This window comes from Sphingomonas kaistensis (genome assembly GCF_011927725.1).
Classification (GTDB): Bacteria; Pseudomonadota; Alphaproteobacteria; order Sphingomonadales; family Sphingomonadaceae; genus Sphingomicrobium; species Sphingomicrobium kaistense.
The window spans coordinates 1671639-1726714 of sequence record NZ_JAATJC010000001.1 but is presented as its reverse complement, the minus strand read 5'-3'; the positions used below and the strand labels follow the sequence as shown (position 1 = coordinate 1726714).

Annotated in this window: 59 protein-coding genes (2 of these 59 cut by a window edge); 37 read left to right on the top strand and 22 right to left on the bottom strand. The window is 67.5% G+C overall.

Translation table 11 applies throughout. The features are described 5' to 3' along the window. The 6 genes in view from GGQ97_RS08450 to GGQ97_RS08425 are tightly spaced (each overlapping or abutting the next) and all read right to left on the bottom strand, a layout consistent with a single transcriptional unit that may run on beyond the window. Window positions 1-107, bottom strand: the start of a protein-coding gene (locus GGQ97_RS08450) for an RDD family protein (RefSeq protein WP_245197917.1). It extends 745 nt beyond the left edge of the window; the window shows 107 of its 852 coding nt (coding positions 1-107); its start codon is at window positions 105-107; its stop codon lies off the left edge, out of view. Next, a complete protein-coding gene (locus GGQ97_RS08445) occupies window positions 107-1105 on the bottom strand; it encodes a stage II sporulation protein M (protein ID WP_342448490.1) in 999 nt (332 codons plus the stop codon). The genes GGQ97_RS08450 and GGQ97_RS08445 overlap by 1 nt, the downstream gene beginning before the upstream one ends. After that, entirely contained in the window at window positions 1102-2406 is a 1305-nt protein-coding gene (locus tag GGQ97_RS08440; protein ID WP_168068724.1) for a DUF58 domain-containing protein, read from the bottom strand. The genes GGQ97_RS08445 and GGQ97_RS08440 overlap by 4 nt, the downstream gene beginning before the upstream one ends. Then, window positions 2403-3359 (bottom strand): AAA family ATPase, encoded by a 957-nt coding sequence (locus tag GGQ97_RS08435; RefSeq protein WP_168068722.1) that lies wholly within the window; start codon window positions 3357-3359, stop codon window positions 2403-2405. Before GGQ97_RS08435 ends, GGQ97_RS08440 begins: the two co-directional genes overlap by 4 nt. Then, the gene (locus GGQ97_RS08430) at window positions 3356-4564 is read right to left on the bottom strand and encodes a hypothetical protein (RefSeq protein ID WP_168068720.1); all 1209 of its coding nucleotides are present in this window, start codon (window positions 4562-4564) and stop codon (window positions 3356-3358) included. Before GGQ97_RS08430 ends, GGQ97_RS08435 begins: the two co-directional genes overlap by 4 nt. Beyond that, on the bottom strand, window positions 4561-5250 hold the full coding sequence (locus GGQ97_RS08425) for a DUF4129 domain-containing protein (RefSeq protein ID WP_168068718.1): 690 nt from the start codon (window positions 5248-5250) through the stop codon (window positions 4561-4563). The genes GGQ97_RS08430 and GGQ97_RS08425 overlap by 4 nt, the downstream gene beginning before the upstream one ends. A gap of 329 nt (window positions 5251-5579) precedes the next feature. Here GGQ97_RS08425 and GGQ97_RS08420 point away from each other — a divergent pair, with 329 nt between their 5' ends. Continuing rightward, window positions 5580-6182: a hypothetical protein gene (locus GGQ97_RS08420; protein ID WP_168068716.1), complete on the top strand. Its 603-nt coding sequence runs from the start codon at window positions 5580-5582 to the stop codon at window positions 6180-6182. A 31-nt stretch (window positions 6183-6213) separates the two neighbouring features. Here the strand turns inward: GGQ97_RS08420 and GGQ97_RS08415 are convergent, their stop codons facing one another. Beyond that, window positions 6214-8445 carry an FAD-dependent oxidoreductase gene (locus tag GGQ97_RS08415; RefSeq protein ID WP_168068714.1) on the bottom strand — a complete coding sequence of 744 codons (2232 nt, stop codon included), beginning with the start codon at window positions 8443-8445 and terminating at the stop codon, window positions 6214-6216. A 104-nt stretch (window positions 8446-8549) separates the two neighbouring features. On the opposite strand from GGQ97_RS08415, the gene msrB reads away from it, so the two are divergent. The 4 genes from msrB to GGQ97_RS08395 are packed head-to-tail and all read left to right on the top strand — an operon-like array spanning window position 8550 to window position 11274. Then, the gene (gene msrB, locus GGQ97_RS08410) at window positions 8550-9023 is read left to right on the top strand and encodes a peptide-methionine (R)-S-oxide reductase MsrB (RefSeq protein WP_168068712.1); all 474 of its coding nucleotides are present in this window, start codon (window positions 8550-8552) and stop codon (window positions 9021-9023) included. Next, the gene (gene msrA / locus GGQ97_RS08405; protein WP_168068710.1) at window positions 9013-9630 is read left to right on the top strand and encodes a peptide-methionine (S)-S-oxide reductase MsrA; all 618 of its coding nucleotides are present in this window, start codon (window positions 9013-9015) and stop codon (window positions 9628-9630) included. Before msrB ends, msrA begins: the two co-directional genes overlap by 11 nt. 10 nt (window positions 9631-9640) lie before the next feature. Next, window positions 9641-10600, top strand: coding sequence for a radical SAM protein (locus GGQ97_RS08400; protein ID WP_342448489.1), 960 nt, complete (start codon window positions 9641-9643; stop codon window positions 10598-10600). Then, entirely contained in the window at window positions 10555-11274 is a 720-nt protein-coding gene (locus GGQ97_RS08395; RefSeq protein WP_209022817.1) for a TIGR04283 family arsenosugar biosynthesis glycosyltransferase, read from the top strand. The genes GGQ97_RS08400 and GGQ97_RS08395 overlap by 46 nt, the downstream gene beginning before the upstream one ends. Here GGQ97_RS08395 and mtnP read toward each other — a convergent pair. Genes mtnP through GGQ97_RS08380 form a run of 3 tightly spaced genes read right to left on the bottom strand, consistent with a single transcriptional unit; the run spans window position 11265 to window position 13731 of the window. Continuing rightward, window positions 11265-12140 carry an S-methyl-5'-thioadenosine phosphorylase gene (gene mtnP, locus GGQ97_RS08390; RefSeq protein WP_168068706.1) on the bottom strand — a complete coding sequence of 292 codons (876 nt, stop codon included), beginning with the start codon at window positions 12138-12140 and terminating at the stop codon, window positions 11265-11267. The genes GGQ97_RS08395 and mtnP overlap by 10 nt on opposite strands. After that, window positions 12137-12928, bottom strand: coding sequence for a DUF1499 domain-containing protein (locus GGQ97_RS08385; RefSeq protein ID WP_168068704.1), 792 nt, complete (start codon window positions 12926-12928; stop codon window positions 12137-12139). Before GGQ97_RS08385 ends, mtnP begins: the two co-directional genes overlap by 4 nt. Further along, a complete protein-coding gene (locus GGQ97_RS08380; RefSeq protein WP_168068702.1) occupies window positions 12925-13731 on the bottom strand; it encodes a sterol desaturase family protein in 807 nt (268 codons plus the stop codon). Before GGQ97_RS08380 ends, GGQ97_RS08385 begins: the two co-directional genes overlap by 4 nt. A 72-nt stretch (window positions 13732-13803) precedes the next feature. On the opposite strand from GGQ97_RS08380, the gene GGQ97_RS08375 reads away from it, so the two are divergent. Further along, window positions 13804-14445, top strand: coding sequence for a TIGR04282 family arsenosugar biosynthesis glycosyltransferase (locus GGQ97_RS08375; protein WP_168068700.1), 642 nt, complete (start codon window positions 13804-13806; stop codon window positions 14443-14445). Here GGQ97_RS08375 and GGQ97_RS08370 read toward each other — a convergent pair. After that, window positions 14378-15259, bottom strand: a complete 882-nt coding sequence (locus tag GGQ97_RS08370) for an arginine deiminase family protein (RefSeq protein ID WP_168068698.1) — start codon at window positions 15257-15259, stop codon at window positions 14378-14380. The two genes, GGQ97_RS08375 and GGQ97_RS08370, sit on opposite strands and share 68 nt — an antisense overlap. Before the next feature lie 287 nt (window positions 15260-15546). Here GGQ97_RS08370 and GGQ97_RS08365 point away from each other — a divergent pair, with 287 nt between their 5' ends. The 11 genes from GGQ97_RS08365 to GGQ97_RS08315 all read left to right on the top strand — a co-directional run bounded on the left by GGQ97_RS08365 (window position 15547) and on the right by GGQ97_RS08315 (window position 26586). Beyond that, window positions 15547-18879, top strand: coding sequence for an amidohydrolase family protein (locus GGQ97_RS08365; RefSeq protein ID WP_168068696.1), 3333 nt, complete (start codon window positions 15547-15549; stop codon window positions 18877-18879). A gap of 2 nt (window positions 18880-18881) precedes the next feature. Continuing rightward, the gene (locus GGQ97_RS08360; protein ID WP_168068694.1) at window positions 18882-19856 is read left to right on the top strand and encodes a quinone oxidoreductase family protein; all 975 of its coding nucleotides are present in this window, start codon (window positions 18882-18884) and stop codon (window positions 19854-19856) included. Between the two features lie 93 nt (window positions 19857-19949). Further along, window positions 19950-20558, top strand: coding sequence for a tRNA (adenosine(37)-N6)-threonylcarbamoyltransferase complex dimerization subunit type 1 TsaB (tsaB, locus tag GGQ97_RS08355; RefSeq protein WP_168068692.1), 609 nt, complete (start codon window positions 19950-19952; stop codon window positions 20556-20558). Further along, entirely contained in the window at window positions 20555-21031 is a 477-nt protein-coding gene (locus tag GGQ97_RS08350) for a GNAT family N-acetyltransferase (protein WP_168068690.1), read from the top strand. Before tsaB ends, GGQ97_RS08350 begins: the two co-directional genes overlap by 4 nt. Window positions 21032-21147: 116 nt before the next feature. After that, on the top strand, window positions 21148-21576 hold the full coding sequence (locus tag GGQ97_RS08345) for a Ros/MucR family transcriptional regulator (protein WP_168068688.1): 429 nt from the start codon (window positions 21148-21150) through the stop codon (window positions 21574-21576). 57 nt (window positions 21577-21633) lie between these two features. Next, window positions 21634-22056, top strand: coding sequence for a Fur family transcriptional regulator (locus tag GGQ97_RS08340; protein ID WP_168068686.1), 423 nt, complete (start codon window positions 21634-21636; stop codon window positions 22054-22056). Window positions 22057-22074: 18 nt separating this feature from the next. Next, window positions 22075-22782: a 1-acyl-sn-glycerol-3-phosphate acyltransferase gene (locus GGQ97_RS08335; RefSeq protein WP_168068684.1), complete on the top strand. Its 708-nt coding sequence runs from the start codon at window positions 22075-22077 to the stop codon at window positions 22780-22782. Between the two features lie 30 nt (window positions 22783-22812). Beyond that, entirely contained in the window at window positions 22813-24132 is a 1320-nt protein-coding gene (gene miaB, locus GGQ97_RS08330) for a tRNA (N6-isopentenyl adenosine(37)-C2)-methylthiotransferase MiaB (RefSeq protein ID WP_168068682.1), read from the top strand. A 62-nt stretch (window positions 24133-24194) separates the two neighbouring features. Next, complete coding sequence (locus GGQ97_RS08325; RefSeq protein WP_168068680.1) at window positions 24195-25205, top strand: PhoH family protein; 1011 nt, start codon at window positions 24195-24197, stop codon at window positions 25203-25205. Then, window positions 25202-25708 carry an rRNA maturation RNase YbeY gene (gene ybeY, locus GGQ97_RS08320; protein WP_168068678.1) on the top strand — a complete coding sequence of 169 codons (507 nt, stop codon included), beginning with the start codon at window positions 25202-25204 and terminating at the stop codon, window positions 25706-25708. The genes GGQ97_RS08325 and ybeY overlap by 4 nt, the downstream gene beginning before the upstream one ends. Then, a complete protein-coding gene (locus GGQ97_RS08315) occupies window positions 25708-26586 on the top strand; it encodes a hemolysin family protein (protein ID WP_168068676.1) in 879 nt (292 codons plus the stop codon). The genes ybeY and GGQ97_RS08315 overlap by 1 nt, the downstream gene beginning before the upstream one ends. Before the next feature lie 13 nt (window positions 26587-26599). On the opposite strand, the gene GGQ97_RS08310 is transcribed toward GGQ97_RS08315, so the two are convergent. Continuing rightward, window positions 26600-26899 (bottom strand): hypothetical protein, encoded by a 300-nt coding sequence (locus tag GGQ97_RS08310; protein ID WP_168068674.1) that lies wholly within the window; start codon window positions 26897-26899, stop codon window positions 26600-26602. A gap of 100 nt (window positions 26900-26999) precedes the next feature. After that, a complete protein-coding gene (gene trmB, locus GGQ97_RS08305) occupies window positions 27000-27698 on the bottom strand; it encodes a tRNA (guanine(46)-N(7))-methyltransferase TrmB (protein WP_168068672.1) in 699 nt (232 codons plus the stop codon). Between the two features lie 59 nt (window positions 27699-27757). Here trmB and GGQ97_RS08300 point away from each other — a divergent pair, with 59 nt between their 5' ends. Both GGQ97_RS08300 and GGQ97_RS08295 read left to right on the top strand, forming a co-directional pair. After that, window positions 27758-28285, top strand: a complete 528-nt coding sequence (locus tag GGQ97_RS08300; RefSeq protein ID WP_168068670.1) for a DUF2231 domain-containing protein — start codon at window positions 27758-27760, stop codon at window positions 28283-28285. 61 nt (window positions 28286-28346) lie between these two features. Then, window positions 28347-28607 (top strand): hypothetical protein, encoded by a 261-nt coding sequence (locus GGQ97_RS08295; protein WP_168068668.1) that lies wholly within the window; start codon window positions 28347-28349, stop codon window positions 28605-28607. Here the strand turns inward: GGQ97_RS08295 and metK are convergent. Together metK and lnt are read right to left on the bottom strand one after the other, a co-directional pair. After that, window positions 28604-29815, bottom strand: a complete 1212-nt coding sequence (gene metK, locus GGQ97_RS08290; RefSeq protein ID WP_168068667.1) for a methionine adenosyltransferase — start codon at window positions 29813-29815, stop codon at window positions 28604-28606. The two genes, GGQ97_RS08295 and metK, sit on opposite strands and share 4 nt — an antisense overlap. A 47-nt stretch (window positions 29816-29862) precedes the next feature. Further along, complete coding sequence (lnt, locus tag GGQ97_RS08285) at window positions 29863-31410, bottom strand: apolipoprotein N-acyltransferase (protein ID WP_342448488.1); 1548 nt, start codon at window positions 31408-31410, stop codon at window positions 29863-29865. A 99-nt stretch (window positions 31411-31509) separates the two neighbouring features. Here lnt and GGQ97_RS08280 point away from each other — a divergent pair, with 99 nt between their 5' ends. Then, complete coding sequence (locus tag GGQ97_RS08280) at window positions 31510-31764, top strand: CsbD family protein (RefSeq protein WP_168068665.1); 255 nt, start codon at window positions 31510-31512, stop codon at window positions 31762-31764. Window positions 31765-31820: 56 nt separating this feature from the next. Here the strand turns inward: GGQ97_RS08280 and GGQ97_RS08275 are convergent, their stop codons facing one another. Continuing rightward, window positions 31821-32936, bottom strand: coding sequence for a PQQ-dependent sugar dehydrogenase (locus tag GGQ97_RS08275; RefSeq protein ID WP_209022816.1), 1116 nt, complete (start codon window positions 32934-32936; stop codon window positions 31821-31823). A 74-nt stretch (window positions 32937-33010) separates the two neighbouring features. Between GGQ97_RS08275 and GGQ97_RS08270 the strand changes: the two genes are divergently transcribed. Next, a complete protein-coding gene (locus GGQ97_RS08270; protein WP_168068663.1) occupies window positions 33011-34057 on the top strand; it encodes a 3-oxoacyl-[acyl-carrier-protein] synthase III C-terminal domain-containing protein in 1047 nt (348 codons plus the stop codon). After that, window positions 34054-34551 (top strand): isoprenylcysteine carboxyl methyltransferase family protein, encoded by a 498-nt coding sequence (locus GGQ97_RS08265; protein ID WP_168068662.1) that lies wholly within the window; start codon window positions 34054-34056, stop codon window positions 34549-34551. The genes GGQ97_RS08270 and GGQ97_RS08265 overlap by 4 nt, the downstream gene beginning before the upstream one ends. Here GGQ97_RS08265 and GGQ97_RS08260 read toward each other — a convergent pair whose 3' ends face one another. Next, window positions 34552-36147 carry a hypothetical protein gene (locus GGQ97_RS08260; protein WP_168068660.1) on the bottom strand — a complete coding sequence of 532 codons (1596 nt, stop codon included), beginning with the start codon at window positions 36145-36147 and terminating at the stop codon, window positions 34552-34554. Beyond that, window positions 36122-37669: a hypothetical protein gene (locus tag GGQ97_RS08255; protein WP_168068658.1), complete on the bottom strand. Its 1548-nt coding sequence runs from the start codon at window positions 37667-37669 to the stop codon at window positions 36122-36124. Before GGQ97_RS08255 ends, GGQ97_RS08260 begins: the two co-directional genes overlap by 26 nt. A 146-nt stretch (window positions 37670-37815) precedes the next feature. On the opposite strand from GGQ97_RS08255, the gene GGQ97_RS08250 reads away from it, so the two are divergent. The 9 genes from GGQ97_RS08250 (at window position 37816) to GGQ97_RS08210 (ending at window position 46068) form a co-directional block, all read left to right on the top strand. Then, entirely contained in the window at window positions 37816-38631 is an 816-nt protein-coding gene (locus GGQ97_RS08250; protein ID WP_168068656.1) for a glycosyltransferase, read from the top strand. Next, complete coding sequence (locus GGQ97_RS08245) at window positions 38631-39068, top strand: GtrA family protein (protein ID WP_168068654.1); 438 nt, start codon at window positions 38631-38633, stop codon at window positions 39066-39068. The genes GGQ97_RS08250 and GGQ97_RS08245 overlap by 1 nt, the downstream gene beginning before the upstream one ends. A 120-nt stretch (window positions 39069-39188) precedes the next feature. Beyond that, the gene (gene rimP, locus GGQ97_RS08240; protein ID WP_168068653.1) at window positions 39189-39725 is read left to right on the top strand and encodes a ribosome maturation protein RimP; all 537 of its coding nucleotides are present in this window, start codon (window positions 39189-39191) and stop codon (window positions 39723-39725) included. A 3-nt stretch (window positions 39726-39728) separates the two neighbouring features. Continuing rightward, the gene (gene nusA / locus GGQ97_RS08235; RefSeq protein WP_168068651.1) at window positions 39729-41378 is read left to right on the top strand and encodes a transcription termination factor NusA; all 1650 of its coding nucleotides are present in this window, start codon (window positions 39729-39731) and stop codon (window positions 41376-41378) included. Then, the gene (locus GGQ97_RS08230) at window positions 41359-42192 is read left to right on the top strand and encodes a DUF448 domain-containing protein (protein ID WP_168068649.1); all 834 of its coding nucleotides are present in this window, start codon (window positions 41359-41361) and stop codon (window positions 42190-42192) included. Before nusA ends, GGQ97_RS08230 begins: the two co-directional genes overlap by 20 nt. A gap of 11 nt (window positions 42193-42203) precedes the next feature. Then, a complete protein-coding gene (gene infB, locus GGQ97_RS08225; protein WP_168068648.1) occupies window positions 42204-44900 on the top strand; it encodes a translation initiation factor IF-2 in 2697 nt (898 codons plus the stop codon). A gap of 36 nt (window positions 44901-44936) precedes the next feature. After that, complete coding sequence (gene rbfA, locus GGQ97_RS08220) at window positions 44937-45329, top strand: 30S ribosome-binding factor RbfA (protein ID WP_168068646.1); 393 nt, start codon at window positions 44937-44939, stop codon at window positions 45327-45329. Further along, complete coding sequence (locus GGQ97_RS08215; protein ID WP_342448487.1) at window positions 45326-45868, top strand: GNAT family N-acetyltransferase; 543 nt, start codon at window positions 45326-45328, stop codon at window positions 45866-45868. Before rbfA ends, GGQ97_RS08215 begins: the two co-directional genes overlap by 4 nt. Before the next feature lie 53 nt (window positions 45869-45921). Next, entirely contained in the window at window positions 45922-46068 is a 147-nt protein-coding gene (locus tag GGQ97_RS08210) for a hypothetical protein (protein ID WP_168068644.1), read from the top strand. 5 nt (window positions 46069-46073) lie between these two features. On the opposite strand, the gene GGQ97_RS08205 is transcribed toward GGQ97_RS08210, so the two are convergent. After that, on the bottom strand, window positions 46074-46889 hold the full coding sequence (locus GGQ97_RS08205; protein ID WP_168068642.1) for a hypothetical protein: 816 nt from the start codon (window positions 46887-46889) through the stop codon (window positions 46074-46076). Between the two features lie 88 nt (window positions 46890-46977). Between GGQ97_RS08205 and GGQ97_RS08200 the strand changes: the two genes are divergently transcribed. The 5 genes from GGQ97_RS08200 (at window position 46978) to GGQ97_RS08180 (ending at window position 52452) form a co-directional block, all read left to right on the top strand. Then, on the top strand, window positions 46978-47589 hold the full coding sequence (locus GGQ97_RS08200; RefSeq protein ID WP_168068640.1) for a thymidine kinase: 612 nt from the start codon (window positions 46978-46980) through the stop codon (window positions 47587-47589). Then, the gene (gene truB / locus GGQ97_RS08195) at window positions 47586-48482 is read left to right on the top strand and encodes a tRNA pseudouridine(55) synthase TruB (RefSeq protein ID WP_168068639.1); all 897 of its coding nucleotides are present in this window, start codon (window positions 47586-47588) and stop codon (window positions 48480-48482) included. Before GGQ97_RS08200 ends, truB begins: the two co-directional genes overlap by 4 nt. Window positions 48483-48492: 10 nt before the next feature. Beyond that, on the top strand, window positions 48493-48762 hold the full coding sequence (rpsO, locus tag GGQ97_RS08190) for a 30S ribosomal protein S15 (protein ID WP_168068637.1): 270 nt from the start codon (window positions 48493-48495) through the stop codon (window positions 48760-48762). Between the two features lie 161 nt (window positions 48763-48923). Next, window positions 48924-51284 (top strand): polyribonucleotide nucleotidyltransferase, encoded by a 2361-nt coding sequence (gene pnp, locus GGQ97_RS08185; RefSeq protein WP_168068636.1) that lies wholly within the window; start codon window positions 48924-48926, stop codon window positions 51282-51284. Between the two features lie 130 nt (window positions 51285-51414). Further along, a complete protein-coding gene (locus tag GGQ97_RS08180; RefSeq protein WP_168068634.1) occupies window positions 51415-52452 on the top strand; it encodes a histidine kinase dimerization/phosphoacceptor domain -containing protein in 1038 nt (345 codons plus the stop codon). On the opposite strand, the gene GGQ97_RS08175 is transcribed toward GGQ97_RS08180, so the two are convergent. The 3 genes from GGQ97_RS08175 to GGQ97_RS08165 form a co-directional block, all read right to left on the bottom strand. Beyond that, the gene (locus tag GGQ97_RS08175; protein WP_168068633.1) at window positions 52449-53378 is read right to left on the bottom strand and encodes a methyltransferase; all 930 of its coding nucleotides are present in this window, start codon (window positions 53376-53378) and stop codon (window positions 52449-52451) included. The genes GGQ97_RS08180 and GGQ97_RS08175 overlap by 4 nt on opposite strands. A gap of 57 nt (window positions 53379-53435) precedes the next feature. Further along, the gene (locus tag GGQ97_RS08170) at window positions 53436-54338 is read right to left on the bottom strand and encodes an iron-containing redox enzyme family protein (protein WP_168068631.1); all 903 of its coding nucleotides are present in this window, start codon (window positions 54336-54338) and stop codon (window positions 53436-53438) included. A 135-nt stretch (window positions 54339-54473) separates the two neighbouring features. After that, entirely contained in the window at window positions 54474-54830 is a 357-nt protein-coding gene (locus GGQ97_RS08165) for a hypothetical protein (RefSeq protein WP_168068630.1), read from the bottom strand. A 230-nt stretch (window positions 54831-55060) separates the two neighbouring features. Here GGQ97_RS08165 and GGQ97_RS08160 point away from each other — a divergent pair, with 230 nt between their 5' ends. Next, window positions 55061-55076: the 5' portion of a hypothetical protein gene (locus GGQ97_RS08160; protein ID WP_342448486.1), read on the top strand. Its footprint extends 1553 nt past the window's final position; the window shows 16 of its 1569 coding nt (coding positions 1-16); it begins with the start codon at window positions 55061-55063; its stop codon lies off the right edge, out of view.

Genomic DNA, 55076 nt, shown 5'->3' with positions numbered 1-55076 from the left:
AAGGCGGTGGCCCTCGCCCCGGCGGTCGCCAGTTCAAGCTGCAGGTCGACGCCTTCCGGCGTGATGAACGGCCGCCGCATGTTCGCGGCCTTTTTCGCCTTTGCCATCAGCGACGCCCAAGGCGGAAGCGTGAGGGAAGGAAGAAATAGACCAGCCACCCGGCCAGCGCCGCGCTTCCGATCAGCATGCGCAGGCCGTCGTCGGTGATGGTCTGGCGGCCGATGCCCTCGAGCAGTCCGGCGACCGCGAGCATGACCACTGTGCCGAGCATGGCGGTGGCCGCAAGACGCCCGGCCACCAGCATCGCTTCCATCCGGGTCAGCGCGCCGGGAAAGGCCAGCGACAGGCCGATCCTGATGCCGGCCGCGCCGGCGATGCAGATGGCGAGGATTTCGGTCGTGCCATGGATCATCAGCCACGCCGCCAGATTGGGCCCAAGCCCTTTCGCGGAGAAGACCGCGACAAACGCGCCGAGCATCAGCCCATTGTAGCCGATCAGCAGGATCGTCGGCACCGCCAGGGCGAAGCCGAGCGCGAAGGAGAAGATGGCGACCTGCGAATTGTGGGTGAACAGAAAGGTCGCGAACACGCCCAGCGCGCCGTCGCCATCGTCATACAGGGTGCTGCGCAGGAAGCTTGCGCTGGCCGACGGATCGCGACCCCCGGCAAGGCCCTGCGGAATGATCCCGTAGAACCATTCGGGGTCGCCCCTGATCAGGAAATAGGCGGCGAAAGCGGCAAGCGTGGTCAGGGCCACGCAGAACAACAGCTCACGCCACAGTGCGCGCACCGCCTCGGGCCAGCCTACCGCGAAGAAGTGGACGACCTGCTTCGCGGGCGAGGTCTGGACGCCGTAGATCTGGAAATAGGCCCGAGTGCTGAGCTGTTCGAGATACGCCAGCAGCCCACGGTCGAGCGAGGTGTCGCGGGCGACCGACAACGACGACAAGGTGGTCCGGTACAGGCGCGGAAGCTCGATCAGGTCATCGTCGCTGAGCGCCCGCAGTGACTTCTTCTCGAGCCGCTCGACCAAGGATTCGAGCTTCTCCCAGTCAGCCGCATGCTCGGCGCGGAAGCGGGTGGCGTTGACCAGGGGCGCGTTCACAATCGGTCCCTTTGCTTGATCTCGAGATAGGCCTCGGCGATGCGCGGCGCGATGTCGTGATGTCCGGCTTCGAGCACGTCCACGCCCAGCCGGCGCAATTCGACGATGACCTCCTGGCGCTCCCTGAGGATCGAGGTGGCGGTGATCGCGCGGGTGACGTCCTCGGCACTTTGCGGGGTAGCGGTGGCGAGGCTTTCCAGTTCCTCGTCGCGCAGCATCACGACCAGCACCAGGTGGGTCCTGATCATCAGCCGCAGCGTCGTCAGCAGGAAGCGGGCCGAGATGAGGTCGGTGATTTCGGTGAACAGGATCACCAGGCTTCGGCGGTGGAGACGGCCGTTCAACTCGGTCAGCGCAAACGTGAAGTTGGTCTCGTCGGTGCCATAATCGACCGCCGCCGCCAGCCGCTGCAGTTCGCTGAAGGCACGCGGCCCGGCGACGAACCCGCTGCTCAGCCGCGGACGGCTGTCGAACGCGGACACCGCAACGCGGTCACCGATGCGCAGCGCCAGCCAGCCGGTCAGCAGCGCCGCGCCGATCATATGGTCGACCCGCGCCATGCCGGCCACCGGTTCGGACATCTGCCGCCCGCAATCGATGGCGAAGCAGATCTGGTTGTTCTTTTCGGCATGATAGAGCCGCGCGAGGAGCTTGGTCGCGCGGGCGCTGCTCTTCCAGTCGATCGAGCGGCGATCCATCCCCGAGCGAAACTCGACCATTGCATCGAAATCGCTGCCCTCCCCGCGCAGCAATTGCTTGATCGAGCCGTCCACCGCGAACCGCTCGAACAGGCGGATGCCGTGGCGCTGCGCCGGACGGAGGTCGGGAAGGATGTGGACCCGGTCGTCGCGCACCACTTCCCGCTGCCGCCAGACCAGCCCGAGCGGCCCCGGCCAGCGCAGCCAGAAGCGATCGAGCCGGGCGGTGCCGCGGCGGAGCATCGACATCGGCAGGGACGCCTTGCCGCCCTCCTCCGTCAGCTCCAGCGTGGTGCGGCCTTCATCGGGGATGTGGACGAGGGGCGAGCGATCGAACGCGAGTTCGGCGTGGCGCGCGCCCGACGCGAGCTTGACCGAGGCCTCGGCGATGCGCTCCTCGCCGACGAAGGCACTGGAGGGTAAGGCGAGGTCGAGCGCCACGTTGCCGCGGGTGCGCAGGGCATCGACCGTGACCAGCACGGCGATCGCCAGCGGCCAGGCGAGCGCGAGATACCAGCGATCGGCCGCCAGCGCTGCGACAAGCAGCGCCACCAGGGCACCGCTCGCCGCCAGCAGCACTGCGCGGCGGGTCGGATAGATCAACGCGGCGCCTCGATCTCGTCGATGATGGCGGTGACCACGTCCTCGACGCGGCGTCCGTTGATCTCCGCCGAGGGCGACAATAGCACGCGATGGCGGAGGACCGCAGGAGCCAGCGCCTTGACGTCGTCGGGGATGACGAAGTCGCGCCCTTCGAGCGCCGCCCGCGCCCGAGCGGCACCGGCCAGCATCGCGCCGGCGCGCGGCGACGCGCCCGACTGCAGGTCCGGCGCGGTACGCGTGCCGCGGATCAGGCCGGCCACATAGTCGATCACCTCGTCGGCGAGACGGAGGCTCGCGACGATATCGGCGGCGGCGGCGAGCTGCGCCTTGTCGGCGACCGTCTCGACCCCCCACATCGCCGGCTCCATCGCCTGCGGGCGGCTGCCGTGGCTGGCGATGATCCGCCGTTCCTCCTCGGCGCTCGGATAGTCGACCAGATGCTTGAACAGGAAGCGGTCTAGCTGCGCTTCGGGAAGCGGATAGACGCCCTGCTGCTCGATCGGGTTCTGGGTTGCGACCACCAGGAAGTGCTCGCCCAGCGGATGGGTCTCGCCGTCGATCGTGACCTGCCGCTCCTGCATCGCCTCCAGCAGCGCGGCCTGGGTCTTGGGCGGGGTGCGGTTGATCTCGTCGGCGAGGAGCAGGTCGGTGAAGATCGCGCCGCGGGTCAGGGTAAAGGTCGAGGTCTGGAAGTTGAACAGGTTGGCGCCGATGATATCGCTCGGCATCAGGTCGGGGGTAAACTGGATGCGGCCGTAATCGAGGCCAATGGAGCGCGCGAAGGACTGCGCGATCAGCGTCTTGGCCGTGCCCGGCGGCCCTTCGAGCAGGATATGCCCACGGGCAAGGAGCGCGATCAGCAGCAGGTCGACCGTTGCCTCCTGCCCGATCACCGCTTTCCCGATTTCGCGGCGGATCGCGTTGCAAAGGCCCTGTACGTCAGCGAAATTCACGTTCTCGTCTCCTGCAGCCAGCGGTTCAGCGCCCTGGCTGCCACCGTAAGTTCATGACGGGTGCGCGCGTCCTCGACTGCGCGCGCCAGATCGGAAAAGGGTCGGTCGGGCCGCAGCCGGTCCAGCGTGGCGTCGAGCTCCGCCGGCGCCAGTTGTGCAGGCAGCCGGAACAGTGCCGCGGCCTGGTCGCGCACCAGGTCGGCGTAGCGGCCCCCGAAGCGCGCCTCGCGGCCCGCCTTGCGGATCAGTGCGGCGCTATTCTCGATCAGGGCCGCCTTGCCGAAGCCGATCGCTCGGACCGGAAGCCGCGGCGAACCGAAGCGCACGATCGCCTGCCACCCGGCAAGCAGCAGCGCGACGAAGATGATCAAGGTCATGCCGAGGAACGGCGGACCGAACAGCAGTTGCAAGGGATTGCGGGTGCCGCCGAAGCCGTTGGCCGACAGGTCGAAGACGATCCCTTCCGCATTGGTGCTGTTGAGGTCGTCGAGCAGGCGCAACGCGGCGGCGGCCTGCGCCTTGTCGACCATCCCATGATTGTTGAGGAGGTCGGGATCCGACAGCAGGTAGAGATTGCCGCCGCCGACCTTGCCGAGGACCGTCTGCCCGAGGCTGTCGATCAGCATCGGCTGGATCCCCGGACCGGAAAAGCTTTGCACCGTGGCCGGTTCGCGCAGCCCCGCGACCGAGGAAAGCAGCGGGGACGTGCTCCGCAGCGGCCGGCGGTCGGAGCGACGGCGCATGAGCTTGACCGGGTGCTGGGGAGCGAGGACGTTGTCGATCAGGCCGGTCGGTAGCAGGCGGTCAACCGTCACCCAGCCCTTGGGCGACTGGCGCGGCTTGACCTCCCATTTGGGCATCACGATCAGCGTCGCCCTTGCCCCGCGCGCCTCGAGGATGTTGCCGAGCGGCGTCGCGCCGTTGGGCGGGGTGACGACGACCAAGTCTTCGCTGCCAATGTCGCGATCGTTGCGGACCAGGACCGGCCCGCGCCCGGTCGCCTCGGCAAGCGCGACGATCCCGCTAAACCCGATCACTGCGTTGCTCAGGGCGTGGGTCCCGCCATCCTTGCCGGACCTGAGGTTGGGGGCATAGGCGCCGAGCACCAGGCTGAGGACGAAGGCGAGCACGCCAAGCCCCGCCAGCAGCAGCATGAAGCGCTGCCGGAACGGGCCGCTGCGGTCGCTGACGGCGTCGCCGCTCATGCCCGCCAAGTTTCCGGCAGGGCGAAGCTGCCATAGGCCTCGCGCGCTTCGTGCCAGCGTGGCTCGCCGACCGGGCGACCGCCGAACAGGCTGTCCTCGACCGTCCGGGCGAGGCCGGCGAACAGCGGCCGGGCGTGTTCGGTCAACAGCTCCGAGCGGGCAAGTTCGCGGCTGGTGAGGCCGGGACGAACCGCGTCGGGCCGGCGCCGCGCCATGTCTTCGACCGATCGCAGCAACAGGCAGTGCACCGCTTCGGCGAAGCGTCCCTGCCGGGCAAGCGCTTCGGCTTCCTCGAGCCAGGCCCGGGCCGGCATCTCCTCCGGAAGCCAGGCGACGTCCCCGGCCACGACTTCCGCGGCCTCGCCCTCGCGTCGGCGCCAGGGCAGCCTCCACTCGTCATGGCGAAGGCGATCGACGATCAGCCAGACCAGCAAGGCCACGCCGATCACGAGCAAGGTCCCGAGGACGAAGCGGGCATAGGGCGCGTCGGGCATCCAGCTGAAGAGCCACTGCAGGGCCCGCCCGATCGCCCTCAGTATCCCTTCGAAGAAGCGTCCGATCGCCTCCAGCCATTCGGGGGGCTTGGGTTCGGCGGGGGTCTTGATGAAATCGAACTGGACGGTGCGATCCGCCTTCAGCGACCCCCACGCCTGATCAAATTGCTGCGCCGAACTCTTCTCTGCCACGTGTCGACGCCAGTCCCTTCGATGAAAGGAAGCATGGAGCGGCGCGCTGGTCCATGCAAGCCGTTAATACTGGACACTGGCCTTACGCCAACGCACACTCTCAAATGAACGCAGGGGAGATTAGTGGCGTGGCAACGGTTGCAAATGAATTCGCAGGCGGCGGGACAGTGTCGATCGGCCGCATCTTCTCGCGAGCATTCTCGTTCATGGCGAAATATCCGCTGCTTACGTTCGGATCAGCTACTTTGTTCGGGGCACTTCCCGCCGTCCTCTCGCAACTATTCATGGCAAGCCAGCTTGGTGACAGCGGTAGCCGCAGTACCGCAGCCATGTCCGGCTTTCTTGCGGTCCAGTTCTTCCTCGTCATCCTCAGCTTCATCCTCAACAGCCTGATGCAGGCGGTGATTACCCGCGGCCTGATCACGGCCCATGAAGGCCGTCACCCGACGCTTGGCCAGTGCCTCAGCGAAGGCCTGCGCTTCACCATTCCGATCGTATTCCTGACCATCCTCTGGTGGTTCGGGCTTGTCCTGGGACTTTTGTTGCTGGTGATCCCGGGCCTCATGCTGATCTGCATGTGGTCGGTCGCCACGCCCGCCCTCGTCGAAGAGCGCACCGGAATCATCAACGCCTTCGACCGCAGCCAGCAACTGACCAAGGGCCACCGCTGGAAGATCTTCGGGCTGCTGCTGGTGGTCCTGATCACCTATTATCTGATCACTGCCGTGTTCGCCCTGATCGGCTTCACGACCGGCGAGGTCAGCTTTTTCAGCGAGCGGGAATCGGGCTCGGCACTGGCATTGATCGCGACGGCAATCAGTGGCCTGGCCTTTGGTCTGCTGTGGGCGACGATCCAGCCGTCGCTGTTCGTCGAACTGCGCGACGCCCAGGAAGGCGGCGGCGCGGGTGAACTGGCCGAGGTGTTCAGCTGACGGGCGCGTCGGGCGGGCCGGTGCCGACCCGCTAGCGCCGCCAGCCGTGGAAGCGCTCGACCCAGTTCAGCAGCGCTTCCGGCTTATGCGCCTTTTTCCATTCGCCGGCGGCATATTTGTTGGCCTCGGTCATCGTCGGATAGGCGTGGATGGTGCCGAGCATCTTGTTGAGGCCGATGCCGTGCTTCATCGCCAGCACATATTCGGCCAGCATCTCCCCGGCCCCGGCCGCGACGATGGTGACGCCGAGGATGCGGTCCTTGCCCGGAACCACCAGCAATTTGACGAAGCCCGAACGCGCCCCTTCCGCCACCGCGCGGTCGAGGTGGTCGAGCGGGAAGCGCACCACCTCATAAGCGATGCCCTCCTTGGCGGCAGTTGCTTCGGTATGCCCGACCTGCGCCACTTCGGGGTCGGTAAAGGTGGTCCAGGGGATGACGCGATAATCGACCTTGAAAGACTTGAAGGTGCCGAACAGCGCATTCACCGCGGCAAACCAGGCCTGGTGCGCCGCGACGTGGGTGAACTGGTAGGAGCCGACGACATCGCCCGCGGCATAGATGTTGGGGAGGACGGTCTGCAGCTTGTCGCTCAGCACCAATGGCTGGTCGGTGTCGATGCCGAGCGCTTCCAGCCCATAGCCCTTGAGCCGGGCACGCCGGCCCACCGCCATCACGATCTCGTCGAAGGGTAGCGAGGTCTCGGCGCCGTCGGCCTCGACCACCAGGCTCTTTCCCTCGCAGCGCAGCGCCTTGTGGCCGAGCAGAATTGTGACGCCCTCGCGGCGAAGGGTGTCGAGAACCAGCGCCGAGGCTTCGAGGTCATCCTTGGGGAGGATGCGTTCGCCGCCTTCGACCAGCGTCACCTGGCTGCCGAGCCGGGCAAAGGCCTGCGCCATCTCGGTCCCGATCGGACCGCCGCCGACAATCACCATCCGCCCCGGCACGCTGTCGCGCCGGGCAAGCGCGTCCCACATCGTTTCGCTGGTCAGGACGCCGGCTTCCTTCACGCCGGGCAGGTCGGGCACGAACGGCGCCCCGCCTGCGGCAATGACGATTGAGCGGGTGGTCAGCCGGCTGGTCCGGCCCTCTCCGTCGGCGATCTCCACCGTCCAGGGGTCGAGGATCATCGCATGGCCGAGGCGCACATCGACCCCGAGCCCGGTGTACCGCTCGACGCTGTCGGCAGGCTCGATGGTGGTGATCACCTCCCCGATCCGACGCATGACGGCGGAAAAGTCGACCGTCGGCTCGCCGCCCTTCAAGCCGTAATCCTGCGCATGGCGTAGCTCGTGTGCGGCGCGGGCGCTGCGGATCAGGGCCTTGGACGGAACGCAACCGGTGTTGAGGCAGTCGCCGCCCATCTTGCCTGCTTCGACCAGCGTCACCTTCGCCCTGACCGTCGCGGCGATGTAGGCGGTGACCAGTCCGCCCGCCCCGCCCCCGATCACCACCAGGTTGCGGTCGAACCGGCGCGGTCGTTTCCACCGGCGGTACAGTCGGCGCTGCTTGACCAGCCCCAGCATCCACCTGGCGACGAGCGGAAACAGGCCGAGCAGGACGAACGAGCCGATCAGCGCCGGCGACAGGATGTCCGACGTGCTGGAGATGGCCGCGAGCTGCGTTCCGGCGTTCACGAACACCAAGGTGCCGAGCAGCATGCCGACCTGGCTGACGAGGTAAAATACCGGCAGCTTCATCGCCGTCAGGCCCATCGCCAGGTTGATCAGGAAGAACGGAAAAGCGGGGATCAGCCGCAATGTCAGCAGGTAAAAGGCGCCGTCCTGCTCCACCCCGCGATCGATTGCCGCGATCCGCCGGCCGAACCGCGCCTTGACCCAGTCGCGTAGCAGGTAGCGCGAGGAGAGAAACGCCAGGCTCGCCCCGATCGCGGAGGCGAAGGAGACGATCAGCGTACCCAGCCACAGACCGAAGATCGCGCCCGCCGCCAGCGTCAGGATGGCGGCGCCGGGCAACGACAGCGCGGTGGCGGCGACATAGACCAGGAAGAAGCCGCCGATCACCTGAAGTGGCCGGTCCGCAAGCAGCGCGGCAAGGCCGGCCTGCTGCGCCTTCAGGTTGTCGAGGGTGAGGTAGGCGCCAAGGTCGAATAGGAAGAAGGCCGCGATCGCCGCGGCCAGCAGGGCGAACAGCGCGAATTTACCGGCGGTGGAACGACTCACCCGCGCGCGCTCGTCAAGCTCGTCAAGGTGGCCGGCGAGGTCCTGTTCCTGTCGGTTGGCATAAGCGCTGCTGCTCCCCATCTTTGCGGTCCGGCATCCAGGCCTTCGCCACGTCCGTATGTTCCCGTGTTGGGCATCGTAAGTGGGGGCAGGTCAAGCAAGGCAAAAGGCACATGGACACGAACATGACGAAGCGCGGCTTCCTTGGCGGTTCACTGACAGCGCTCGGCAGCATGCTGATCGGGTGCGGGCCGAGCGAGGCGAAGGAAAGCTTCGAGATCACCAAGAGCAAGGAGGAATGGCGCCGCATCCTTCCGCCCGAGCGCTTTGCGGTCCTTCGCGAGCAGAGCACCGAGCGTCCGCGTTCCAGCCCGCTCAACGCCGAGAAGCGGCGCGGTATCTACGCCTGCGCCGGATGCGCGCTTCCGGTCTATCGCTCCGAGACGAAATTCGAGAGCGGTACCGGCTGGCCGAGCTTCTTCGCGCCGATCGCCAACTCGATCCGCACGCGCCCTGACGGCTTTGGCCCCTTCAAGCGGACCGAAGTCCATTGCCGCCGCTGCGGCGGGCACCTTGGCCACGTGTTCGACGATGGGCCGAAACCGACCGGCAAGCGCTATTGCATGAACGGCGCGGCGATGACCTTCCGTGCGGCCTGACCATCGCCTCCTCGCCGCCGCCGGGCTGGCCGCACTGCTGGCGGCGTGCAGCAGCGAGCCGTCTCCCGCAGCGCCTGCGACCGGCAACCAGCGGGCCACAGCGGTGTTCGCCGGAGGCTGTTTCTGGTGCACCGAATCCGACTTCGACAAGATGCCGGGCGTCCTCTCCACCGTGTCGGGCTACACCGGCGGGACCACCCGCAATCCGACCTACGAGCAGGTTTCCGCCGGCAACACCGGCCATATCGAGGCGGTTCGGGTCACCTACGACCCGGCCAGGACCAGCTATGCCGAACTGGCCTTGCGCTTCATGCGTACCATCGATCCGCTCGATTCCGGAGGCAGCTTCTGCGACCGCGGCTATCAGTATCGCTCGGCCATCTTCGTCGCCAATGCGCGGGAGAAAAGCATCGCCGAGGCGGCCAAGGCCCGCACCGCCCAGCAACTGAAGAAGCCGGTGGCGACGTTGGTGCTTCCGGCCAGCACCTTCACCCCGGCCGAGGACTATCACCAAGATTATTACAAGAAGAACCCGATCCGCTACAAGTTCTACCGCACCAACTGCGGGCGGGATGCGCGGCTGGCGGAAGTGTGGGGCGGCAAGTAAGCTCGCCGCGGTGAACGACCTCAGCCCCTTCGCCGCGGCGCACCTCCGTCTGCTCGATCAGGCCAAGTTCCGCGATCCGCTGGTGACGGCGGCGGGCGAGCCTCGCGCGCAGGTGGCGATGACCGGCCTCTCGACCCTGTGGATCAACACCGGCACCCTGTGCAATCTCGCCTGCCGCACCTGCTACATCGAAAGCTCTCCGCGCAACGACGCATTGGTCTACATCAGCCTTGCCGAGGCCGAGGCCTATCTGGACGAGGCGCTGGCGCTCGGCACGCGCGAGATCGGCTTCACCGGCGGCGAGCCCTTCATGAACCCGGACATGATCGCGATGCTCGACGCGGCGCTGACCCGCAGGTTCGACGTGCTGGTGCTGACCAACGCGATGCGGCCGATGCGGCGGTTCGAGGAGCCCTTGCTGGCGCTTCGGGCCGAGCGTGGCGCGCGGCTGACGATGCGCGTCAGCCTCGACCATTACAGCAAGGTCATCCACGAGGCGGAGCGCGGGATCGGGACCTGGGACAAGGCGATCGCCGGAGTGCGGTGGCTGAACGACCACGGCTTTCGCCTCGCCATCGCCGGCCGCCAGTTGCCGGGCGAGGATCTGGCGCAGGCCCGCGCAGGCTATGCCGCGCTGTTTGCGGACGAGGGCTTCATGATCGACGCCTTCGACCCCGCGGCGATGGTGCTGTTCCCCGAGATGGACGCCGCCGCCGACGTGCCCGAGATCACCACCGCCTGCTGGGACATTCTCGGCAAGTCGCCCGACAGCATCATGTGCGCGTCGAGCCGGATGGTGGTGAAGCGCAAGGGCGAGGCACGGCCGGTGGTCGCCGCCTGCACCCTCATCCCCTACGATCCCCAATTCACCATGGGCGAGACGCTGGCCGAGGCGAGCCGGCCGGTCAGCCTCAACCATCCCCATTGCGCGCGCTTCTGCGTACTCGGCGGCGCGAGCTGCTCGGCCTGAGCCGGACCGGCGGCACCCGGCTGTCGGTGGTCATCCCGACGCTCGACGCCGCCGCGACGCTGCGCGCCTGTGCCGGTCGGCTGGCCGGCGCGGACGAGATCATCGTCGTCGACGGCGGTTCGGGCGACGGCACCCCTGCCCTTGCCGGCGCACTCGGGGCGAAGGTGATCGGAACGAGCCGCGGCCGCGGCGTCCAGTTGCGAGCGGGCGCCGAGGCGGCGACGGGCGAGTGGCTGCTGTTTCTGCATGCCGATACCCTGCTCGCGAGTGGGTGGCTGGAGGCGACCGGCGCGCACATCGCCAGCCATCCCGGCCATGCCGCCTGCTTCGGTTTCCGGCTCGACGATCGAAGCTGGCAGGCCCGGGTGATCGAGGGCGGCGTGAAGCTGCGCGCCGGCTTGCTCGGGCTGCCCTATGGCGACCAGGGCCTGCTGATCTCCCGTCCGCTTTACGAGGCGCTCGGCGGGTTTCGCCCGCTGCCGCTGATGGAGGACGTCGATCTCGTCCGCCGGATCGGGCGGCGGCGCCTCCGGCATCTGGACGTGGCGGCGGTCACCTCGGCGGCGCGGTGGCGACGCGACGGCTGGTGGCGGCGCTCGATGCGCAACCTCCTGTGCCTCGCGCTTTACGGCGCCGGGGTCAGTCCGGAGCGGATCGCCCGGCTTTACGCCTGACGACCAAGGGTCCGGGCGAGCAGAATGCCGAGCTTCTCGATCAGCGCCGGATCGCGTGCGTCGGGCGACGTGATCAGTGCCGCGTCGAGCACCGTGTCGACCGGAGACGGCTCGCGCCTTGCCGGGAGCGAGCGGGCAAGCTCGACCACCAGTTGCCGGCCGGTGTCGGCATTGGCCATCAGCTGCGCGATCACCGCCGCCACCTCGACCTTTTCGCCTGCGCCGCGCCAGCAATCATAGTCGGTGACCATGCCGACCAAGGCATAAGGCAGCTCCGCCTCGCGGGCCAGTTTGGCCTCGGGCATGGCGGTCATCCCGATCACGTCGCAGCCCCACTGGCGATACATCAGGCTTTCGGCGCGCGACGAGAATTGCGGTCCCTCCATCGCTAGGTAAGTGCCGCCGCGGCGAACGCTTGCTCCGGCCCGCTCGGCCGCTGCAGCGCACAGGGCGGACAATCGCTCGCAGGTCGGATCGGCCATCGACACGTGCGCCACCAGCCCGGTTTCAAAGAAGCTGTGCGGCCGCGCCACGGTGCGATCGATGAACTGGTCGACCACCACAAAATGGCCCGGTGGCAATTCCTCGCGCAGCGAACCGACCGCCGAAATGGCAACCAGGTCAGTGCAGCCCGCGGCCTTCAAGGCATGGATGTTGGCCCGGGCATTGACCTCGCCAGGGGGGATGCGGTGGCCTCGGCCATGGCGGGGCAGGAAGACGAAGCGGACATCGCCGAGGCGGCCGGTCAGCAACTGGTCCGACGGCGGGCCCCACGGGGTGTCGACGTCGATCCATTCGGCCCCTTCCAGCGCGTCGATCGCATAGATACCCGACCCGCCGATGATCCCGATCGTCCACTCGCTCACTGCATCGCTTCCTTGAGGTCGGCGAGGAAGCGGCGGACGCGCTTTGCATTCACGCCGATATCGCTGACCCCGACCCTGCTGATCGAGCGCATGTCGACAAGGGACCCGCCGGGCGCTGAGGGGTCAGGACGGACCCGGACCACCACATCGTCCTTGAAGCGGAAGAACAGGGTCGTTGCGGTGGCTTCCATGGTCCCGGCGGCGGGATCGACTGCGGCGACCGTCCAGCCCCGCTCGCGCGCCAGTTGCTCCGCCCGCTGCAGCACCGCGCCCGGTTCCGCGGACAAGCGCAGCGGCTTGAGGTCGCCATAAGCCTGGCGATGCAGCGCCTTCCAGCGCTCCTCGGGCGGCATCGCCTTGAGTTCGGCCCGGCCCTGGTCGGGGATCTTGTCGAGATTGTCGCCGCGAACCGTCAGCCGACTGAATTGCGGCAGGTCGTCGAGGTCGGTGGCGACGTCGTGGATGGCGGGCATCGAGCGGGCGGTGAAGATCATGGATCCGAGATAGCCCGCGAACAGCAGCGCCGTCACCAGCGCTAGCCCGTTCAGCCAGCCGGTCCGCACCCCCTGCCGTCGCCCGACTATCCAGGCGACGATCGCAAGCAGGCCGCCGAGCAGCGCCAAAGGCAGCGCATAGCGCAGCGCGCCAAGTCCAGCGCCATAGCTCCACAGCCCCGTTCCAGTCCCTACCGCGGCAATCGCGGCAACCGCTACCCCGCCGACGCTGAGCGCCAGCGCGATCCGCGACAGCCTCCTCGGCCAGCGCCCCTTGTTGCCGTGGTCGATCATTTTCCCTCCGTTCGAAATGGCTGCAGCAGCAGGCGATGGAGCTTGAGTTCGCGTTGCTCCCGGAAGTGCGGGATGCCGATGGTCATGCCCTCGTGTCCCGCCTCAGGCTGGTGCCGATAGGTGCCGAACATTTTGTCCCACAGCGCGAGGTTGAAGCCGAAATTGCTGTGCGTCTCGCGCGGCAGGATCGAATGGTGCACCCGGTGCATGTCGGGGGTGACGAACAGGTGCCGCAACAGCCGGTCGATGCTCGGCGGGAGGCGGAGGTTCGAATGGCTCCACATCGCCGTGGCGTTGAGCAGCACCTCGAAGATCAGCACCGCCAGCGCAGCGGCGCCCAGCATCATCACCGCCGCGATCTTGATCGCCATCGAAAGCAAAATCTCGATCGGGTGGAAGCGCAGCCCGGTGGTCACGTCGAACTCCAGGTCGGCATGATGGACCCGGTGCACCCGCCACAAGGAGGGCACGGCGTGGAACAGCACGTGCTGGCCGTAGATCAGCAGGTCGAGGATGATCACTGCCAGCGTGATCTCGGCCCAGGCGGGCAGCGCAAGCAGGTTGAACAGCCCCCAGCCCCGCTCTTCGGCGAAGATCGCTGCGCCGACGGCCGCAATCGGGAACAACAGCCGCACCAGCAGGGTGTCGAGCGCGACGATGCCGAGGTTTGCCGGCCAGCGCAGCGCCCGCCCGACTGCCTGCCGCCGCCGTGGCGCCGCCAGCTCGGCCAGCGCCAGCAGCGCCAGCACGCCCGCGAAGGCGCCGAAGCGGATCCAGGGTTCGAGCTGCCAGGGAAAGGTCACCGGTCACTCCATGGCAGGTTTGCGCCCAACTTTCATTCGCCCCTTGGCCGTGCTTGCCTTAGCAGCGGCGGCATGAACGAGGTCAGGCTGGTCATCTTCACCCGCTTTCCGGAGCCCGGACAGGCCAAGACCCGGCTGATCCCGGCGCTCGGGCCCGAGGGTGCGGCGGCGGTTCATCGCAGGCTTACCGAGCGCACGTTGCAGGCGGCGCGGCAGTCCGGACTGCGGATCGAGGTCCATGTCACCGGCGCGCGCGCCGCCGCCTTTGCCGAATGGCTCGGCGACGATCTGCGCCTTGTCGCCCAGACGGACGGCGATCTCGGCGCCCGGCTCCAGGCCGCAGCGGCGCCGACGCCGGTGCTGTTCGTCGGCTCGGACCTACCCGACCTCACCGCCGCGCACCTGGTCGAGGCCGCCCGGCAGCTGGACGCCGGCCGCACCGTGATCGGCCCCGCCGAGGATGGCGGCTATTGGGCGCTCGGCCTGACCGGGCCTGCGGACTATCTGTTCAGCGACATGCCGTGGAGCACCGAGCGGGTGTTCGCACTGACGGTGGAGCGACTGGGGCGGCACGGCATCGAACCCGTTCTTTTGCCGACCCTCGCCGATTGCGACACGCCCGAGGATCTCTCCCGCTGGCCCGACCTCAGAGCGTTGCCGACTGGCGGCGAAGCGGCATCGTCAGGCAGTGGACTCCGCCCCCGCACTGAGTGAATTCGCCCAGCGGCACGGTCAGTACCTCGAAGCCGCGCGCCCGCACGGCTTGGTCCACCCGCGGGGCCGAGCCGGTCGAGATGATCCGCCGGCGCCCGAGCGAAAGGACATTGCAGCCGAGGCTTGCAATCTCGTCGGCATTCACCGGCACGATCTCGATTCCGAGATCGCGGATCATCGCAACGAAGGTGGGGTCGAGCTTTTCGACACAAGCCAGCGCGACGTCGCGGTCAGCCAGGCAGAAATGGGTGTCGAGGTGCAGCAGGTCGGGGTCGATCGGCACCAACGTAACCTTCCACCCCTCGCGCTCGAAGAAGCTGCCGAGTGCGCGCGCTCCCTCGGTGGTGGTGCGTTCCTCGGACACCCCGATGACCAGATGGCCCGGCCGAAGCAGACAGATGTCGCCGCCCTCGACTGACCCGCGCTCGACCCGTCCGAGGATCGGCATGCCCGCCGCGCGGGCGGTATCGAGCACCGCGTCGACTTCGCCGCGGCGATGGGCAAGGCCGGGCCTGAGTCCGATCAGGCCCCACGGGGTCATCAGGCTGGTGTCGCGGGTGAAGGCAAGGTCGGGAAGGTCGGCCACCGGCTGGACCGTCCGCACCCGGACGCCCGCCGCCATCAGCGTTTCGACCAGGTCGCGATGCTGCCGGCTGGCAGTCACGCTGCACGAGCTTTGCCCCTTCTCCAGCGCATCCTCGCTGACCCGGTTGCACGGCACGATGCTGAGGTTGCGCGGGGAGGCCAGCAGCACCTCCTTGAGCAAGCCATATTCGCTGTCCGGTCCCTCCACCGGCCGGGGGAGCGGTGCCACTTTAGCGGGGACTGCTGGCGAAACGGACGCGCGGAGAAGCTCAGGGGACAAAGCGGCAAACCTCGAGAAGTGACGAAACGGACAAGCTGGCCGGAGAGGGCTGCCCCTGACGAACAATGGACCGGCCAAGCTGTTCCCCGTTTGAACAACCTCGACCAACGACCAGCCCCGTCGGCAAGCCGCCACCGCAACCGGTTGCGCGAGCGCGCCTGCTGCGCCATCGTCGCCGTTCTCCAGCGGGCCCTCCTGCCCGCGGCCGGCTCACATCTCAGCACGAGGCTGCCTTCATGATCGCCAAGCTTTCGCTCACCTGCGCTCTTCTGGCGAGCAGCGCCCTTGCCGCCGCCCAGGAAGCCTCCCCGCTGCCTCCGCCGCCGCAGCAGGCGTCGCCGAGCGAGGCCGCAAGCCAGCACTCCCCGCCGGTCGCCTCGCCTCGCGAAACGGGCGACAAGAACACCGCCGCGGCCAAGTGGAATGTCGAGGCGCCTCGCGGCCTGACCCTGCGCAAGGTCAAGCTCGACACCGACGAGGGCACCTGGCTCAACGTCGACGTCTCGCCCGACGGCAGCCGGATCGCCTTCGACATGCTGGGCGACATCTACGTCATGCCGATCGGCGGCGGCACTCCGACCCGGATCGCGGAAGGCCTGTCCTACGAGCAGCAACCGCGCTGGTCGCCCGACGGCACCCGCCTCGCCTTCGTCTCGGACCGTGCGGGCGGCGACAATATCTGGATCATGAATGCCGACGGCTCGAACAAGAAGCAGCTGACCAAGGAGGACTTCCGCCTGCTTAACCAGCCGAGCTGGAGCCCGGACGGCCGCTACATCGTCGCCAAGAAGCATTTCACCACCACCCGCTCGCTCGGCACCGGCGAGGTGTGGCTCTACCATGTCGACGGCGGAAGCGGCGTGCAGCTGGTGAAGCGCGTCAACGACAAGTGGCAGAAGGAGCTTGGCGAGCCGACCTTCGCGCCCGACGGCAAGCACATCTACTTCACTCGCAACGTGACGCCCGGCGGCACTTTCCAATATGCGCAGGATTCGAACGGCGCCCTGTTCGCGATCGAGCGCTACGAGCTCGACACCGGCGAGACGCTTCGGGTCACCGGTGGCAATGGCGGCGCGGTGCGCCCCAATCCCTCGCCCGACGGCAAGTATCTCGCGTTCGTGCGGCGCGAGCGCGCCAAGTCGAAGCTGTTCATCCGCGATCTTGCCAGCGGCAACGAACGCAAGTTGCTCGACCTCCCCGACCAGGACATGCAGGAAACCTGGGCGGTTACCGGCGTCTATCCCAACATGGACTGGACCGCCGACAGCCGCGAGGTCGTGCTGTGGAGCGGCGGCAAGCTGCGCCGCGTGTCGGTCACCGACGGCAGCGCACGCGATATTCCCTTCCGGATCAGCGATGACCGGGTGGTCGCCGGCAGCCTCCACCCCAAGGTCGAGGTCGCGCCCGACAGCTTCCAGACCAGGATGATCCGCTGGGCGCAGATGAGCCCCGACGGCCGCCAGATCGTCTATGAATCGCTCGGCAAATTGTGGGTGAAGCCCAATGGCGGCGGCGCGGCGCGGCGGCTGACCCGCAGCGACGACAGCATCTTCGAAGCCTATCCGGCCTGGTCGCGCGACGGGCGCACCCTTGCCTTCGTCAGCTGGACCGACGCCGGCCTCGGCAAGATCATGACCGTCGGCGCAGCCGGCGGGACCCCGCGCGCGGTGACCGCCGACCCCGGCCACTTCATCAACCCGCGCTTTTCGCCCGACGGCAAGACCATCGCCTTTGCCGCCGGTTCGGGCGGCGGGCTGACCGCCGATCGCTGGGGCCGCGACGGCGGCGTCTATGTGGTGCCGGCAAGCGGCGGCAAGCCGAAGCTGGTCGAGCGCGGCGCGTCCAACCCGCAATATGGCGCGGCGGGCGACCGCCTGTTCATGACCATGCGCGGCGGCGACAAGCTGCAACTGGTCAGCACCGACCTGTCGGGCGAAGCGCGCCGGGTCCATGCCTCGGGCGATCTCGCCAGCGACTTCCAGGTCGCGCAGGACGGCCGCTCGGTGCTGTTCCGGCAGAATTACGAAGCCTATCTTATGCCGCTGCTGCCCGGCGCGCAGGACGTCACCGCGTCGACCGACAAGGGCGCCCTGCCCGCCATCCGCCTAAGCCAGGGCGGCGCCGACTTCATGCACTTCTCTAACGGTGGCAGCCGCGCGCACTGGAGCATCGGCCCGGTCCTCTACACCGCCGACGCCAACGGCAGTTATGCCGGCGAGTATAAGTATCCGACTGCCGGGGTGAACCTGTCGCAGCCGATGCGCGCGGCCAAGCCGACCGGCAGCGTCGCGCTGACCGGTGCCCGGATCGTCACCATGCGCGGGGCCGACGGCGGGATCATCGAGGATGGCGTGATCCTGGTCCGGGGCGACCGCATCGCCGCGGTCGGGCGGCGCGGCGAGGTGGCGGTTCCGGCCGGCACGCCGACCGTCGACCTTGCCGGCAAGACCATCGTTCCGGGCTTCATCGACGCCCACGCCCACGGTCCGCAGGGCGAGGACGGCCTCGTCCCGCAGCAGAACTGGTCGGCGATGGCCAATCTCGCGCTTGGCACCACCACCATCCACGATCCGTCGAACAGCGCGGCGGAAGTGTTCGCCGCCGCCGAGATGCAGCGCGCCGGCCTGATCCTCGCCCCACGCATTTTCTCGACCGGCGAGATCATCTACGGCGCCCGCGCCGCCGGCGCTTTTGCCGAGATCGGCAAGTTCGACGATGCGCTCGCCCATGTCCGGCGGTTGAAGGCGCAGGGCGCGTGGAGCGTGAAGAACTACAACCAGCCGCGGCGCGAGCAGCGGCAGATGGTGGTCGCCGCCGCCCAGGCCGAGAACATGCTGGTGGTCCCCGAGGGCGGTTCGCTGTTCAACATGGACATGAGCCTGATCCAGGACGGCAACGCCACGGTCGAGCACAACGTGCCTGGCAGCACCTTCTACAACGACGTGCTGCAGATGTGGTCGCAGACCCGGACCAACTACACCCCGACACTGGTGGTGTCTTACGGCGGTCCGGGCGGCGACCCTTATTGGCGCTCGCACACCAACGCCTACGAGCATCCGCTGCTGCGCGCCCACATTCCCCCGGGAACGCTGGCCGCCGCCAACGCGCGCCGCGAAATCGCGCCGGAAGAGGATTATGCCGACACCTGGGCGGCGCGCGAGGCGCGCAAGCTCGCCGACCGCGGAATCTCGGTCAGCATCGGTGCCCACGGCCAACAGGACGGCATTGGCGCGCACTGGGAGATGTGGAGCTTCGTCAAGGGCGGGTGGACCCCGCTCCAGGCGCTTCAGGCGGCGACGGTCAATCCTGCACGGACCCTCGGGCTCGACCGTGACCTCGGCAGCCTCGAGGTCGGCAAGCTTGCCGATCTCGTCGTGCTCGACGCCAATCCGCTCGACAACATCCGCAACAGCGACAAGGTCGCCAAGGTGATGCAGGGCGGCCGGCTCTACAACGCGATGACCTTGAACGAGGAAGTCACCGGCAACCGCCGCCGCCAGGCCTATTGGTGGGAAACCAGCAATTCGCCGATGCCCGGCCGCGCTGCCGAGCCGGCGCACAAGCACTGACGATGAAGGCGCTTCAGGCGATCATCCGCCGCTTCGGCGGTCCCGAGGTCATCGAGTGGTTGGAAGTGGACCTTCCCCCACCCGAGCCCGGGGAAGTGGTGATGGCCAATGAAGCGGTCGGCATCAACTTCATCGATACCTACCACCGCACCGGCCTCTATCCTGCTTCCTTGCCGACTGCATTGGGGATGGAAGCGGCCGGGCGAGTGCTTGCGGTCGGGCCGGGCGTCGCGCTGAGGCCGGGCGACCGGGTGGCAACCTTCGGACCCGAGCGCGGTGCTTATTCGACCGCCCGGATCGTGCCCGCCGCAAGCCTCCTGCGGGTGCCCGAGGATGTGCCGTCGGAGCTCGCCGCAGCCGCGCTGCTCAAGGGTTGCACCGCCGAATTCCTGGTCGAACGCTGCGCCGGCGTGAGGCCGGGAATGGATGTGCTGGTCCATGCCGCCGCGGGCGGGGTCGGCCTCATCCTGGTGCAATGGCTCAAGGCCATCGGCGCGCGGGTGATCGGGACGGTTTCTACCGAGGCCAAGGCGGCGCTGGCGACACAGGCCGGGGCGGACGAGATCATCCGCTACGACCACCAGCCCGTCGCCGAGCGGGTCCGAGCGCTCACCGGCGGCAAGGGCTGCGAGATCGTGTTCGACGGAGTCGGCGCCGACACCTGGGACGCAAGCCTCGATTCCGCCGCGCGGCGCGGGCTGATCGTCAGCTATGGCAACGCCTCGGGCCCGGTGACCGGCGTGGCGCTTGGCGTCCTGGCGCAAAAGGGAAGCCTTCGCGTCACCCGCCCGACCCTGTTCGATTATTACGCCACCAGCGACGAGCGCCGCGAAGGGGCCGAACGTCTGTGGGAGATGATCCGCAACGGCAAGGTATCGGTGACGATCGGATCGCGCTATGCGCTCGACCAGGCCGCCGAGGCGCACCGGGCGCTTGAAGCCCGCGAAACCACCGGTTCGGTTTTGCTCATTCCCTGACGACAGCAGCAAGAAGGCAATTCGGCGCATCCGCAATGGGCCAAAAACCGCCAACTCTTGCTCTTGCCGCGCTTTCATGGCCCTATTCTGACGATGCTGCTCGCCCTCGACACCGCCACGCCCGCCTGCACCGCCGCGCTGTTCGACGCGGACGGAATGCTGCTGGCCCACGCCGACGAGGTGATGTCGCGGGGCCATGCCGAAAAGTTGATGCCGCTGCTCGACCGGCTGCTTGATGGGCGGCGGGCCGATGCGATCCTGGTCGGCTGCGGGCCCGGAAGCTTCACCGGTCTTCGCGTCGGAATCGCCGCCGCCCATGGGCTGGCGATCGGCTGGAACGTGCCGCTGACCGGACTGTCGACGCTCGCCCTGATCGCCGCCGGCGTGCCCGGCGATGGCCCGGTCGCGGTGGCACTGACCGGCGGGCATGGCGAATTGTTCGTGCAGCAGTTCGACCGTGATCCGATGGTTGCCGTGGCCCCGGTCGTGAGCCTGTCGCCCGCTGCCGCCGCAGCCGTGATCGACGCCCACTTGGTCGCCGGTTCGGGCGCCGCCGCGCTGGTCGCCGCGCGCGGCTTCGGGCAGGCGGTCGATGCGCTGCCTTCCGCCGCGGCGGCGCTTTGGCTTCCCCCTTCCCTGCGCACCCTTGCGGCACGCCCCGTCTACGCTCGCGCCCCCGATGCGAAGCCGAAGGCGGCATGAGCAGTACGGCCCCCGGGCAGCTCCTCGTCGAACGCGGAAGCGGGGACGACCTGGACGCGGTCATGGCGGTGATGTGTTCGGCGTTCGACCCCTCGTTCGGCGAAGCGTGGACACGGGCCCAATGCGCCGGGATCCTGCCGATGGCCGGAGTGACCCTGATGGTCGCCCGCAAGGACGGCGATGCAGTCGGGTTCAGCCTTGCCAGGCGGATCCTCGACGAGGCCGAACTGCTGCTGATCGCGGTCCGTCCCGATCACGCCCGAAGCCGCGTCGGCAGCGCCTTGCTGCAACGCTTCGTGGCGGACCAGAAGATGGCCGGGGCCCGTCATCTTCACCTCGAAGTCCGGGACGGCAATCCGGCAGTCCGCCTGTATCTCGACAACGGGTTCGCGGTGGCCGGTCGTCGAAGCAGTTATTATCGCGGCACAAATGGCGACAGGTTCGACGCGTTGACGATGACGCTCGAGGTATGAACAGCTCAGGTCAACGCACAATGTGGTGACACTTGTTATTCAAGCGTAACCAATGATATTGTTCAGTTGCTTTCTGAGACCGTGCCGAATTGCGGTCCCCTAGCGGGAGACTAAGAATGATTGACGACGAACACAGCGCAGAAACCCTGATCACCTTGACCGCCGACATCGTCGCGGCTCACGTCAGCAACAACAGCGTGTCGGTCAACGACCTGCCGCAGTTGATCCAGAACGTTCATGGCGCGCTGTCGGGACTGGGCGGCAAGCCGGCCGAGCCCGAAGTGAAGCTCGAGCCCAAGGTTCCGATCCGCTCCTCGGTCAAGCCCGACTATCTGGTCTGCCTGGAAGACGGCAAGAAGCTCAAGATGCTGAAGCGCCACTTGATGACGCATTACAGCATGACCCCCGACCAGTATCGCCAGAAGTGGGGCCTTGCCGCCGACTATCCGATGGTCGCCCCCAATTATGCCGAGCAGCGGCGGACGCTGGCCAAGAGCATTGGCCTTGGCACCAAGCGCAAGCGCGGCACCCGCGCCGCCAAGTAACCGGTTGATCGGAGGCGGGGCCTAGACGCCCCGCCTCCGCTCCCTTAATCCGCCTCCATGCACCGCAACATCGACATCGAAGCGCTCTGCGCCGAAAAAGGGCTGCGGATCACCGAACAGCGCCGGACCATCGCCCGCATCATCTCGGAAAGCGCCGATCATCCGGATGTCGAAACCCTGCACGAGCGGGCCTCGGCGATCGATCCGAACATCTCCATCGCCACCGTTTACCGTACCGTCCGCCTGTTCGAGGAAGCCGGGATCCTCGAGCGGCACGAGTTCGGCAACGGCCGCTCGCGCTACGAAGCGGTGAGCGAGGAACATCACGACCACCTGATCGACGTCGAAAGCGGCAAGGTCGTCGAATTCCACGACGAGGAACTCGAATTGCTCAAGGCCCGGGTCGCCGAGCGGCTTGGCTTCAAGCTCGTCGACCATCGCCTGGAATTGTACGGCGTCCCGCTTGAGCGCGACCGCTAGGCCCGTCTTCGCCGCACGGTGAAGCTGCGGGCGCTCCTTCGGCTGCTCGCCATCGTCCTGCTGTTCGTCGCCTGCGCGAGCATCCACCTGGTCGTTCGCAACTTCGGCGCGTCGCCATGGCCGCGCCGGTTCCTGCGCGGCACCGGCTGGATCGCGGGCGCACGGGTCAGCGCGGTCGGCCCCCGGCCCCGCGGTGGCACGCTGATCGTCGCCAACCACGTCAGCTGGCTCGACATTCCGATGCTTGCGGGGGCGACCGACTGCGCCTTCGTGGCCAAGGACAATCTTGGCGACCAGCCCTTCATGCGCTGGCTGTGCGAGGAGAATGGCACCGTCTTCGTCGAGCGCGACCGCCGGGGCTCGGTGGGTGAGCAGCTGGCGGCGATGGAGGCAGCGGTCCGCAGTCACAAGCCCCTGTGCCTGTTCCCCGAAGGCACCGTCAGCGACGGCACCGCCCTGTTGCCGTTCCGCTCGAGCCTGCTCAAGCTTGCCGAGGATCCTTTGCTCACCGTCCAGCCGGTGGCGATCGACTATGGCGGTGACGCGCCGGAGTTCGGCTGGCCCGCGGGCGAGACGGGGAAGGCCAACTTCATTCGCCTGCTCGGCCGCAGGGGGACGGTCGCCGTTACCCTTCGCTTCCTCGACCCCCTCGCCCCGGGGCAGGATCGCAAGGCGCTGACCAGCCAGTCTCGGGCGTCAATCGCTTCCTCCCTTCGGCTGGCCTAGCTTGCCCGCGCGGCGTATAGGCGCGGCGCCATGACCGCCCCCCGCACCTTCGCCATCAAGTCCTTCGGCTGCCAGATGAATGTCTACGACGGCGAGCGGATGGCCGAACTGCTCGGTGCCGAGGGAATGACCCCCGCCGCCTCGGGTGCCGAGGCGGACGTCGTGGTCCTCAACACCTGCCACATCCGCGAAAAGGCCGCGGAAAAAGCCTATAGCGAAGTCGGCCGCCTGCGCCGCGAGGATGGCACCCGGCCGGTGATCGCGCTGGCCGGCTGCGTCGCGCAGGCCGAGGGTGCGGAGGCCAAACGTCGGTCGAAGGCGATCGACCTCGTGGTCGGTCCGCAAGCCTATCACCGCCTGCCGCAGATGCTTCGCGAGGTCGAGGCGGGCGCCCGCCCGGTCGATACCGACCTGCCGCCGCTCGACAAGTTCGCCGCCCTCCCACGCCGCCGCCGCGCCGGCGTTTCGGCCTTTCTGTCGGTGCAGGAAGGGTGCGACAAATTCTGCACTTATTGCGTGGTGCCCTATACGCGCGGCGCCGAGGTCAGCCGGCCGCTTGGCGACCTCCTCGACGAGGCGGCGCAGCTGGTCGAGGGCGGAACGCGCGAGCTCACCCTGCTTGGGCAGAACGTCAACGCATGGGAGGACGGCAGCGAGACGCTTGCGACCCTGATCCGCCGCCTTGCACCGCTGCCGGGGCTGGAGCGGATCCGCTACACCACCTCGCACCCGATCAACATGGCCGATGACCTCATCGCCGCCCATGCCGAGGTGCCCGAGCTGATGCCCTACCTCCACCTCCCCGTGCAGGCCGGCAGCGACCGCATCCTCAAGGCCATGAACCGCCATCATACGGCGGCCGACTATCTGGCGGTCATCGCCAGGGTCCGCGCCGCCAACCCCGCGATCGCGCTGTCGGGCGATTTCATCGTCGGTTTCCCTGGCGAAACCGAGGAGGATTTCGCCGCGACGCTGCAAATCGTCGAGCAGGTCGGCTACGCCTCGGCCTTCACCTTCAAGTACAGCGCCCGCCCCGGCACGCCGGCAGCAACGATGGGCGATCAGGTGCCCGAGGCCGTCAAGGACGAACGGCTGCAGCGGCTGCAGGCGCTGGTCATGGAGCAGAGCCGCCGCTTCAACGCCTCCAAGGTCGGCACCGAAACCCGCATCCTAGTCGACCGCGTCGGCCGCAAGCCGGGGCAGATGATCGGCAAGTCCCCGTGGCTGCAATCGGTGTTCGTCGATACCGACGCACAAATCGGCGACATGATCGACGTCCGGCTGACCGCCGCGCTTCCCAACAGCCTGGCGGGTGAGCTTATCGCGCGAAACAGCAAACAGGCCGCGTGACTCTGCCGCAGCACGCACTACATTCGGGAACGATGACGCACCCTATGGCTTCAAGCCGCTAGATGCCCAAGCGCCCCGACCTCCGCGCCGTGGACGACCCCACCCGCGCCCGCCTCGAGATTGAGTTCGAGCAGCCCTACCTGCTCGGGCCGCTATTCGGTGAGTATGACCGCCACCTGGTGGCGATCGAGGACCGGCTCGGCGTGAATATCGCCGCGCGCGGCACCCGCGTGCAGATCGAGGGCGAGCCCGACAGCGCGGCCCGCGCCAAGGAAGTGCTGGTCGACCTCTACAGCCGTCTCGACGCCGGACAGGACGTCGATCTTGCAGTGGTCGAAAGCGTGATCGGCATGGGCGCCCAGCGCCAGCTCGACGGGATCGTGCCCGACGCCGATGCGCCGGCCGCCAATCCCAACCGCGTGATGATCCGCACCCGCAAGAAGACCATCGTCCCGCGCTCGACCATCCAGACCGCCTACATGGAGGCGCTGGCCCGCGACGACATGATCTTCGCGCTCGGGCCGGCGGGCACGGGCAAGACCTATCTCGCGGTGGCGCAGGCGGTGTCGATGCTGATCGGCGGGCAGGTCGACCGGCTGATCCTGTCGCGTCCTGCGGTGGAGGCCGGCGAACGGCTCGGCTTCCTGCCCGGCGACATGAAGGAGAAGGTCGATCCCTATCTCCGCCCGCTTTACGACGCGCTCTACGACATGCTTCCGACCGAACAGGTCGAGCGGCGGATCGCGTCCGGCGAGATCGAGATCGCGCCGATCGCCTTCATGCGCGGCCGGACGCTGAGCGACGCCTTCATCATCCTCGACGAAGCGCAGAACACCACGCCGCAGCAGATGAAGATGTTCCTCACCCGCTTCGGCATGCGCAGCAGGATGGTGATCTGCGGCGATCCCAACCAGACCGACTTGCCGCGGGGCGTGGAGAGCGGGCTGGCCGACGCGGTCACCAAGCTCGAAGGCATTCCGCGGCTCGCGACGGTGCGGTTCAGCGCTGCCGACGTGGTCCGCCATCCGCTGGTCGGCCGAATCGTCGAAGCTTATGAGGGACCCGGGAATTGAGCCTCGACATCAGCCTCGACGCCGACGACGACTGGGACAGTAGCACCGACTGGGCGCGGCTCGCCGAAGCCGCGGCCCGGGCCGCCATCGCCGAAAGCGCCTTTCCCGGTCTGGTCCAGGCCGCGCGCCCGGTCGAGCTGTCGATCGTCCTGACCAGCGACGAGGAAGTGCAGGCCCTCAACGCCGAGTGGCGCGGCAAGGACAAGCCGACCAACGTCCTGTCCTTCCCGCAGGCCGAACCCGAGGAACTGGACGGAGCCGGTACGCCCGGCCCCGAACTGATGCTCGGCGACATCGTCCTGGCCCGCGCGACCTGCGCCCGCGAAGCCGCGGAGAAGGCGCTGCCCCTGCCCGATCATGCCGCCCACCTGCTGGTGCATGGCACCCTTCATCTGCTTGGTTACGATCACATGGACGACGACACCGCCGAAGACATGGAAGCCCGCGAGGTGCGCGCACTCGCCCGGCTCGGGCTGTCCAACCCTTATGAGGTGGCCGCCTGATGGCCACCCAGCCCGACACTGGTTCGCGCCTGTGGCGCGGCCTTCGCAGCCTGATGTTCGGCGACGATGGCGAAACCACGCTGCGCGACCAGATCGAGGAAGCGATCGACGACGCCGAGGACGACAAGCAGAAGCAGGGCGACCTCAGCCCGCTCGAGCGGCAGATGCTCAAGAATCTGCTTCATTTCGGCGACCGGACCGCCGGCGACATCTGCGTCACGCGGGGCGAGATCATCTCGGCGAAGCACGGCAGCAGCATGGAGGAACTGGCCGCCATTTTCGCCGAAGCGGGCCACAGCCGCCTGCCGATTACCGGCGAAAGCCTCGATGAGATCATCGGGATGGTCCACATCAAGGACGTCTTCAACGCTTACTTCGACGCCACCGAGCGCAAGAGCGTCGAGGAGATCATGCGGCTGCCGCTCTACGTTCCCGAGAGCATGGGAGTGCTCGACCTGCTCGCCCGGATGCGGGCCGAGCGGATCCACCTGGCGGTGGTGATCGACGAATTCGGCGGAACCGAGGGGCTGGTCACCATCGAGGACGTGGTCGAGGAGATCGTCGGTGACATCGCCGATGAGCATGACGAGGAGGAGCAGCCCTTGCTCGCCCGGCTCGACGATGGCCTGTGGGAAGCCGACGCGCGGCTCGAGCTCGACGAGCTTGCCGACGCGGTCGACGCCCGCCTGATCGCCGAGGACGACGAGGTCGATACGCTGGGCGGGCTGGCCTTCCTGCTTGCCGGGCGGATCCTGGAGCCGGGCGAGAGCATTGCCCACCCGAGCGGCTGGCGGCTGGAATCGGTCGAGGCCGACGAGCGCAAGATGATCCGGCTTCGCCTGCACGCACCCGAAGGCGCCGAGCTGGCCGACGCGTGACGCAGCGAGCCGGCTAGGCCGGCGACGGCGGCGTCCGGAGGTCCCGGCAGGTCAGCAAGTCGAGTTCGGGATGGCCGGACGGCGGCAGTGGCTCGACGCCGCTTCGTGCCGCCGCGCAGGCCGCCTGCGCCGGGAACGGCCCGGCGCGGATCAGGTCCGCGAGAGATCCGCCGCGGTGCTCGAGGAGATACCAGCCCGGCCCGGTCCAGCGCGCGGCCGATCCACTCCGCTGACGGTCGTCCTGCAAGGCGGCCGCAGGCATGCTGGCGCCCGCGGCGAAGCCGAGCAGGCAGAAGCGTTGCATGGGGCTCATCGAGGGCGTCTCCGGTTCGCGGGCGAAGGAACGACGCACAAGCGCTGGTCAGGCGCGCGGCGATGGTGCCCCACCCCGCCGCGGCGCGCAAGCCGCGAGCCTAGCGGCGGCGGTAGCGCAGATAATAGGGCCGCCGTCCCTCGCGCCGGCTCTTCGCGCCATAGCGGGTCTCGATCCACCCGGAAGGCGGGTCGAGGAAGTCGGACGGCGTCTCGGCCAGCCACTCGAACTGCTCGATATGGCGCTGCATGATCATCAGCGTCCATTCGAGATAGACCGGGTGATCGGTCGCGATGCGCAGCTCGCCGCCGGGCTTGAGCTTGGCCGCGAACAGGTCGACCGGGCCGTCGTTGACCATCCGCCGCTTGGCGTGGCGCGCCTTGGGCCAGGGATCGGGATGGAGCAGGTAGAGCATCAGCAGGCTTTCGTCGGGCACCCGGCGCAGCACTTCCAGCGCATCGTTCATGTGCAGGCGCACGTTGCGCAGCGGCCCGTCGCGGACATGGCCGAGCGCGGTGGCGACGCCGTTGAGGAACGGCTCGCAGCCGACGAAGCCGTGGTCCGGCAGCAGGTCGGCGCGATAGGCGAGATGTTCGCCCGAACCGAAGCCGATTTCGAAGTGCATCGGCCGGTCGTCGCCGAACAAGGTCTGCGCGCTGATCTCGCCCTCGGCCGGCACACTGATTTCGGGCAGCAGCCGGTCGATCAGCTCCTGCTGGCCCTGCCGAAGCTTGTGGCCGCTGGAACGGCCGTACAGACGATTGAGGGTGGTCGGATCACCGGACTTGAACGCGGTCATGGACCTGCCTTTACTCGCCCGCGTTCAGGCGGCAACAGGCGAGGGACGAAGGAAGCGCAATGAACGGTGATAATCCCCGAAGCACGGCGCAACTCGGCGGCCATCCGATCCATCCGCTGCTGATCCCCTTTCCCATCGTCAGCTTCATCGGCGTGCTGGTCACCGACATTATGTGGCTGACCACCCGGGAGGGCGGATGGGCGACGGCGAGCAACTGGCTGCTCGGCGCCGGGCTGCTGACGTCGCTGCTGGCCGCGGCCGCGGGCATGGCCGATTACCTCGGCGACGACCGGGTCAAGCGGATTGGCGCCGCGACCCGGCACATGATCGCCAACATCGTGGTGATGACGCTGGAAGCGGTGAACCTCGTCGCGCGGCTGACCGGTGGCACCGACCAGGTCGGCACGCTGGGCGTGTGGCTCAGCCTCGCGAGCGTTGCGATCCTTGCCTATTCGGGATGGCTTGGCGGCGAGCTCGTCTACAAGCACCGGGTCGGGGTGCAGGACCGCGGCGACCATGAGGGCGGCGGTACCGGGCCGCAGGATCAGCTGGCGGCGGACCGCAAGTTCAGCCGCGACCGCCGCTAAGCGCTGCCCGGGTCTTTAGGCCACGTCGGCCCCCGAAGCGCGCGCGCTTCGTTAGGGGGGTATGAGCTTCACTCAACTTTCGCCGCCCCTTCCCCTCCACGTCACGGATCGCGGCAAGGGCCAGGCCATGGCGGTGATCGACTATGGCCCCGAATTCGACCTGTTGTGGGTAGTCGCCATGGACGAAGGCGGCGAGATCTGGTGCGTCCCCAACCCGCAGGTCCGGATGCAGGCGAACTGGTCGCTCGGCCGCAGCCGCGCGCCGACACCGGGGCTCGGCAAGCTCGCCCCGGTGCCGTCGGTCGGCAAGCCCGCCGCTTAGGCGACCAGCGCCTTCAGCTCGTCGCCAAGGTCGGTCTTCTCCCACGGGAACAGCCCGCCCTCGGCCTTGCGGCCGAAGTGCCCGTAGGCGGCGGTCGAAGCGTAGATCGGCTGGTTGAGGCCAAGCGCGGTGCGGATGCCGCGCGGGGTCAGGCGACCAAGCCGCTCCATCTTGCCGATCGCCTGCTCCAGCCTGTCGTCGCCGACGGTGCCGGTGCCGTGGGTGTCGACGTAGAGCGACAGCGGCTCGGACACGCCGATTGCGTAGGACAGCTGGATGGTGCAGCGGGTGGCGAGGCCGGCCGCGACGATGTTCTTGGCGAGGTAACGCGCGACATAGGCGGCCGAGCGATCGACCTTGGTCGGGTCCTTGCCGGAGAAGGCGCCGCCGCCGTGCGGGGCCGCGCCGCCGTAGGTGTCGACGATGATCTTGCGCCCGGTCAGGCCCGAATCGCCGTCAGGACCGCCGATCTCGAAGCTGCCGGTCGGGTTGATGTGGTAGACGGTTTCGTCGCTCAGCAGGCTGGCCGGGATCACCGAGGCGATGGCGTCGCGGACATAGGCCTTGAGCTCGGCTTCGTGCTCGCCCTCGTCATAGCCCTTCTTGTGCTGGGTCGAGACGACGATCGCGGTGGCGGCGACCGGCTTGCCATTCTCGAACCGCAGCGTGACCTGGCTCTTGGCGTCCGGCTCGAGGAACGGCGCGGCGCCCGAATGGCGGTCGGCGGCGAGCTTCTCGAGGATCTTGTGGCTGTAGTCGAGCGTCGCCGGCATGAGGTCGGGCGTCTCGTCGCAGGCGAAACCGAACATGATGCCTTGGTCGCCCGCGCCCTCGTCCTTGTTGCCGCTGGCGTCGACGCCCTGCGCGATGTGCGCCGACTGCGGGTGGAGATTGTTCTCGAAGCGCAGCTTCTCCCAGTGGAAGCCTTCCTGCTCGTAGCCGATCTTCTTCACGGTCGCGCGGACGACCTGTTCGATCTCCTGCTCGATGCCGGGCGCCCAATTGCCCGCTTCGTCCATGATCCCGCGCCCACGAATCTCACCGGCAAGGACCACGAGGTTGGTGGTGGTCAGCGTCTCGCACGCGACGCGCGCTTCCGGATCCTTGGACAGGAACAGGTCGACGATGGCGTCGCTGATCTGGTCGGCGACCTTGTCGGGATGGCCTTCGGACACGGATTCGGAGGTGAAGAGATAGGACTGGCGCATGGGACTCCGGTGCGTCTGGGAGCGGATATAAGGATATAAAGATAGCTTTATATGTGCCGCCTGTAGCGTCCTCGCGCGTCCATGCCAACCGCGAACAGCAGGAGCAGGAAGGCAAGGCCCAGGGGAATGAGGTTGCCGAACCGCGAAAAGGACGTCGGCGGCCCCGGCAGCGGCAGCCTGGCGTCGATCACCCCGGCGGTACGCCACGGCAGGCTGGCAAGCACCGTCCCGTTCGCGTCGACCACGGCGCTGATCCCGGTCGGGGTGGAGCGGATCACCGGAATCCTTTCCTCCGCGGCGCGCAGCCGGGCCTGGGCGAGATGCTGGGGTGGCCCCCAGCTTCCGAACCACGCGTCGTTGGAGGGATTGAACAGGAAATCGGGGCGGTGGTCCGGATCGATCACCTGGCCGGAGAAGATGATCTCGTAGCAGATCTGCAGTCCCATCGTGCCCCAGCCGGGCAGCGCCAGGTTGCGCGGGCCGGGACCGGACAGCGTGTCGCCGACCCCCGGCGCAAGCTGCGACAGCCCGATTGCCGACAGGATCGGCCGCATCGGCAGATATTCGCCGTAGGGCACCAGATGGGCCTTGTCGTAGCGGCCGAGGATCCGGCCGTCGGCGGTGATCGGCATCACGCTGTTGGTGCTTCCGACCAGATTGGCCTGGCCGTCGACCACCAGGGTGAAGGCACCGGTTACGAGGAGATCGGAGCCTGGACGAAGCACCTGTCCGGCGCGTTTCGCGGGCGGCAATTCGGCGGTCCGGCGGGGCGGCGGCGGGCCTTCGAGCTGGAAGGCGACGGGAACCGCGACTTCGGGCCACAGCAGAAGGGTCGGATCGGCGCCTGGCTTGAGGGTCGACAGGCTGGTGAGCCGGCGGAAGGCTTCTTCCTCCAGCCCTTCGCGCCACTTGTCTTCCTGCCCGATGTTGGGCTGGACCACGCGGATCGCCTTGCCGCCGGCGACCTGCGGCGCGGCCGAGGGCAGCCAACCGAGCAGACCGAGTCCGAGCAGCGCGACCGCGATCACGGCCGCGCTTCGCCGTGCCTTTGCAAAGGCGAGGAACAGCGCTCCGCCCAGCGCCACCACCAGCATCGACAAGCCGTAGGTGCCGATCCCCGCCGCGGTGCCGCGCCAGAAGGTGTCGAGGAGGCTGACCCCGACCGGGTTCCAGGCGAAGCCGGTGAACATGGTGGCGCGCAGCCACTCGCCGAGCGCCCATCCTCCGGTGAGCGCGAATGCGAGCGCGAGCGGCGAGCGTTGCCCGAAGCGCCACGCGAGCCCGGCCGCGAGCGCCGGATAGACCGCGAGGTAGAGGCTGAGCAGGAACACCGCGAGCCAGCCGAGCCAGGCCGGCATCGCCGCCTGATAGGTGAAGGCGGTGGCGATCCAGTTGAGGCCGAGCATGAATTGCCCGGCGCCGAACAGCCAGCCGGTCAGGAGCGCCCTGCCCATGCTTCCGCTGCGCGAGATCAGCATGGCCAGCGCCGCGAAGGCGAGCGGCATCAGCGGCCACAGGCCGACCGGCTCGAACGCAAGCGCCGAAGCAAGTCCGAGCGGAAAGGCGGCGAGGAGGTGGGAGGTCCGGAAAGTCACTGCCGGGTCTTTGGCAGATGATGACCCACCTGCAAACATGAGCGGCACTTGCACGGCGGTCGCGCGTTACAACCGCAACCCCGTTTCTGGAGAAACAACATGAACATCGACACGATCGCTGGCGAAGCCACGCGCACCAAGGGTGATTTCAAGGCCGGCCTCGGCGACGTCACCGGCGATCCCAAGCTGCAGCAGGACGGCGCCACCGACCAGCTGTCGGGAGAATTGCGCAAGGGCATCGGCCAGGTGCGCGACTTCGTGAAAAACAACAAGGCCGCCAGCTACACCGCCGCCGGCATCTTCGGCCTTGCGCTGCTGAACAGCCTGCGCGGCAAGCGTACCAAAAACGCCTAACCGCGCTTCGCAACGAAAAGGGGGCGGCTCCACGCGGGGCCGCCCCCTTTTTCGTGTCAGGCCGGTGTCAGCCGCAGCAGGCGGCCGCTGTCCTCCAGCAGGTAGACTTCGCCCTTCGGCCCCTGCTCCACCTCGCGGATGCGCTCCATCTTCCAGCGATCCGCCTTGCTCGCCTGGTCGCCGTTGACGTCGATGCGGATCAGCGATTCGCCCGACAGACCGCCCATCAGGATGTCGCCCTTCCACTGCGGGAACAGGTCGCCCGAATAGACGATCAGGCCGGCCGGCGAGATGCTGGGATTCCACCACACCTTGGGCGCCTCGAACTCGGGCCGGGTCGGATGGTCGGGAATGTCCCCGCCGCCGTAATTGGAGCCGTTGGACACCACCGGCCAGCCATAATTCTTGCCAGCCACGATGAGGTTGACCTCGTCGCCGCCCTGCGGACCCATCTCATGCTCCCACAGGCGCCCGTCGGGGGCGAAGGCGATGCCGAGCAGGTTGCGGTGGCCGATCGAATAGAATTGCGCCTGCACGCCGCCCTTCGCCGCCCACGGGTTACCGGGGAACGGCTGCCCTTCCGGAGTCAGCCGGAGAACCTTGCCGAGATTGCCGGTGGTTTCCTGCGCCGGCTGGAATTTCTGCCGGTCGCCTGAGGTGACGTACATCGCGCCGTCCGGCCCGAAGGCGATGCGGTGCGAGAAATGGCCGTTGCCGCTGACCTTGGGCGCCTGCCGCCAGACGATCTTGAAGTCCTGAAGCGCGTAGGCACCGGCATTGGCGACCAGCCGGCCGTAGCCGACCACCGCGCCGCTGGTCTCGCCAGCGCCGCCCTCGACGAAGCTGAGGTAGATGCGGTTCTGCGGGCCGACCACCACGTCACCGAGGCCGCCCTGCCCGGCGACCTTGACCGCCGGCACGCCCGACACCGCGGTCTTCGCGCCCGTGTCCGCATTGACGACCCACAGGCGGCCGTCCTTTTCGCTGACCAGCGCGTCGCGCCCGCCGGGAAGAAACGCCATCGCCCACGGCGTGTCGAAGCTCGCCACCGGCGTGACCTTGAACGGCTGGCTTCCTTCCGCCGGCTGGTCCTGGGCCGGAACGGCGGCCGTCCCGCACGAGGAAAGTGCTAGACCAAAGGCCATCACGCCATGAAGAGTACCAAATCGCATCCTTAAACCTCCTAGGCGAGTTACATCACAACATTCTGTAGCCCGCGTCCCCGATATAGGAAGCACCGACCTTAGTGCAGCCAGTCACCCTACTCAGCCTCGCCACTGCCGTTCCCCCGCACCGCATCAGCCAGGCTGAAGCCAAGGACATCGGCCGCGACCTCTTTGCCGGGCGCAAGGCGCTCTACGACCGACTGTCGGGCGTGTTCGACAACGCCGGGATCGAGGGGCGCAACCTCGTCGCTCCGCTTAACTGGTATGCGGGCGATCACGGCTGGCAATCGCGCAACGACCTCTACCTCGACGCCTCCGAGCGGATGTTCGAGGAGGCGGCGGTGGGCGCGCTCGACCGGGCCGGCCTGGCCCCGGCCGACATCGACGGCATTGTATTCGTCTCGACCACCGGCATCGCCACCCCCAGCCTCGAAGCGCGGGTCGCACCCCGCCTTGGCTTTCGGGACGACGTCCGCCGGGTGCCGGTGTTCGGCCTTGGCTGCGCGGGCGGGATCAGCGGACTGGCCACCGCAGCCCGCCTCGCCGCCGCCGATCCCGGGACCCGCTGGCTGTTCGTCAGCGTGGAGACCTGCTCGATCTCGATCCGGCTCGACACCGACGATCCCGCCGCGCTGGTCGCGACCGCGCTGTTCGGCGACGGCGCGGCGGCTGCGATCGTTTCCACTGCCGGCGACGGGCCCGCCACCATTGGCGCGGCGGGCGAGCGGCTGTGGCCCGACACGCTCGGCATCATGGGCTGGCGGGTCGAGGACCCCGGCCTCGCCGTCGTGTTCGACCGCGCCATTCCGCCCTTCGTCACCGCTGAGCTGGCAGGCGCGATCGACGGCATTCTCGGCGACATGGGCCTCGCCCGCGGCGACATCGACCGGCTCTGCTCCCACCCCGGCGGGGCCAAGGTGATCACCGCCATCGAAGCCGCGATGGACCTGCCCGAAGGCACCCTCGACCTCGAGCGCGAAGTGCTGCGCGACCATGGCAACATGAGCGCGCCGACCGTGCTATTCGTCGCCGAGCGGCTGCTTGCGCGCGGTCTTCCGCAGCGAACGCTGATGACCGCCTTCGGCCCCGGCTTCACCTGCGCCGCGCTGACCCTGAACCGGGCATGAGCGATCCGCACTGGCCGGCCTACGCCATCCTGTTCTTCGTGCTGCTGCAGCGGCTGTCCGAATTGCAGATCGCCCGCGCCAACACCGCCCGCTTGCTCGCAGCCGGGGCCTATGAGCATGCGCCCGGCCACTATCCCCTGATCGTCGCGGTCCACGCCGGCTGGCTCGCCACCCTGTTCTGGCTCGCCCCGGGGCGCGACATTCACTGGCTGCTGTTCGGGCTGTTCCTGTTGCTCCAGGCCGGTCGCCTGTGGGTGCTTCGGACGCTGGGCCCGCGCTGGACCACGCGGATCATCGTCTTGCCGGGCGCCCCGCTGGTCACCGGCGGGCCGTTCCGCTTCGTCCGCCACCCCAATTACTTGGTGGTGATCGGCGAGATCGCCGTGCTCCCGCTGGTGTTCGGGCTGTGGCAGGTGGCGCTGGTCTTTTCGATCCTCAACGCCATCGTCCTCACCATCCGCATCCGCGCCGAAATGGGCGCGCTCGGCGGCTGATCAGCGCGGATAGCGATAGACGTCATATTCCTCGTCGGTCTGCGCAGGACGCAGGCTGGCGAGCGGGCGGGTCGCAGCAAGGAAGCGGGCGCGGCCCTCGGGAGTGATCGTCGTGCGGTTCTGGAACATCATCTGGAAGTCGCCGTCCTCCCCGATCGGCCGCTGCAGCGCGATCACCACCGCACGGCCGGTGCGGGCGTTGAGCAGCCTGGCGTCGGCCAGGATGTCGTCCAGGGTCAGGTCGCCGCGCCCGTCCTTGCTGAACGGTGCCCAGGTGCCGAAGCGCGATTGCCGCAGCAGCCACAAGGGCTGTCCATCGCGGTAATAGACCCCCGCCTCCCCGACCATGTCCGGATCGACGATCAGCACCGCGTCGCGCAGGCCGGGCCGGTTCATCAGCGCCGCCAGATCGGCGGAGCGGCTGTAGGGAACACCCATCACCGCTTCCGCAACCGGCTTGCGGATCAGAGTGACGACCTGGACCGCAAGCAGCAGGACCAGCATCCACTTGCCGATCGGCACCGCCTTCGACCGCCAGTGGCTCGCCGGCAACCTTTCTTCCCCGCCCTCGCTGGCGACAATCCAGGCCAGGGCCAGCAGGAACATTAGGAACAAGGCGATGTGCCTGAGATAGGCCATGTAAATGAAGAAAAAGAAGAATTTGAGCGCGAAGAACGCCAATACCGCAACCGCCAAAGCACGCGTGTGGCGGGCGAAGGTGAACAGGCTGCCGGTGATCAGGATCAGGCTGATGGTCTGCGCCGGCCACGGAATGCCAAGGTCACGCACGAAGGTCTTCTGGTGGAAGATGGCGCGAACCACGTTCCAGGCGGTGAGCGGGCGCTTGTCCAGCCCGACGGCGGCATCGTTGAAGGGCGGATAGACGGTCAGGAACGACGCCAATGCCCCGCCTGCGGCAATCACCGCATTGGCACCGAGCCTGATCCATTCACCCCGCCGCTCGGCCGGAGAGGTTCCGAGCACCTCGAGCGCGCGAAACAGGAACAGCGCACCGGCGAGGACCAGTGCCGGCACGTTGACGTTGGCGAGGAGGAACAACAGCAGCCCGAACCACAGGCTGTCCTTGATCCGTTCCCACCACGCCGCGATCACGAACATCAGCAGCGCCGCAATGCCGTAATTGCGGGCGATGACGGTGTAATCCATCACGAAGAAGGCGCCGAACAGGGTGACGAACAGCACCCCGAGGCGAAATGGCGCCTTGAGCGCGAACAGCGCCGCGGCAAGAAACCCGATCAGTAGCCCGGCACCGCTCAGCACCTCGCGCGCGCCGCCGGTCAGGACGTGCCCGGCGCGCAGGATCAGGTACCACAGGCTCGGGTGCCCCTCCCCGCGCAAGCCGCGAAGCATGTCGACCACCGTGTCGCCGCCGATCGCAAAGGCATAAGCGCGGGCCTCGTCGCGCCAGACGACGTGCAGCGAGGCGAGCCAGCCGACCAGCAGCACCCAGGCGCCGAGCAGGACCAGGCGTTGCCACAGGGGAAGAATGCCGCGCGGGGCCAGCAGCGGCTCGCGCTTGATCGCACCCCAGCTGCTTCCGGTCACAGTCTCAGCGGGGGTAGATATAAACGTCATACTCCTCGTCGCCCCCGCCCCGCCGCAGCGAAGCCACCTTGCGCGTCGCCGCCTTGAAGCGGTCGACACTGCCGGGCGTCAGCAACGTGTAGTCCTTGTACATCATGTCGTAGGCACCCGACCGGGTCTTCTCAAGATCGAGCGCCAGGGCGATCACGACCGGCCGCCCGGTCCGCGCGCTGACTGCCTGCGCCTGTTGCAGCAGCCGGTCGAGCGTCAGCCGCTTGTTGCCGGACAGCGACAAGGGCGTGATCCGGCCCGGGCGGTCCTGGCGGATCAGCCAGTAGGGCCGGTCGGTCTGATAGACGACCGATTCGCCCATCGTGTCGGGGTCGATCATCAGCATCGCGCCGCGAAGCTCGGGCCGGGCCATGATCCGGGCAAGGTCGGCGGCGTGCGAATAGGGTCTGCCGGAGATCAGGTTCTCGATCGGGTAGCGCAGGTAGCGCGTGGTCTGCATCGCCATCAGGATGGTGAAGGCGGTGGTTCCGACCATCAGCGCCAGCCGCGGCTTTTCAGTCTTCCACTCGCGGACCCAGCCCTTGTCGGCCTCGATCCAGGCCAGCGCGATCATGAAGATGAAGAACAAGGACGAATGTCGGTAGTAGCCGGGATAGACGAAGAAGAAGAACAGCTTGAGGCAGACCAGCGCCAGGAGGGCGGTGGCCAGCGCCTTGCGGCGGTCGAGGAAGATCAGCAGGCTGAGGAAGACCACCAACGGCCCGAACAAGGACCCGCTGCCGAAGCCGATCGCCATGAACGATCGCACCGAGGTGAACAGCGCCCCGAACAGATTGAGCCATGTGAACGGCACTGCGGCGGCATTGGCCGCGCCGTCGTTGGCGGGCGGATAGACCGCGAGGAAGCAGAGCAAGGTGCCGACCAGCAGCAACACCACGTTGAGGATCCAGCGCCGCCATTCGGGGGCCTTCAGGCTGGGCTGTGCCTCGTACAGTTCGATCATGCGATAGAAGGCGAAGCTGCCGGCGAGGAAGACGCTCGGCACGTTGGTATTGCAGAGCAGGACAAGCAGCACGCCGAGCCACAGGCTGTCCCGGATCCGCGGCCAGAAGGCAGCGATCACCAGCATGATCAGCGCGGAGATGCCGTAGTTGCGGGCCAGCACCGCATATTCGAAGCCGAGGTGCAGGCTGAAGATCAGCAGCGCCAGCATGCCGATCCGGAACGGTCCGCAAAGCACCAGCAGCGCGACCGCCGCGATCCCGATCACGAGGCCCGTCACCCGCAGCACCTCTGGCGCTCCGAACAGGTCGTGCCCGGCGCGCAGCAGGATGTACCACAGGAAGGGGTGGCCCTCGCCCTGGACGGCGCGGAACATCTCGGGCCATGACCCGCCCATCAGAGTCAGCGACCAGGCCCGCGCCTCGTCGCGCCACGGCACGTGGTTGACCGCGATGGCGAGGGTGATTGCCAGCCAGACGAGGAACAGGATCCACCGAATCCGGCGATTTTCCGAAGTGGCCCGCTCCGCCAGCAGCGGCTGTCGGAGCCACCCATCCACTCTGCCCGTCACGCTTTCCCCACCCGTAGCCGCCCCATCGGCCTGCCGCTCTTCCCAACCTAGCGCTTTTCTTGCAAGCGTTTACGCTTCCATTAACCTTCCTGCGCGATGGTTACGGCCCGCACGAGGTTCAGGAGACAGTTTTCGTGATCAATGGGAAGAGGGTAGCCGTCGTCCTTCCGGCCTACAACGCTGACCGGACCCTGGAGCGGACCTACAACGAGATCGACTTCACCATCGTCGACGATGTGATCCTGGTCGACGATTGCAGCAAGGACCGCACCTCGGCCCTTGCCCGCGAACTCGGCATCTTTACCGCCACCCACAAGGACAATCGCGGCTACGGCGGCAATCAGAAGACCTGCTACACCATCGCGCTGGAGCGCGGCGCCGACATCGTCATCATGCTCCACCCCGATTACCAGTACAGCCCCAAGCTGGTCCCGGCGATGGCGGGCATGATCGCGTCTGGCCATTACGACGCGGTGTTCGCCTCGCGAATCCTCGGCAACGGCGCGCTGGCGGGCGGAATGCCGCTCTACAAATATGTCGCCAACCGCTGCCTGACCGCGCTGCAGAACCTGCTGATGGGCGCCAAGCTGTCGGAATATCACACCGGCTATCGGGCGTGGAGCCGCGACGTGCTGGAAACGCTCGCGCTTCCGGCCTGTTCGGACGACTTCGTGTTCGACAACCAGATGATCGCGCAGACGATGTGGAAGGATTTCCAGATCGGCGAGATCAGCTGCCCCACCCGTTATTTCGAGGAAGCCTCGAGCATCAATTTCCGCCGCAGCTGCACCTACGGCTTCGGCGTGCTCGGCACCGCCTTCCTGTATCGCCTGTGCAAGATGGGCCTGACCTCGTCCGAGCTGTTCACCAGCAAGGAACGCCTGCCCAAGTCGGTCAGCGCCGGTCGCACCATCGCGGCTCCGGCAGCAATGGTCGCTGAGGACGCTTGATGCTTCGACCATTGATGGCCGGTCATGCGCGACGGGCACAGGCATTGCTCGCCCACCCCGCCTCGCGCCAGCTGATCCGCTACATCATCGCCGGCCTGCTGGTGACCTGGTTTGCGGCGACCATCTACTCGGTTCTGGTGTCGAGACACATCAGCCCATACCTCGCCAACGTCGGAAGCACGGCGGGCGGACTTCTCGCCGGCTACACCATCCACAGCCGGTGGAGCTTCAAGGACGGCCGCAAGGACAGCGAGACGTTCCAGCTCGGCCGATTCCTCGCGGCTTCCGGCGTGGCGTTCGGGATCAATACCTTCTGGATCTGGCTGACAGTGAAGCAGTTCGGCCTGTCGTCCTATGCCCCGGTACCGCTGATGATGGCGGCCACCCCCATCCTCAGCTTCCTCCTCAACCGCTACTGGGTGTTCAAGGCGCACTGAGACGGTTGCGCCGGCGACGGCTTGCTCCTATAAAGAGCCTTCCTCCTCACATCGTTGATGCTGGCGAGGCCGCCCGGGTTCCCGCGGCGGTCCGAGGGGGCTTGAACATCCGGGAGCCGCATGAACCAAAAGCTTCACGACCTGATCGAAACCGAGGCCAATGCGCTCGGCTTCGACCTCGTGCGCGTGGCCATGATCGGCGGCAAGTCCGATCCGACGCTCCAGATCATGGCCGAGCGGCCGGACACCCGCCAGCTCACCATCGCTGATTGCGAGGCGCTTTCGCGGCGTGTGTCGGAGCGACTCGATGCGCTTGAAGCGGCGGGCGAGGACCCGATCGACGACGCTTACCGGCTCGAGGTCAGCTCGCCCGGCATCGACCGCCCGCTGACCCGGCTCAAGGATTACAGCGACTGGCAAGGCCACGAGGCGCGCCTGAAGCTCGCCCGCGAAGTCGAGGGCGCCAAGCAGGTGACCGGGGACATCCTCGCGGTCGACGGCGACGTCGTCTCGATCTCGGGCTCGCAGGGCGACCGCCGCATCCCGTTCGATGCCATCCATTCGGCCAAGCTGCTGCTGACCGACCGCCTGATCGCCGCTACCCAGCCGCTCTCGACCGAGGGCGCCGACGAACTAGAACCCCAAGAGGAAGAGTAAGACATGGCTACCGCCGCTCCTGCCGCTGCAACGGCCAACCGCGCCGAGCTGCTCGCCATCGCCGACAGCGTCGCGCGCGAGAAGCTGATCGATCGCGGCATCGTCATCGAGGCGATGGAAGACGCGATCCAGCGCGCCGCCCGCGCCCGCTACGGCCAGGAGAACGACATCCGCGCCAAGCTCGACCCGCAGTCGGGCGACCTCCGCCTGTGGCGCGTCGTCGAGGTGGTCGAGGAAGCGCCTGAGGATTATTACAAGCAGATCGACCTCAAGGGCGCGCAGAAGCTCAAGGCCGATGCCGCCGTGGGCGACTTCATCGTCGATCCGCTGCCCCCGATCGAATTCGGCCGCATCGCCGCCCAGGCCGCCAAGCAGGTCATCTTTCAGAAGGTCCGCGACGCCGAGCGCGAGCGCCAGTTCGAGGAATTCAAGGACCGCGTCGGCGAGATCATCACCGGTGTCGTCAAGCGGGTCGAATTCGGCCACGTGGTCGTCGACCTCGGCCGCGCCGAAGGCGTGATCCGCCGCGACGCGCAGATCCCCCGCGAAATGCACCGCGTCGGCGATCGCGTCCGCAGCCTGATCCTGCGCGTTGCCCGCGAAACCCGCGGCCCGCAGATCTTCCTCAGCCGCGCGCACCCCGACTTCATGAAGAAGCTGTTCGCGCAGGAAGTGCCGGAAATCTACGACGGCATCATCGAGATCAAGGCCGCCGCCCGCGATCCGGGCAGCCGCGCCAAGATCGGCGTCATCAGCTATGACAGCTCGATCGACCCGGTCGGCGCCTGCGTCGGCATGAAGGGCAGCCGCGTGCAGGCCGTCGTGCAGGAAATGCAGGGCGAGAAGATCGACATCATCCCGTGGAGCGAGGACACCGCGACCTTCGTCGTCAACGCGCTCCAGCCAGCCACCGTCGCCCGCGTCGTGATCGACGAGGAAGAAGGCCGGATCGAAGTGGTGGTCCCCGACGACCAGCTCAGCCTGGCAATCGGCCGCCGCGGCCAGAACGTCCGCCTCGCCTCGCAGCTGACAAGCTCGCAGATCGACATCCTGACCGAGGCCGACGCCTCCGAGAAGCGCCAGAAGGAGTTCATCGAGCGCTCCGAGATGTTCCAGAACGAACTGGACGTTGACGAGACGCTTGCTCAGCTGCTGGTCGCCGAAGGCTTCACCAGCCTTGAGGAAGTCGCCTACGTCGAAGCCGACGAAATCGCTTCGATCGAGGGCCTCGACGACGACATCGCGACCGAGCTGCAGGAGCGCGCCTCCGAAGCGCTGGAGCGCCGTGAGGCTGCTTCGCGCGAAGAACGCCGCGGCCTTGGCGTCGAGGACGCGCTGGCCGAACTGCCGCACCTCACCGAGCAGATGCTGGTGACGCTGGGCAAGGCCAAGATCCTGACCCTCGACGACCTTGCCGACCTGGCCACCGACGAACTCGTCCAGAAGAAGCGGCCCGAGCCGCGCCGCCGCGCCGAGAATGCGCCGCAGCGGGCCGAGGACAAGGGCGGGATCCTCGCCGAATACGGCCTGTCCGAAGAGCAGGGCAACGAGATCATCATGGCCGCCCGCGCCCACTGGTTCGAGGACGAAGCGACCGACGAGGCTTCCGAGCCCGCAAGCGAGGAGGCCGTTGATGCGGACACCTCGCAATGATCCGCTAGGCGCTCAAGCCACCGATGGCCCCGGGAGCCTTCCCGGGGTCGAGGACCCGTCGCCTGGACGTGCGTCGACCCCGCTCGGCACGGATGACGAGTCGCGCCCTGAGTATGAGGCCATCGAGGCCACCTCGGAGACCGAGTCTCGTCATTCGCCGCAGCGCACCTGCGTTCTCACCCGCCGGACCGCCGACAAGGCGGAGCTGATCCGTCTTGTCCTCGGACCCGACGGACAGGTCCATCCCGACGTCCGCGCCAAGGCGCCGGGACGCGGGGCATGGATCGGGGTCGGCAGGGAGGAGCTTGCGACTGCCCTCGCCAAGGGCAAGCTGCGCGGTGCCCTGTCACGCGCGTTCAAGACGCAGGCGCTCGAGATTGCGTCCGACCTTCCCGACCGCATCGAGCAGGCGCTCGCCCGCGCGACGCTTGACCGGCTGGGCATGGAGGCACGTTCAGGCACACTGATCACCGGCTCCGACCGGGTCGAACAGGCTGCACGCGGCGGCAAGGTCAGGGCCTTGCTCTATGCCGCCGATGCCGGCCCCGACGGGCGTCGCAAGCTCGACCAGGCATGGCGGGTCGGAGGCTCGGAAGAGCTGGGCCACCGGCACGGCTTGGAAATCCCGGTCGAACGCACCATCTTGAGCATGGCGCTGGGACGGGAAAATGTGGTACATGTGGCCCTGACCGACCCGGGAGCGGCCGCGCGCGTGCTTGCAGCACTGACCCGCTGGCGTGCTTTCATTGTAGGAACTGCTGGGCTAGGCCGCGGCGACGACGTCGTTGGTCAACCCCTTGCTGACGACGAGTAGATAAGGAATTTATGAGCGACCAGACCGACAAGCCGAAGCTGGGTACCCGGCCGCCGCTGGGCATCAAGCGTACGGTTGAGACTGGCAAGGTCAAGCAGAGCTTCAGCCATGGCCGCTCGAACACGGTAGTGGTCGAGGTCAAGAAGCGCCGCATCCTTGGCCGGCCGGGCGAAGCGCCCGTTGCCGCGCCCGAGCCCGAAGCCGCAGCGCCCGCCCCGGCCCCGGCCCGTCCGGCTGCGCCTGCTCCGGCTCCGGCCGCTCCCAAGCGGTCGAGCGCCGACGACATCACCGCCCGCAAGGAGATGGTGGCGCGGCAGATGCGCGAGGCCGAGGAAGCCCGCATGAGCGCGCTCGAGGATGCTCGCCGCCGTGAGGAGCAGGCCAAGCTCAACGCGACCGAGGACGAGAAGAAGCGCGCCGAGGACCGCCGCAAGGCTGAGGAAGACGCCGCCCGCCAGGCCGAGGAAGACGCCAAGCGCCGGATCGAGGAAGCCGCGCGCGCCGCCGACGAGGCTGATGCCGCGGCTACCGCAGCCGCCGCCGCCGAACCGGCTGCGACGCCCGCCGCCGAGCCTCAGGCACCGGCCCCCGAGGCCGCAGCGCCGCGTACGGTGGCGTCGCGTCCGGGCCAGATGTTCCAGCCGGTCCGCCGGCCTCCGCCTCCCCCTCCCCGGCCGCAACCCCAGGCGCAGGCCCAGCAGTCCGCACCGGCGCAGCAATCCGCTCCCGCCAGCGGTGGCGGCGGCAGCAGCGCTTCGCCGTCACGCCGTCCCGAACCGGCTCGTCCGGCACGTGCCGGCGCTGGTGCGCGCGGTGACGACCGTCGCCATTCGGGCAAGCTTACGGTCACCCGCGCCCTCGCCGGCGACGACGACCGCTCGCGCAGCCTCGCCGCCCTTCGCCGGGCGCGCGAAAAGGAAAAGCGTGCCTACGCCCAGTCCGGTCCGCGCGAGAAGCAGGTCCGCGACGTGGTGGTGCCCGACAGCATCACCGTCGGTGAGCTTGCCAACCGCATGGCCGAAAAGGCCGCCGACCTGGTCAAGGCACTGTTCAAGATGGGCACCCCGGTGACCGTCAACCAGAGCATCGACCAGGATACGGCAGAGCTGCTGGTCACCGAATTCGGGCACAACATCAAGCGCGTCAGCGACAGCGATATCGACATCGATACCGCCGCCGACGTCGATGCCGAGGCGACCCTCGTCGCGCGTCCGCCGGTGGTCACCATCATGGGCCACGTCGACCACGGCAAGACCTCGCTGCTCGATGCGCTGCGCGGTGCAAGCGTTGCCTCTGGCGAGGCCGGCGGCATCACCCAGCATATCGGCGCCTATCAGGTGAAGGTGCCGAGCGGCGACCTCATCACCTTCCTCGACACTCCCGGCCACGAAGCCTTTTCGGAGATGCGGGCACGCGGTGCCAATGTCACCGACATCGTGGTGCTGGTGGTCGCTGCCGACGACGGTCTGCGCCCGCAGACGGTGGAGGCGATCAACCACACCAAGGCGGCCGGCGTGCCGATGATCGTGGCGATCAACAAGATCGACAAGCCCGAGGCCAAGGCCCAGCGGGTCCGCGAGGAACTGCTGCAGCACGAGATCGTGGTTGAGCAGCTAGGCGGCGACGTCCAGGACGTCGAGGTGTCGGCGCTCAAAGGCACCAACCTCGACGGGCTGCTCGATGCCATCGCGCTGCAGGCCGAAATCCTCGAGCTCAAGGCCAATCCCGATCGCGCCGCCGAAGGCACGGTGATCGAGGCCAAGCTCGACAAGGGCCGCGGTCCGCTGGCGACCGTGCTGGTCCAGCGCGGAACGCTCAAGGTTGGCGACGTGCTGGTGGTCGGCGCCGCCTCGGGCAAGGTCCGGGCGATGACCGACGATCATGGCAAGCAGGTCAAGGTCGCCGGTCCCTCGATGCCGGTCGAGGTCCTCGGCCTCGGCTCGGTGCCGTCGGCGGGCGATCAGCTTACGGTTGTCGAGAACGAGGCGCGGGCCCGCGAAGTCGCGGCCTATCGCCAGGGTCTGCTCGACCGCAAGCGCACCACTGCGGCGCCGATGAGCCTCGAGAACATGTTCGCCAACAAGGCGTCCACCGTGATCGAGTTCCCGCTGGTGGTGAAGGCCGACGTGCAGGGCTCCGCCGAAGCGATCGTCAACGCGCTAAACCGCCTGTCGACCGACGAGATCAAGGTCCGCATCCTGAACTCGGGTGTCGGCGCGATCACCGAGAGCGACGTCACGCTGGCCTCGGCCACCGGCGCGCCGATCATCGGCTTCAACGTCCGTCCGAATGCCAAGGCGCGTGAAGTCGCGGCGCGGAACAAGACCGAGCTGCGCTATTACGACGTCATCTATCACCTGACCGACTGGGCCAAGGGTGCGATGGCGGGCGAGCTTGGGCCCGAGATCATCGAAACGGTCGTCGGCCGTGCCCGCGTGCAGGAAGTCTTCCCGGCCGGCAAGCGCGACAAGGCCGCCGGTCTGCTGGTTCTCGAAGGCACCATCCGCAAGGGCCTCCACGCCCGTCTCACCCGCGAGGACGTCATCGTCTCCAAGACGACGATCAGCTCGCTGCGTCGCTTCAAGGACGACGTGGCGCAGGTCATCGCCGGTCTGGAGTGTGGCGTGCTGCTGGCCGACACCAACGACATCAAGGCGGGCGACAACCTCGAAGTGTTCGAGGTTGAAGAGCGCGCCCGGACCCTCTGAGTCACACCCCTCCCGCGTGCGGGAGGGGACATTCTTATGAAGAAAACCGAGTCCTCCGAAGGCCGCTCCGTCCGCCTCCTTCGTGTCGGCGAGCAGGTGCGCCACGTGCTGAGCGAAGTGCTGGCGCGCGGCGACGTGCATGATGCCACGCTGCAGAGCCATCTCGTCAGCGTCACCGAGGTGCGGATGAGCCCGGACCTGCGCCACGCGACCGTCTTCGTGAAGCCACTGCTTGGGCAGGACGAGGAGGTGGTGCTGAAGGCGCTCCGCACCAACACCGCTTTCTTCCAAGGCGAAGTCGCGCGGCGGGTGAACACTAAATATGCCGCCAAGCTGAAATTCCTGGCGGACGAGAGTTTCGACGAGGGCGGCAAGATCGACAAGATCCTGCGCACCCCGCACGTCAGCCAAGACCTCACCGACGAGTGAGCGACCTCGCCGCGCCGATGACGGGCGACGGCTGCTCCGCCCTTCCCTTCACCGAGGATTATCGAGCGGCGCTCAAGGCCGCCTGCGCCGAGGATCGCGACATCTGGTCGATCTACTCGGTCGATTGCGGACCCGCCCATTTCGACGCCACGATCGACGCGCTGCTAGCCCGGCCGGACGCGGAAACCTTTGTCCTGTTCGATGGCGACGTCTTCGCCGGAATGTCGAGTTTTCTACGGATCGACCAGCGCCACCGCGTGCTGGAGATCGGGTTCACTTATTACCGCCCTGCCCTGCGCGGAACGGGATTCAACCGGCGGATCAAGAACATGATGATCTGCCGGGCCATCGCGTCCGGGTTTCGCAGGATCGAATTCCGGGTCGATGCCCGCAATCTCCGCTCGCAGGCGGCGGTCGCCAAGCTCGGCGCGACGCGCGAGGGCGTGCTGAGGGCCGACACGATCACCTGGACGGGCCATGTCCGCGACACCGTGATCTTCTCCCTTCTCGCCGGCGAATGGCTGGCCGAAAGCCCGTAAGGCACCCGCCCGCTCCCCTGCGTTGACCTGTCTCGATCTCCAGGGAGCAGATGATGACCGAGAAGAAGGGCCATGGCAGCGCCACTGCGCAAAAGGCCAACGCCAAGGCCGCCAAGGAAGGCAAGTCGAACCCTCGCAAGTCGGCGTCGGCGCAGGCAGAACTCGGCAAGAAGGGTGGCAAGGCCGCCGCCAAGAAGTAGCGGGATCAGGAGGCGGGAAGCCGCTCCAGCGTGCGGGTTTCCTCTCGGACGCTCGTCCCGCCCTCGTCCACCAACTCAAGCTTGAGCTGTTCGACGCGCCGGATGGGCTCTCCGCCGGCATCGAGCGTGAAGGTGGTCGTGATCGTCCCCGCATAACGATTGGCGGCAAATCGTGCCCGGGCTTCCTCCGGGGCCAGTTTCTTGCCGCTGATCTCGGCGACGAGGATGGCGGTCGTCGCGGCCGCTTCGCGAAACTGCTCCGGATCAATTTGACTGGTCGCCGTCAGTAGCTGCGCCGACCCATCCTGCTGGCGCTTCAGGGGAGCCGCCGTCGCTGCACCCTTGGCCTTGTACGCAGCACCCTCGCGGGGGGTGACGGAGCGAAGATCATATTTCGCGATCAGTTCCTTCACCGAATCCAGGTCGCAGCGGATGGTGAAGGCGTTCCAGGTGAAGATGGTGCGCCCGCAGATCGCCCGCGTCAGCTTGGCACGCCGCAGCCAGGGGTCGACCCGCGCCTCCATCCCCGCCGGATCGAGGAGCTGGACCTCGCCGCCCGGGGTGCGAAGAAAGCGCACCGGCAATTGCCAGCTGGTGCGGGCTTCCTTCGGGGTATCCGCCGTATAGTCGAGCTCGACGACCTCGGAAGCACCGCGGCGGTCGATCAGCCATTCCACCACCGTGTCGCTGCCATTCGAGCTGCTGTTCGAGCCTTCCCCGGTTTCGCGGGTCTGGTAGCTGCTTCGCACCAGATGGACGCGCCCGGGGACCGGGGCCCGTTCTGGGGCGATGGCGAGGGACGCGAACAACAGGATCAGCATCGGCCGAGGATGACCGCCCCGGCCGTGCGCGGCAATGACCGAAGGCCAAGTTTCTCGGCGGCCGGTGTTTGCGCTAAGAGCGCCGGCAATGGCCAAGCTCTATTTCTATTATGCCGCGATGAATGCCGGCAAATCGACCACGCTGCTGCAAGCGGACTTCAATTATCGCGAGCGGGGCATGGAAACCATGCTGTGGACCGCGGCGCTGGACGATCGCGCGGGCGAGGGTCGCATCTCCTCCCGGCTGGAGATCGGCGCCGACGCTCACTCCTTCGACCCGACCACCGACCTGCTGGAGACGGTCGGGGCCGAGCTCAGCGGGCGACGGTTGCACTGCGTGCTGGTCGACGAGGCCCAGTTCCTGACCGAGGCGCAGGTGCTGCAATTGTGCCGCCTGGCCGACGAGATGGACCTGCCGGTGCTTTGCTACGGCTTGCGCACCGATTTCCGTGGGGCGCTGTTCCCCGGCAGCGCGTCGCTGCTTGCGCTGGCCGACGCCCTGATCGAGCTGAAGGCGGTCTGCGAATGCGGACGCAAGGCGACCATGAACCTGCGGGTCGATGCCGAGGGCCGCGCCGTTGCGCAAGGGCAGCAGACGGAGATCGGCGGCAACGACCGCTACGTCGCGCTGTGCCGCCGCCATTTCTTCGCCCGGCTGCGCTCGGCGGAAGAAGCGCATCCCGTCGGACCGGCGGCGTGAACCGCCCGCTTTCGGGCTGGATCATCCTCGACAAGCCCCTCGGCCTCGGTTCGACCCAGGCGGTCAGCGCGGTCAAGCGGGCCCTGCGCGAGGCGGGCGAAGCGAAGACCAAGGTCGGCCACGGCGGCACGCTCGACCCGCTCGCCACCGGAGTCCTGCCGATCGCGCTTGGGGAAGCGACCAAGCTCGCCGGGCGGATGCTCGACGCGGTGAAGGGCTACGACTTCACGATCCGCTTCGGCTCGCAGACCGACACGCTGGACCTCGAGGGCAAGGAAATCGCCAGCAGCCCCAATCGCCCGACGCTGGCCGGGGTCGCGGCCGCACTGCCCGCCTTCACCGGCCCGATCGGGCAGGTTCCGCCCGCTTATTCGGCGCTCAAGGTCGACGGCCAGCGCGCCTACGACCTCGCCCGCGCCGGCGAGGAGGTCGAGCTCAAGAGCCGCGCCGTGACCATCCATGCGCTGACGACCGAGGAGACAGCCGACGGCCCGCTGGAGGAGATCACCCTCTCCGCCACCGTCTCCAAGGGCACCTACATCCGCAGCCTCGCGCGTGACTTTGCGCTGGCACTCGGCACCGTCGGGCACGTGACCATGCTAAGGCGGACCAAGGCCGGGCCGTTCACGCTCGATCAGGCGATAGCACTGGACTTTCTGGACCAATGCGCTAAGGGCGGCTCGCTCGACGGGGCACTTCTGCCATTGCAAGCAGGGCTGGACGACATCCCGGCCTTTCCCGTCACCCCCGATGAAGCCCGCCTGCTCCGGTTCGGACAGCGGCTTTCCCGGGTTCCGCGCGCAAGCGGTCTCCACGTCGCCGTCGATGGGCTCACCCCCGTCGCGCTGATCGAAGGGGACCGGGTCGTTCGCGGGTTCAACCTTCAGGAATAGGAGTAACACGATGTCGATTACCGCCGAGCGCAAGGCCGAAGTGATCAAGGAATATCGCCGCGACGAGAACGACACGGGTTCGCCCGAGGTCCAGGTCGCGATCCTGACCAACCGGATCCAGACGCTGACCGAGCACTTCAAGGGCCATGCCAAGGACAATCACAGCCGCCGCGGGCTGCTGATGATGGTCAACAAGCGCCGCAGCCTGCTGGCCTACCTCAAGAAGGAAGACGCCCAGCGCTACACCGATCTGATCGGTCGCCTCGGCCTCCGCAAGTAACGAGATACGAAGGGCGCCCCAGCGGCGCCCTTCGCTTATGGACAATCCGCAATTCGGCGGGCCGTCCAGGAGCTGAAACGAACGCTCCATCCGCTGGCAGACCGGATTGTCCGCCACAAGCTGAACCCGTCCGCATCCGGCGGCGGGACAAAGGAATTCAAATGTTCAATATCAACACCGTGGAAGTCGATCTCGGCGGCAAGACGCTGAAGCTCGAGACCGGGCGAATTGCCCGCCAGGCCGATGGCGCCGTGCTTGCCACCATGGGCGAAACCGTCGTCCTGTGTGCCGTTACCGCCGCCAAGAGCGTGAAGCCCGGCCAGGACTTCTTCCCGCTGACCGTCCACTATCAGGAGAAGTTCTCCGCAGCCGGGCGCATCCCGGGCGGCTTCTTCAAGCGTGAGCGTGGCGCCACCGAAAAGGAGACGCTGACCAGCCGTCTCATCGACCGCCCGATCCGCCCGCTGTTCCCCGAAGGCTTCTACAACGAAGTCCTCGTGATCGCTCAGGTGCTGTCCTACGATGGTGAGAACGAGCCCGACATGGTCGCAATGTGCGCCGCCTCGGCCGCGCTGACCATCAGCGGCGTTCCCTTCATGGGCCCGATCGGCGCTGCCCGCGTCGGCTACGTCGGCGGCGAATACGTCCTCAACCCGACCAACGAGCAGGTCAAGGAAGGCGATCTCGACCTCGTCGTCGCCGCCACCGGCGGGGCCGTGATGATGGTCGAATCCGAAGCCAAGGAGCTGTCGGAAGAGGTCATGCTGGGCGCCGTCGTGTTCGCGCACGAAGCCTGCAAGAAGGTCGTCAACGCGATCTGCGATCTCGCGGAAAAGGCCGCCAAGGAGCCGTGGGACCTCAAGCAGGCCGACGACAAGGCCGCCACCAAGGCCAAGCTCAAGGACCTCATCGGCGCCGACATCGCCGCGGCCTACAAGGTCACTGCCAAGGGCGAGCGCTCGGACCTGATCAACGCCGCCCGCGCCAAGGCCAAGGAAGCCTTTGCCGACGCCGAGCCGCAGGAGCAGCTCGTCGCCGCCAAGCTCGTCAAGGTGCTGGAAGCGGACATCGTCCGTAACGCCATCCTCGACGAAGGCCGCCGCATCGACGGCCGCAACACCACCACCGTCCGCCCGATCGAGGCGATGGTCGGCTTCCTTCCGCGCACCCACGGGTCGGCGCTGTTCACCCGCGGCGAAACGCAGGCGATCTGCACCACCACGCTCGGCACCAAGGACGCCGAGCAGATGATCGACGGGCTGGAGGGTCTCTCCTACCAGCGCTTCATGCTGCACTATAACTTCCCGCCCTACTCGGTCGGTGAAGTGGGCCGCTTCGGCGCCCCCGGTCGCCGCGAAGTCGGTCACGGCAAGCTCGCCTGGCGCGCGCTTCACCCGGTGCTGCCGACGACGGAAGAATTCCCGTATACCATCCGCGTCCTCAGCGACATCACGGAGAGCAACGGCTCCTCGTCGATGGCCACCGTCTGCGGCGGTTCGCTGTCGATGATGGACGCTGGCGTTCCGCTTGCGCGTCCGGTCGCCGGCATCGCCATGGGCCTCATCCTTGAGGGTGAGAAGTTCGCGGTGATCAGCGACATCCTCGGCGACGAGGATCACCTCGGCGACATGGACTTCAAGGTCGCCGGCACCGACCAGGGCATCACCACGATGCAGATGGACATCAAGGTCGCCGGCATCACCAAGGAGATCATGCAGGTTGCCCTGGCCCAGGCCAAGGAAGGCCGCGCGCACATCCTCGGCGAAATGGCCAAGGCGCTCGACAGCACCCGCGGCGAGCTTTCGGCTCACGCGCCGCGCATCGAGACGATGCAGATCCCCAAGGACAAGATCCGCGAAGTGATCGGCACCGGCGGCAAGGTGATCCGCGAGATCGTCGCCACCACCGGCGCCAAGGTCGACATCGACGACGAGGGCCTGATCAAGATCAGCTCGTCCGACGTGAAGCAGATCGAGGCCGCCCGCGCCTGGATCCAGGGCATCACTCAGGAGCCGGAGCCCGGCACCATCTACACCGGCAAGGTCGCCTCGATCGTCGATTTCGGTGCGTTCGTGACCTTCATGCCCGGCAAGGATGGCCTGGTGCACGTCTCGGAAATCAAGAACGAGCGCGTCGAGAACGTCCGCGACATCCTGACCGAAGGCCAGGAAGTGAAGGTCAAGCTGCTCGAGGTCGACAATCGCGGCAAGGTCCGCCTGTCGATGCGCGTCGTCGACCAGGAAACCGGCGCCGAGCTGGAGGACACCCGTCCTCCGCGCGAGCCGCGTGAAGGCGGCGACCGTGGTCCGCGCGGCGATCGTGGCCCCCGTGAAGGTGGCCGTGGCGGCGACCGTCACCGCGAGGGCCGTGGCCCGCGCCGTGACGGCGGCGACCGTGGTCCGCGCGGCGAAGGCCGCGGCGATCGCGGCCCGCGCCGCGAAGGCGGAAACCGCGACGACAACGGCCCCGCGCCCGAGTTCGCCCCGGCTTTCCTGACCGGCGGCAACAACGACGACGACTAAGAAGCCTCCCTGCGTCGTCAGGGAAAGCCATTGAAGTCGAAGCCAAGATCAAGGGCCTCGCGGAGCGATCCGCGGGGCCTTTGTCATCTCCCAGCTTCCTTTTCCGCCTCCGGACGCTAGGTAAGCGATCGTGCCAGGTGCGTACCCTTCTGCTGGTCGCTGGACCGAGCGCTATCCCCTCGCCAAGCTCGGCTTCGCCGCCGACCTGGTCGCGGCGCTCGCGGGGATAGCGATCGCGACGCTGGTTCGCCTGACGATCGACGATCAACTTCCCCCGGGCTTCCCCTTCCTCACCTACTTCCCGGTCGTCCTGCTGGTCGCATTCACCCTGGGGCTGCGCGCCGGCGTCTTTGCCGCCCTGTTTGGCGGCCTCGCAAGCTGGTACTGGTTCCTCACCCCCGGCAGCAATTTCTCGCTTACCCACAACAGCGCGATCGCCCTCACCTTCTACGCCTTCATCACTGGCACCGAGATTGCGCTGGTGCACTGGATGCAGCGTTCCAACCGGCTGCTGGTGATCGAACGCGAGGCCAACGCCCGGCTCGCCCAGACGCGGGAGCTGCTGTTTCGCGAACTCCAGCATCGCGTCTCCAACAACCTGCAGATGGTTGCCGCGCTGCTGACGGTGCAGCGGCGCCAGATCGCCGATGAAAGCGCCCGGTCAGCCCTGGATGAAGCGGCGCGTCGTCTTCAGACGATCGGGCGGATCAGTCGCCAGCTTTACGATCCGGCTGGAGGTGATCAGGCACTCGGCTCCTTTCTCGATCAGCTGGCGCGCGACGTTATCGAGTCGAGTACGACCATGACCATCAAGCACGAGGTGATCTCCACCAGCGACGCGCGGATCGGGCCCGAAGCGGCCATTCCGCTGGCGTTGATCGTCGCCGAAAGCATTGCAAATGCCATCGAGCACGGCTTTGCCCCCGGGCAGGACGATGCGCGACTGGAAATCCGATTGGGCCAAGGTCTTCAGCGGCAGCGGCTTGCGGTCGAGATCGAAGACAATGGCGTCGGCCTGCCGGATGGCTTCGCCCTCGATCAGAGCGGCAGCCTGGGCCTTCGCATCGCGACCATGCTGGCCGGGCAGATCGGCGGACATTATTCACTGACCCCGGGCACCGACCGCGGCGCCATCGCCCGCCTCGAATTGCCGCTCCTCGCCGCCTAGCCCTTGGTCAACACCGCGCCCACCGCCGCGATCCGTTCGGCGCCGGCTTCGGCATAGGGGGGCCCGTCCATCTCCTCACCGAAGATGTCGGGGTCGATTTCCTCGTAGCGCAGGCTGGCGTCGGCGTCCTCGGCCAGTTCCGCCAAGGCCGCGAGCAGGCGGTCCTCGCCCGCGATGATCGGGCTTCCGGTGTAGAGCAGCATGGTCCCGCCCGGGCTCAGCCGTTCGAGCGACTGGCGCGCCCAGTCGAGCGACAGCGCGGCGCCCAGCATGTCGCCGCCGTCGCGATAGTTGCGGCGCTGGGCATCGGCGATGAAGGGCGGGTTGGCGATGATCAGGTCGATCTCGCCCGTCACGCCCTCCAGCCCGCCATCGACCGTCTCGACCTCAAGACCCGCGGCCAGCGCATTAGCGCAGGCGAGCGACAGGGCTTGAGAATTAATGTCCGCCAGGCTGATCCGCTCGGGCTCGAGCAGCCCGGCGGCGCTGATCCCGCCCGGCCCGGCACCGGCGCCAAGATCGACAAGATGCTTCGGCGTTTCTAGGGCCTCCGCGCTGGCCTCGACGAAGCGTGCGAAGCGGTAGGTGTCGGGCCCGAAGAACACGCTGTCCTCGGCCTCGGTCGGATAGGCCGAATGAAGGAACAGCCGCCCGGACAGCGAGGACACCCGCACCAGGCTGCGGAGGACGCCGTTGCGCTCTTCCAGCGCTCCACCCTCGCGTAGCAGGTCGAGCATGTCGCCCGGCAAGGTGTCGCGGGCAAAGGACAGGCTCCACCCGAAAATGTCGCGAAGATCGCGTGCCGCCTCTCCCGGCCGCCGTGCGACCACCCGCTGGTGGGTAGCCGGGGTGACGGTGGTGAAGGCATAGCCCTCCTGATCGAGGGCCTGGAGCAGCGCGGCGAGCGGTTCGGGGGAAAAGGTCATGGCCGACGCGGTTAGCAGGGGTGGGTCACAAGACAAGCGCAGCTTGCCCGGCGGCGGTCAGGCGATGCCAAGCAACTCGCTGTAGCGGTTGAAGCAGCGCTCGCCGCACGTGAGGCGCATCAGCGCCCCTTCGGCCATCGCGCGCGCCCTCGCCGGCCCCTCCGCTTCGTCCTCGATCGCCGGGCGGATCGCTTCTCGGTTCCATTCCTCGCTATGCTTGATGTCGAGCACGGCATGGAGGTCGAAATAGCGCCGCAGCTTGGCGTCGAAGCCCAGCCGGCGCATGGTCCGCGAGGTGGCGGCCGAGCGGGCCGGCGCGGTCAGCTCGATCACGCCAAGCGCACCGACGCTGTGCCAGGCATAGCTGCGTTTCGACGCCATCGCCGTCATCGCATTGGCCAGTGCCAGGCTTTCCCAGCATGTGACGTCGATGGCGGGCTTCAGCCCGAGCGCCTCGACCACATAATGAAGCATCGGGCCGTGCATCCCCTTGGGATTGCCGCGCCCCATTTCGTCCCAATAGTTGCGCGCAAGCTCCATCTTGGGCCGGTCGGGCAGTCGGACCTGCGTCATAGCGACGAGGTCGTCGAACCCCGCCTCCCCCGCCGCTTCCTGCGTCAGGAACAGCTTGAGATCGTCGAGGGTCGCCTCGGCCTCCAGCCAGTGGAACAGGGGGTGGTGCTGACCGGGGCCCGTCTTCTCCAGCCCTTCGAACCAGGCAATGAAACCGTCGGGATCGGTCGGCGCTGCCGCTGCCTCATCCGCAATCTCGGCCCGCAGATCCTCGAGGAATCCCAGTTCCAGCCGCATCATCCGCGCGTCGCGGTCGATGCGCGAGGCAGCCGCCGCTCCCGGGAAAGCCGGGGCGAGCCGTTCATGGTTCCAGTGGCTGAGTGCGCGCTGAAAGACGTCGTTGAAGAATTGCGACCCGGACAGGGTCGAGCGGAAGCGCGTGGCCATGACTATATTGCTCGCAGATCAATAGGATATGCGAACGAAACGGGTCCAACGGTGCAGTTGTTCCCCGGCTGGCCTAAGTGCCTAGGGCCTCGCGCTGATCCTTGACCGAGCCGCCGGTTTGCCGGCGAGGTAAGCCTAGCGCGCGCTGAGGCTCTGCTGGGTCAGGCGGCGCGCGGCGATGCGCGACACTTCGCGCGTCCCCATCACTTCGCCCGAGGCGAGCACGATTTCGCTGTCGGGCGCGCGGTCAACCTGCCGGAACACCTCGCGGGCCTCGTTCACCCGGCCTTGGCGGGCAAGCAGCTGGCCATAGTTGAGCAGCCACGCACCATCGTTCCGGTTGGCCGCCTGCGAGCCGACGAGCTGCCGTTCGGCAAGCGACAGGTCGCCCGTCACCAGCGCCTGATAGGCGAGCGCGCCGGTCGAATAGTCGAGTTCGGCGGGCTGGGCCGCACCCGTTGCGAGAAATGCTGCAAAGAGGAGAGCGTTCATCGTGGCTCCTGTCCGCCCGTCGACTGTCATCGGACTGAAGCCGAAACGTAACATCTCTGTCATCTTGCTGCAATCGTCGATCAGCGCCGCCGCAAACTTCCGGCCGACCCGAGATTGTCACGGTTTCTACATGGGAGAGTCGCGAGCCCCGACTAGCCGTCCCTTGCAAGCGGGGCGGGTCCAACGCGCCCCTTCGGACAACAGAACAGAAATTGCCAAAAGGGGTCGAAATGAAAATGGTGCAGG

What these genes read in the sequence shown, in the direction of transcription:
- GGQ97_RS08430 (WP_168068720.1), bottom strand. Translation starts at nt 4,564, where the DNA reads ATGAGCGGCGACGCCGTCAGCGACCGCAGCGGCCCGTTCCGGCAGCGC.
- GGQ97_RS08420 (WP_168068716.1), top strand. Translation starts at nt 5,580, where the DNA reads ATGTCCGGCTTTCTTGCGGTCCAGTTCTTCCTCGTCATCCTCAGCTTC.
- GGQ97_RS08415 (WP_168068714.1), bottom strand. Translation starts at nt 8,445, where the DNA reads ATGGGGAGCAGCAGCGCTTATGCCAACCGACAGGAACAGGACCTCGCC.
- msrB (WP_168068712.1), top strand. Translation starts at nt 8,550, where the DNA reads ATGACGAAGCGCGGCTTCCTTGGCGGTTCACTGACAGCGCTCGGCAGC.
- GGQ97_RS08385 (WP_168068704.1), bottom strand. Translation starts at nt 12,928, where the DNA reads ATGATCGACCACGGCAACAAGGGGCGCTGGCCGAGGAGGCTGTCGCGG.
- GGQ97_RS08375 (WP_168068700.1), top strand. Translation starts at nt 13,804, where the DNA reads ATGAACGAGGTCAGGCTGGTCATCTTCACCCGCTTTCCGGAGCCCGGA.
- GGQ97_RS08365 (WP_168068696.1), top strand. Translation starts at nt 15,547, where the DNA reads ATGATCGCCAAGCTTTCGCTCACCTGCGCTCTTCTGGCGAGCAGCGCC.
- GGQ97_RS08360 (WP_168068694.1), top strand. Translation starts at nt 18,882, where the DNA reads ATGAAGGCGCTTCAGGCGATCATCCGCCGCTTCGGCGGTCCCGAGGTC.
- tsaB (WP_168068692.1), top strand. Translation starts at nt 19,950, where the DNA reads ATGCTGCTCGCCCTCGACACCGCCACGCCCGCCTGCACCGCCGCGCTG.
- GGQ97_RS08350 (WP_168068690.1), top strand. Translation starts at nt 20,555, where the DNA reads ATGAGCAGTACGGCCCCCGGGCAGCTCCTCGTCGAACGCGGAAGCGGG.
- GGQ97_RS08345 (WP_168068688.1), top strand. Translation starts at nt 21,148, where the DNA reads ATGATTGACGACGAACACAGCGCAGAAACCCTGATCACCTTGACCGCC.
- GGQ97_RS08340 (WP_168068686.1), top strand. Translation starts at nt 21,634, where the DNA reads ATGCACCGCAACATCGACATCGAAGCGCTCTGCGCCGAAAAAGGGCTG.
- miaB (WP_168068682.1), top strand. Translation starts at nt 22,813, where the DNA reads ATGACCGCCCCCCGCACCTTCGCCATCAAGTCCTTCGGCTGCCAGATG.
- GGQ97_RS08325 (WP_168068680.1), top strand. Translation starts at nt 24,195, where the DNA reads ATGCCCAAGCGCCCCGACCTCCGCGCCGTGGACGACCCCACCCGCGCC.
- GGQ97_RS08315 (WP_168068676.1), top strand. Translation starts at nt 25,708, where the DNA reads ATGGCCACCCAGCCCGACACTGGTTCGCGCCTGTGGCGCGGCCTTCGC.
- GGQ97_RS08310 (WP_168068674.1), bottom strand. Translation starts at nt 26,899, where the DNA reads ATGAGCCCCATGCAACGCTTCTGCCTGCTCGGCTTCGCCGCGGGCGCC.
- trmB (WP_168068672.1), bottom strand. Translation starts at nt 27,698, where the DNA reads ATGACCGCGTTCAAGTCCGGTGATCCGACCACCCTCAATCGTCTGTAC.
- GGQ97_RS08300 (WP_168068670.1), top strand. Translation starts at nt 27,758, where the DNA reads ATGAACGGTGATAATCCCCGAAGCACGGCGCAACTCGGCGGCCATCCG.
- GGQ97_RS08295 (WP_168068668.1), top strand. Translation starts at nt 28,347, where the DNA reads ATGAGCTTCACTCAACTTTCGCCGCCCCTTCCCCTCCACGTCACGGAT.
- metK (WP_168068667.1), bottom strand. Translation starts at nt 29,815, where the DNA reads ATGCGCCAGTCCTATCTCTTCACCTCCGAATCCGTGTCCGAAGGCCAT.
- GGQ97_RS08280 (WP_168068665.1), top strand. Translation starts at nt 31,510, where the DNA reads ATGAACATCGACACGATCGCTGGCGAAGCCACGCGCACCAAGGGTGAT.
- GGQ97_RS08275 (WP_209022816.1), bottom strand. Translation starts at nt 32,936, where the DNA reads ATGCGATTTGGTACTCTTCATGGCGTGATGGCCTTTGGTCTAGCACTT.
- GGQ97_RS08265 (WP_168068662.1), top strand. Translation starts at nt 34,054, where the DNA reads ATGAGCGATCCGCACTGGCCGGCCTACGCCATCCTGTTCTTCGTGCTG.
- GGQ97_RS08260 (WP_168068660.1), bottom strand. Translation starts at nt 36,147, where the DNA reads ATGACGTTTATATCTACCCCCGCTGAGACTGTGACCGGAAGCAGCTGG.
- GGQ97_RS08245 (WP_168068654.1), top strand. Translation starts at nt 38,631, where the DNA reads ATGCTTCGACCATTGATGGCCGGTCATGCGCGACGGGCACAGGCATTG.
- rimP (WP_168068653.1), top strand. Translation starts at nt 39,189, where the DNA reads ATGAACCAAAAGCTTCACGACCTGATCGAAACCGAGGCCAATGCGCTC.
- nusA (WP_168068651.1), top strand. Translation starts at nt 39,729, where the DNA reads ATGGCTACCGCCGCTCCTGCCGCTGCAACGGCCAACCGCGCCGAGCTG.
- GGQ97_RS08230 (WP_168068649.1), top strand. Translation starts at nt 41,359, where the DNA reads ATGCGGACACCTCGCAATGATCCGCTAGGCGCTCAAGCCACCGATGGC.
- infB (WP_168068648.1), top strand. Translation starts at nt 42,204, where the DNA reads ATGAGCGACCAGACCGACAAGCCGAAGCTGGGTACCCGGCCGCCGCTG.
- rbfA (WP_168068646.1), top strand. Translation starts at nt 44,937, where the DNA reads ATGAAGAAAACCGAGTCCTCCGAAGGCCGCTCCGTCCGCCTCCTTCGT.
- GGQ97_RS08210 (WP_168068644.1), top strand. Translation starts at nt 45,922, where the DNA reads ATGACCGAGAAGAAGGGCCATGGCAGCGCCACTGCGCAAAAGGCCAAC.
- GGQ97_RS08205 (WP_168068642.1), bottom strand. Translation starts at nt 46,889, where the DNA reads ATGCTGATCCTGTTGTTCGCGTCCCTCGCCATCGCCCCAGAACGGGCC.
- GGQ97_RS08200 (WP_168068640.1), top strand. Translation starts at nt 46,978, where the DNA reads ATGGCCAAGCTCTATTTCTATTATGCCGCGATGAATGCCGGCAAATCG.
- rpsO (WP_168068637.1), top strand. Translation starts at nt 48,493, where the DNA reads ATGTCGATTACCGCCGAGCGCAAGGCCGAAGTGATCAAGGAATATCGC.
- pnp (WP_168068636.1), top strand. Translation starts at nt 48,924, where the DNA reads ATGTTCAATATCAACACCGTGGAAGTCGATCTCGGCGGCAAGACGCTG.
- GGQ97_RS08175 (WP_168068633.1), bottom strand. Translation starts at nt 53,378, where the DNA reads ATGACCTTTTCCCCCGAACCGCTCGCCGCGCTGCTCCAGGCCCTCGAT.
- GGQ97_RS08170 (WP_168068631.1), bottom strand. Translation starts at nt 54,338, where the DNA reads ATGGCCACGCGCTTCCGCTCGACCCTGTCCGGGTCGCAATTCTTCAAC.
- GGQ97_RS08165 (WP_168068630.1), bottom strand. Translation starts at nt 54,830, where the DNA reads ATGAACGCTCTCCTCTTTGCAGCATTTCTCGCAACGGGTGCGGCCCAG.